General features: G+C 45.4%; 51 protein-coding genes and 1 riboswitch (1 of these 52 only partly in view). Of the genes, 25 read left to right on the top strand and 26 right to left on the bottom strand.

Annotated features, from left to right (window positions below):
- Positions 1-15: 15 nt before the first annotated feature.
- From sbnB to BBA02S_RS06990, 9 genes are all read left to right on the top strand, one after another.
- Positions 16-1,029: a 2,3-diaminopropionate biosynthesis protein SbnB gene (gene sbnB / locus BBA02S_RS07030; protein ID WP_041098713.1), complete on the top strand. Its 1,014-nt coding sequence runs from the start codon at positions 16-18 to the stop codon at positions 1,027-1,029.
- A gap of 20 nt (positions 1,030-1,049) precedes the next feature.
- Positions 1,050-2,912, top strand: coding sequence for an IucA/IucC family protein (locus BBA02S_RS07025; RefSeq protein WP_052477353.1), 1,863 nt, complete (start codon positions 1,050-1,052; stop codon positions 2,910-2,912).
- Complete coding sequence (locus BBA02S_RS07020; RefSeq protein ID WP_041114107.1) at positions 2,900-4,705, top strand: IucA/IucC family protein; 1,806 nt, start codon at positions 2,900-2,902, stop codon at positions 4,703-4,705. Before BBA02S_RS07025 ends, BBA02S_RS07020 begins: the two co-directional genes overlap by 13 nt.
- 19 nt (positions 4,706-4,724) lie before the next feature.
- The gene (locus BBA02S_RS07015; RefSeq protein WP_052475198.1) at positions 4,725-5,966 is read left to right on the top strand and encodes a type III PLP-dependent enzyme; all 1,242 of its coding nucleotides are present in this window, start codon (positions 4,725-4,727) and stop codon (positions 5,964-5,966) included.
- Complete coding sequence (locus BBA02S_RS07010) at positions 5,959-7,884, top strand: IucA/IucC family protein (RefSeq protein WP_052477354.1); 1,926 nt, start codon at positions 5,959-5,961, stop codon at positions 7,882-7,884. Before BBA02S_RS07015 ends, BBA02S_RS07010 begins: the two co-directional genes overlap by 8 nt.
- Positions 7,881-8,648 (top strand): ParB N-terminal domain-containing protein, encoded by a 768-nt coding sequence (locus BBA02S_RS07005; RefSeq protein ID WP_041098717.1) that lies wholly within the window; start codon positions 7,881-7,883, stop codon positions 8,646-8,648. Before BBA02S_RS07010 ends, BBA02S_RS07005 begins: the two co-directional genes overlap by 4 nt.
- A 345-nt stretch (positions 8,649-8,993) precedes the next feature.
- Positions 8,994-9,311 (top strand): PadR family transcriptional regulator, encoded by a 318-nt coding sequence (locus BBA02S_RS07000; protein WP_014663320.1) that lies wholly within the window; start codon positions 8,994-8,996, stop codon positions 9,309-9,311.
- Positions 9,298-9,864 (top strand): DUF2812 domain-containing protein, encoded by a 567-nt coding sequence (locus BBA02S_RS06995; RefSeq protein WP_041098720.1) that lies wholly within the window; start codon positions 9,298-9,300, stop codon positions 9,862-9,864. The genes BBA02S_RS07000 and BBA02S_RS06995 overlap by 14 nt, the downstream gene beginning before the upstream one ends.
- Positions 9,865-9,985: 121 nt before the next feature.
- Positions 9,986-10,852: a hypothetical protein gene (locus BBA02S_RS06990; RefSeq protein ID WP_041114108.1), complete on the top strand. Its 867-nt coding sequence runs from the start codon at positions 9,986-9,988 to the stop codon at positions 10,850-10,852.
- A gap of 165 nt (positions 10,853-11,017) precedes the next feature.
- On the opposite strand, the gene BBA02S_RS06985 is transcribed toward BBA02S_RS06990, so the two are convergent.
- Both BBA02S_RS06985 and BBA02S_RS06980 read right to left on the bottom strand, forming a co-directional pair.
- Positions 11,018-12,055, bottom strand: a complete 1,038-nt coding sequence (locus BBA02S_RS06985; RefSeq protein ID WP_041114109.1) for a FecCD family ABC transporter permease — start codon at positions 12,053-12,055, stop codon at positions 11,018-11,020.
- A 2-nt stretch (positions 12,056-12,057) separates the two neighbouring features.
- On the bottom strand, positions 12,058-13,047 hold the full coding sequence (locus BBA02S_RS06980) for a FecCD family ABC transporter permease (protein WP_223664081.1): 990 nt from the start codon (positions 13,045-13,047) through the stop codon (positions 12,058-12,060).
- A gap of 139 nt (positions 13,048-13,186) precedes the next feature.
- Between BBA02S_RS06980 and BBA02S_RS06975 the strand changes: the two genes are divergently transcribed.
- The 8 genes from BBA02S_RS06975 (at position 13,187) to BBA02S_RS06940 (ending at position 22,216) form a co-directional block, all read left to right on the top strand.
- Entirely contained in the window at positions 13,187-14,143 is a 957-nt protein-coding gene (locus BBA02S_RS06975) for an ABC transporter substrate-binding protein (protein ID WP_052477355.1), read from the top strand.
- 210 nt (positions 14,144-14,353) lie between these two features.
- A complete protein-coding gene (locus tag BBA02S_RS06970) occupies positions 14,354-14,851 on the top strand; it encodes a GNAT family N-acetyltransferase (protein WP_052477356.1) in 498 nt (165 codons plus the stop codon).
- 118 nt (positions 14,852-14,969) lie between these two features.
- Positions 14,970-15,902 (top strand): LysR family transcriptional regulator, encoded by a 933-nt coding sequence (locus tag BBA02S_RS06965; protein WP_223664079.1) that lies wholly within the window; start codon positions 14,970-14,972, stop codon positions 15,900-15,902.
- Between the two features lie 263 nt (positions 15,903-16,165).
- A complete protein-coding gene (locus BBA02S_RS06960) occupies positions 16,166-17,581 on the top strand; it encodes a YfcC family protein (protein WP_041114110.1) in 1,416 nt (471 codons plus the stop codon).
- A gap of 34 nt (positions 17,582-17,615) precedes the next feature.
- Positions 17,616-18,749, top strand: a complete 1,134-nt coding sequence (locus BBA02S_RS06955; protein WP_041114172.1) for a M20 metallopeptidase family protein — start codon at positions 17,616-17,618, stop codon at positions 18,747-18,749.
- Positions 18,750-18,799: 50 nt separating this feature from the next.
- Entirely contained in the window at positions 18,800-19,906 is a 1,107-nt protein-coding gene (locus BBA02S_RS06950) for a mandelate racemase/muconate lactonizing enzyme family protein (protein ID WP_041114111.1), read from the top strand.
- 285 nt (positions 19,907-20,191) lie between these two features.
- Positions 20,192-20,276, top strand: a riboswitch (cyclic di-GMP riboswitch).
- Positions 20,277-20,301: 25 nt separating this feature from the next.
- The gene (locus BBA02S_RS06945; RefSeq protein ID WP_125474396.1) at positions 20,302-20,865 is read left to right on the top strand and encodes a hypothetical protein; all 564 of its coding nucleotides are present in this window, start codon (positions 20,302-20,304) and stop codon (positions 20,863-20,865) included.
- A 247-nt stretch (positions 20,866-21,112) separates the two neighbouring features.
- On the top strand, positions 21,113-22,216 hold the full coding sequence (locus BBA02S_RS06940) for a glycerol dehydrogenase (protein ID WP_041098737.1): 1,104 nt from the start codon (positions 21,113-21,115) through the stop codon (positions 22,214-22,216).
- 136 nt (positions 22,217-22,352) lie between these two features.
- Here the strand turns inward: BBA02S_RS06940 and xerS are convergent, their stop codons facing one another.
- From xerS to BBA02S_RS06855, 17 genes are all read right to left on the bottom strand, one after another.
- Positions 22,353-23,474 carry a tyrosine recombinase XerS gene (gene xerS / locus BBA02S_RS06935; protein ID WP_041098738.1) on the bottom strand — a complete coding sequence of 374 codons (1,122 nt, stop codon included), beginning with the start codon at positions 23,472-23,474 and terminating at the stop codon, positions 22,353-22,355.
- A 62-nt stretch (positions 23,475-23,536) separates the two neighbouring features.
- Positions 23,537-23,947: a type VII toxin-antitoxin system HepT family RNase toxin gene (hepT, locus tag BBA02S_RS06930; protein WP_041098740.1), complete on the bottom strand. Its 411-nt coding sequence runs from the start codon at positions 23,945-23,947 to the stop codon at positions 23,537-23,539.
- Entirely contained in the window at positions 23,937-24,344 is a 408-nt protein-coding gene (gene mntA, locus BBA02S_RS06925) for a type VII toxin-antitoxin system MntA family adenylyltransferase antitoxin (protein ID WP_041098742.1), read from the bottom strand. Before mntA ends, hepT begins: the two co-directional genes overlap by 11 nt.
- A gap of 179 nt (positions 24,345-24,523) precedes the next feature.
- Entirely contained in the window at positions 24,524-24,919 is a 396-nt protein-coding gene (locus BBA02S_RS06920; RefSeq protein ID WP_052475203.1) for a sporulation protein, read from the bottom strand.
- 439 nt (positions 24,920-25,358) lie between these two features.
- Positions 25,359-27,026 (bottom strand): peptide ABC transporter substrate-binding protein, encoded by a 1,668-nt coding sequence (locus BBA02S_RS06915; RefSeq protein ID WP_041114113.1) that lies wholly within the window; start codon positions 27,024-27,026, stop codon positions 25,359-25,361.
- A 90-nt stretch (positions 27,027-27,116) separates the two neighbouring features.
- Positions 27,117-28,184, bottom strand: coding sequence for a M24 family metallopeptidase (locus BBA02S_RS06910; protein ID WP_041114114.1), 1,068 nt, complete (start codon positions 28,182-28,184; stop codon positions 27,117-27,119).
- A 78-nt stretch (positions 28,185-28,262) separates the two neighbouring features.
- Positions 28,263-28,610, bottom strand: a complete 348-nt coding sequence (locus tag BBA02S_RS06905; protein WP_158286037.1) for a DUF3899 domain-containing protein — start codon at positions 28,608-28,610, stop codon at positions 28,263-28,265.
- Between the two features lie 49 nt (positions 28,611-28,659).
- Positions 28,660-30,666, bottom strand: a complete 2,007-nt coding sequence (locus BBA02S_RS21440) for an ABC transporter ATP-binding protein (RefSeq protein WP_063386158.1) — start codon at positions 30,664-30,666, stop codon at positions 28,660-28,662.
- A 12-nt stretch (positions 30,667-30,678) separates the two neighbouring features.
- Entirely contained in the window at positions 30,679-31,692 is a 1,014-nt protein-coding gene (opp3C, locus tag BBA02S_RS06895) for an oligopeptide ABC transporter permease (protein WP_041114116.1), read from the bottom strand.
- Positions 31,689-32,618: an oligopeptide ABC transporter permease gene (gene opp3b / locus BBA02S_RS06890; protein ID WP_041114117.1), complete on the bottom strand. Its 930-nt coding sequence runs from the start codon at positions 32,616-32,618 to the stop codon at positions 31,689-31,691. Before opp3b ends, opp3C begins: the two co-directional genes overlap by 4 nt.
- Positions 32,619-33,199: 581 nt before the next feature.
- Positions 33,200-34,321, bottom strand: a complete 1,122-nt coding sequence (locus tag BBA02S_RS06885; RefSeq protein WP_041114118.1) for a M24 family metallopeptidase — start codon at positions 34,319-34,321, stop codon at positions 33,200-33,202.
- Positions 34,322-34,481: 160 nt separating this feature from the next.
- Positions 34,482-35,966, bottom strand: a complete 1,485-nt coding sequence (locus tag BBA02S_RS06880; protein ID WP_041114119.1) for an aldehyde dehydrogenase family protein — start codon at positions 35,964-35,966, stop codon at positions 34,482-34,484.
- A 58-nt stretch (positions 35,967-36,024) separates the two neighbouring features.
- The gene (dapA, locus tag BBA02S_RS06875; RefSeq protein ID WP_041114120.1) at positions 36,025-36,915 is read right to left on the bottom strand and encodes a 4-hydroxy-tetrahydrodipicolinate synthase; all 891 of its coding nucleotides are present in this window, start codon (positions 36,913-36,915) and stop codon (positions 36,025-36,027) included.
- A 25-nt stretch (positions 36,916-36,940) separates the two neighbouring features.
- Entirely contained in the window at positions 36,941-38,380 is a 1,440-nt protein-coding gene (gene nhaC / locus BBA02S_RS06870) for a Na+/H+ antiporter NhaC (protein ID WP_041114121.1), read from the bottom strand.
- A gap of 50 nt (positions 38,381-38,430) precedes the next feature.
- Positions 38,431-39,369, bottom strand: a complete 939-nt coding sequence (locus BBA02S_RS06865) for a proline racemase family protein (protein WP_041114122.1) — start codon at positions 39,367-39,369, stop codon at positions 38,431-38,433.
- Positions 39,366-40,406: a proline racemase family protein gene (locus BBA02S_RS06860; RefSeq protein WP_041114123.1), complete on the bottom strand. Its 1,041-nt coding sequence runs from the start codon at positions 40,404-40,406 to the stop codon at positions 39,366-39,368. Before BBA02S_RS06860 ends, BBA02S_RS06865 begins: the two co-directional genes overlap by 4 nt.
- Positions 40,403-41,578, bottom strand: coding sequence for an NAD(P)/FAD-dependent oxidoreductase (locus BBA02S_RS06855; protein WP_041114124.1), 1,176 nt, complete (start codon positions 41,576-41,578; stop codon positions 40,403-40,405). The genes BBA02S_RS06860 and BBA02S_RS06855 overlap by 4 nt, the downstream gene beginning before the upstream one ends.
- Positions 41,579-41,741: 163 nt before the next feature.
- Between BBA02S_RS06855 and BBA02S_RS06850 the strand changes: the two genes are divergently transcribed.
- From BBA02S_RS06850 to BBA02S_RS06835, 4 genes are all read left to right on the top strand, one after another.
- Positions 41,742-43,397 (top strand): sigma-54 interaction domain-containing protein, encoded by a 1,656-nt coding sequence (locus BBA02S_RS06850; protein WP_041114125.1) that lies wholly within the window; start codon positions 41,742-41,744, stop codon positions 43,395-43,397.
- A gap of 69 nt (positions 43,398-43,466) precedes the next feature.
- Entirely contained in the window at positions 43,467-43,742 is a 276-nt protein-coding gene (locus BBA02S_RS06845; RefSeq protein ID WP_041114126.1) for a (2Fe-2S)-binding protein, read from the top strand.
- A complete protein-coding gene (locus BBA02S_RS06840; RefSeq protein ID WP_041114127.1) occupies positions 43,735-44,067 on the top strand; it encodes a (2Fe-2S)-binding protein in 333 nt (110 codons plus the stop codon). The genes BBA02S_RS06845 and BBA02S_RS06840 overlap by 8 nt, the downstream gene beginning before the upstream one ends.
- Positions 44,064-45,302, top strand: a complete 1,239-nt coding sequence (locus BBA02S_RS06835) for an NAD(P)/FAD-dependent oxidoreductase (protein ID WP_041114128.1) — start codon at positions 44,064-44,066, stop codon at positions 45,300-45,302. Before BBA02S_RS06840 ends, BBA02S_RS06835 begins: the two co-directional genes overlap by 4 nt.
- A gap of 125 nt (positions 45,303-45,427) precedes the next feature.
- On the opposite strand, the gene BBA02S_RS06830 is transcribed toward BBA02S_RS06835, so the two are convergent.
- The 4 genes from BBA02S_RS06830 to BBA02S_RS06815 all read right to left on the bottom strand — a co-directional run bounded on the left by BBA02S_RS06830 (position 45,428) and on the right by BBA02S_RS06815 (position 50,206).
- Positions 45,428-46,405 (bottom strand): ornithine cyclodeaminase family protein, encoded by a 978-nt coding sequence (locus tag BBA02S_RS06830; RefSeq protein ID WP_041114129.1) that lies wholly within the window; start codon positions 46,403-46,405, stop codon positions 45,428-45,430.
- A 65-nt stretch (positions 46,406-46,470) separates the two neighbouring features.
- Positions 46,471-47,472, bottom strand: a complete 1,002-nt coding sequence (locus BBA02S_RS06825) for a proline racemase family protein (RefSeq protein WP_041114130.1) — start codon at positions 47,470-47,472, stop codon at positions 46,471-46,473.
- Positions 47,473-48,077: 605 nt separating this feature from the next.
- Positions 48,078-49,046 (bottom strand): S-layer homology domain-containing protein, encoded by a 969-nt coding sequence (locus tag BBA02S_RS06820; RefSeq protein WP_052477357.1) that lies wholly within the window; start codon positions 49,044-49,046, stop codon positions 48,078-48,080.
- A gap of 287 nt (positions 49,047-49,333) precedes the next feature.
- Entirely contained in the window at positions 49,334-50,206 is an 873-nt protein-coding gene (locus BBA02S_RS06815; protein ID WP_041114131.1) for a LysR family transcriptional regulator, read from the bottom strand.
- 109 nt (positions 50,207-50,315) lie between these two features.
- Here BBA02S_RS06815 and BBA02S_RS06810 point away from each other — a divergent pair, with 109 nt between their 5' ends.
- Positions 50,316-51,203, top strand: coding sequence for a DMT family transporter (locus BBA02S_RS06810; RefSeq protein WP_041114132.1), 888 nt, complete (start codon positions 50,316-50,318; stop codon positions 51,201-51,203).
- 133 nt (positions 51,204-51,336) lie between these two features.
- Here BBA02S_RS06810 and BBA02S_RS06805 read toward each other — a convergent pair whose 3' ends face one another.
- The gene (locus BBA02S_RS06805; RefSeq protein WP_041098791.1) at positions 51,337-51,735 is read right to left on the bottom strand and encodes a GyrI-like domain-containing protein; all 399 of its coding nucleotides are present in this window, start codon (positions 51,733-51,735) and stop codon (positions 51,337-51,339) included.
- Positions 51,736-52,050: 315 nt separating this feature from the next.
- On the opposite strand from BBA02S_RS06805, the gene BBA02S_RS06800 reads away from it, so the two are divergent.
- Complete coding sequence (locus BBA02S_RS06800; RefSeq protein ID WP_052475210.1) at positions 52,051-52,857, top strand: MerR family transcriptional regulator; 807 nt, start codon at positions 52,051-52,053, stop codon at positions 52,855-52,857.
- 969 nt (positions 52,858-53,826) lie between these two features.
- Here BBA02S_RS06800 and BBA02S_RS06790 read toward each other — a convergent pair.
- Complete coding sequence (locus BBA02S_RS06790; RefSeq protein WP_041114133.1) at positions 53,827-54,135, bottom strand: antibiotic biosynthesis monooxygenase family protein; 309 nt, start codon at positions 54,133-54,135, stop codon at positions 53,827-53,829.
- A gap of 287 nt (positions 54,136-54,422) precedes the next feature.
- Positions 54,423-56,297, bottom strand: coding sequence for a sigma-54 interaction domain-containing protein (locus tag BBA02S_RS06785; RefSeq protein WP_231557208.1), 1,875 nt, complete (start codon positions 56,295-56,297; stop codon positions 54,423-54,425).
- A 182-nt stretch (positions 56,298-56,479) separates the two neighbouring features.
- On the opposite strand from BBA02S_RS06785, the gene BBA02S_RS06780 reads away from it, so the two are divergent.
- A complete protein-coding gene (locus tag BBA02S_RS06780) occupies positions 56,480-56,680 on the top strand; it encodes a hypothetical protein (protein WP_041098796.1) in 201 nt (66 codons plus the stop codon).
- A gap of 67 nt (positions 56,681-56,747) precedes the next feature.
- On the top strand, positions 56,748-57,671 hold the 5' portion of the coding sequence (locus tag BBA02S_RS06775; protein ID WP_041098798.1) for a purine-cytosine permease family protein. Its footprint extends 501 nt past the window's final position; only the first 924 of its 1,425 coding nucleotides appear in the window; the start codon lies at positions 56,748-56,750; its stop codon lies beyond the right edge, outside the window.

Genomic DNA, 57,671 nt, shown 5'->3' with positions numbered 1-57,671 from the left:
AGAGGAGAAAAAGAAATGAATCAGCCATCTATTTGTTATTTAAGCAAAAGTGATATTCAACAAGCAGGAGGGGGATCTTCTGACCTTTATGTTACGGCTCTTGAGCGGGCTCTTCGGCTTCATGCCAAAGGCGAGTTTGTTCAGCCCTTAAAGCCGTACTTGAGAGCTAATGGAAAAGAGGGACATATCGCAGACCGCATTATTGCCATGCCGGCGCATCTTAGCGGCGAATCGCCTGTATCTGGAATTAAATGGATTGGCAGCAAGCATGACAACCCGGTTAAGAGAAACCTGGAACGCGCCAGCGGCCTGCTTATTTTAAATGACCCGCAAACGAATTATCCAATAGCCGTTATGGAAGCCAGTTTAATCAGTGCCATGCGTACGGCAGCCGTTACGGTAATAGGAGCCAACTATCTTGCCAAAAAAAACTTTCAGCAAATCTCCTGTTTAGGCTGCGGCATCATTGCCAAAATGCAAGTCACTTCCATGCTTGAACAATTTGAGCAAATTCGCAAGGTCCATCTCTTTGACTTGAACGAAGCATCTGCCCGAAAAATGGCCCAACATATTCAATCGCAGTTTGAACAAGTCGAGGTATGTGTGGCAGACAGTGCAGAGAAGGCCGTCCGCCAAGGAGAAGTCGTCATTACAGCAACCGTCACGGATCAGCCTTACATTCCATTTGAATGGCTGCAGAAAGGGGCATTTATAAGCAACATTTCCATTATGGATGTCCACAAAGAGGTATTCCTTCAAGCGGATAAAGTCATTGTCGACGATTGGGAGCAGGCGAATAGAGAAAAGAAAGTCATTCATCAGCTTGTTGTAGAAGGCAAGTTTTCCCGCGAGCAACTTCATGCTGAATTAGGAGAAATTTTGATTGGCAAAAAGGCCGGGCGGGAGTCAGAGGAGGAAATCATTCTTCTGAACCCAATGGGAATGGCGATTGAAGACATTTCAAGTGCCTATGAGGTTTACCGGAGGGCGATTGCTAACAATATTGGAACAGCTTTGAGCCTGTATTAAAGGCAAGGGAGGAAAACAACATGCACTCTATGCAGATCAACAGCAAGACGTCTGTTCACACCATTCGGAATGCCGCTCAGCGTTCAGCTATTGAGCGTCTGTTAAACACCTACTTGCGTGAAACCGGAATGACAGACCCAAGAATCCATTCTTTAGATAGCCTGCCGCAGTTTTCCGCTGTCTTTAAAGACAGCCACTCTGATGAAGAACCTATGCGTATAGTGCTTCCAAGAGCCAAAGCTGCAATCGCGGGAACAGTCCTTTATCTTTCACCTTTTGGCCATCATCGCTACGGAGAGTCTTTTTGGCTTGAAGAAATGGATAAATCAAGCATTCGAAAGATTGAACGGCTTCATGATCTGGCTGAAATTGTATTACTGGAACTTTCTCACGACCTGCCTGATGAACTGGATAGACAAAATAGAGTGAGCGAGATACTTGCCCATATCGAGAATTCTTTGCAGAAAACAGAAGTCTATATGCGGCATCAGCTGAACAGTCTCCCATTTTGGAAGGCAGAAGGGGAAAAGAAATTTGCCGCGGCGGAACAAGCTTTACTGTCCGGCCATCCGTTTCATCCTGCTCCTAAAAGTTCACAAGGATTTTCTGCTGATGACCTGGCCCGCTACGCACCGGAGATGTCCGCTTCTTTCGCCTTGCATTATTTTGCTGCAGAGCCGGGCTTAGTGGAGGAAGAAGCAGATGAAACAGAGGAGATGCTGCTGCCGGAACAAGTACTGAAAGAAGCCCGGCAGAAACTGGGCGAAACACAGCAGCATTATCGGTTATTGCCATGTCATCCCTGGCAAGCTCAGTACGTAAAAGGCTGGACCGAGGTTCAGGAATTAGTAAAGGCCGGAAAGTTAGTAGATTTAGGCCCGCTGGCAAATCCGGTTTACCCTACTTCCTCTGTACGGACCGTATGGGACCCAGCACACGGTTATTTTTTTAAGCTCCCGCTGAATGTCCGTATTACAAATTTCGTCAGAGTGAATCCGCCGGAACAGTTAAAACGCACGGTAGATGCCAGTCGGTTGTTGAAGAAAGTATCAGAGCAGCTTCCTTATGATCATTTTACAGTCCTTGCTGAAGAAGGCTATAGAACCTTAAATATCCCGGCAGTGAATGAGCCGGATCAGCTGAAGATCGCTGAAAGCTTCGCCGTGATCTTCCGGCAAAATCCTGCAGTTCAGCCTTTTGCGGAAAGTACGCCGTTCGTTGTCGCCGGCCTATTGGAAAAGCCAATGAATGAGCCGGAGCCCCCATTAATGCAAGCTATACGATCCGCTGTAAACGATGGGGAAAAAGCCCTTTCCTCTGATTTACTAACAACATGGCTTGAACGTTACTTGGAGATAGCGCTGCGGCCATTAATGTACTTGTTTGCAGAATACGGAATCAGCCTAGAAGCCCATGTCCAAAATTCCATGGTGACATTACAGGATGGCTGGCCTGTTCACTTTTATGTAAGAGATCTTGAGGGAGTCAGCATCAGCCAGGAGCGGGCGGCAGAGCTGGGCTATTTTGATGGAATAATCGATCCGCATAGCGCTGCTTTATATCCGGATGCCGAAGCCTGGCACCGATTGAAGTATTACGTGCTCGTCAATCATTTCGGTCATCTGCTTCATACACTCGCCTTTTATGGAGGGGCGGATGAACGAAAGCTCTGGAAAATAGTCGGCGAATTCCTTCAGTCTTCGGGCTTATTCGATCAAGACAGAGGCCTGCCTTACTTACGAAGTCTTCTTGAGGAGGAGCATTTGCCGGCCAAGGCCAATTTAATCAGTTATTTTCAAAAAAGAGGGGAAAAGCCTCTCTATGTTCCAGTCCCGAACCTTTTAAGGAAACGAGAGGAGGACATTTTACCATGGAAGATCTGACTGTAACATTGGCGGAGGCCATTCAATCTGATCAATATATCCAAGTTCGAAGAAGAATATTTAGGCAATTGATCGAATCATTGATATATGAAGGAGTCATCTTTCCTGACATAGAGACCGATCAAGACGGACAAGTCTTCCTTATCAATGGAAAAGATCAAAAGGGCCGACCGGTTCAATACAGATGCCGCGGTGTTCAACGATTTACATTCGGGCGAATCCGGCTAAGTGATACACCTGTGGAAAGACGATCAGACAGACAACGAACCGAAGCGCAGTCATTGTCCCAATTTCTTTTGGATATTCAATACAGCCTCCAAGCGGATGAAGATAAGATCGCCGCTTTTGCAAATGAATTAGAAAGAACCCTGTTTCATGATACGCATGCCCAATATACACGGCAGCACAGGAACATCCATGTACGGAATGCTGAATACGACGAGTGGGAAAGCGAGGTGATGGACGGGCATACCTACCACCCAAGCTACAAATCGAGGATCGGATTTAGCTTTGAGGACAACTGGCGCTATGGACCCGAATTTAAGCAGGCCATTCAGCCTTTATGGGTTGCTGCTCATAAAAGTGAAATCAAGCAATCTATTTCAGCACGTCAATCTTACCGGGATTTTTTGCTAGAAGAGCTGGGTGCTGGCCGGCTTTCTGCCTTTGAAGCAAGACTCCGGGAGATGGGGGTGTCTGCTGAGGAGTATGTTTTTTTGCCTGTCCATCCTTGGCAGTGGAACAACATCATCACCACTTCCTTTTTGAAAGACCTGCGGGAAAAACGCGTTATTTTTCTCGGTACATCGGGTGATTATTATCGATCACAACAGTCTATTCGCACATTAGCCAATATGACTTCACCTGCAAAGTGTTATTTAAAACTGGCCATGAGCTTAGTGAATACATCTACAGGCCGGATACTGGCTCCCCACACCGTACAAAATGCAGCTGTCATTTCAGATTGGCTCAAAGAAATGGTGGAAGAGGATGAATTCTTACTAAAAGAGGCGCGTGTTGCATTGCTTGGCGAGACAATAGGGATATGCTATGATCCGCCTTCCTTGTCAGCATCCGCCCGTTCATCGACATACGGGGTATTAAGCTGTATTTGGCGGGAGAGTGTCCATTCACTTTTGGAGCCGGGGGAAGAAGCCGTGCCATTCAGCGCGCTATCAGCATTGGATGCGGATGGCAGGCCGTTCATTCAAGAGTGGGTGACTGAATATGGAGCGGAAAGCTGGCTGCGCCGCTTATTCGAAGCAAGTATTCTGCCGGTTGTTCATTTTCTGTATGCCCATGGGGTCGCCCTTGAAACTCATGCTCAAAATATGATTTTGATCCATGAGAAGGGGATGCCTAGGCGTGTAGCTTTAAAGGATTTTCATGACGGCATCCGCTTTTCCAAAAAGCATCTGATGCATCCCCAAAAAGCTCCCTGCCTGCAGCAGACACCGGATTACCATGCGCGGGTCAACCGAAATTCCTTTCTCGAAACAGATGATATAGCAGCTGTGCGGGATTTTATGCATGATGCTCTTTTCTTCATCAACATAGGGGAATTAGCGATTTTTATGGCTGATCATTTTGGATACGACGAGCGCAAATTTTGGGCTCTTGTACGAACAGTATTGGAAACGCATCAACAGCGATTCCCTCAACTGGCTGAGAGATATCAGTTGTTTAATTTATTTGCACCAACTGTACAGGTAGAACAATTAACGAAGCGGCGGCTGTATCCTGATACCGAAATCCGGGTTCATCAGGTAAGCAATCCGTTAGGTACTAGTTAATATAAAAGGGGGGTTCTTCATGACATCCATTCATGAGTACATTCAACAAGCCAAACTAGATGATGACAAAGCTTTTTGCGCTTTTTTATATGATATGCGTGCTTTAACACGCCACGTTCAGCATCGGGTGAGCTCTCTTCCCGAAAAGTGCCGGATGTTCTACGCTATCAAGGCTAACTCGGACACACCTATTCTCCAAGCCCTTTCATCGATTGTTCATGGATTTGAAGTAGCATCCATTGGTGAGATACGTAAAGTCCGCGCTATTTCAGCAGATATTCCCATTCTGTTTGGAGGCCCAGGCAAAACAGATGAAGAAATTCACGAAGCGATCGAGCAAAAAATCAGCCTGCTGCATGTGGAGAGTCTGCATGAGCTGCGGCGGGCTAGTTATATTGCCAAACAAAAGGGAGCCATCCTTCCGATTCTTCTGCGCGTGAATTTACACTCTCCGCTTCCTGAAGCGACTTTAGCGATGGGGGGAAGGCCCACTCAGTTTGGCATTGATGAACGCAATATCGGCGAAGCGATCAAGCTGGCAGTCGCTTTAGAGGGTGTACGTTTAGAAGGGTTTCACTTACACTCATTATCTAATAATCTGGATGCCTTCCAGCATGCCCAGCTTGTGAAGAACTATTGTCAGAAAGTCAAAGAATGGGTCGAGGAATTTAACCTGACTATTTCTTATCTCAATGCCGGCGGAGGCATCGGGGTCAATTATCAGCAGCTCGACCAGCAGTTTAATTGGGAATTATTTATTGATCAATTGAAGCCGGTCCTTGCTTCTCATCAACTGGGGGATATAGACATTATTTTTGAATGTGGCCGTTACTTAACAGCCGGATGCGGTTATTATGCAGCAGAGGTGCTGGATATAAAACAAAATCACGGAAAAAACTATGTCATTATCAAAGGCGGGACGCACCACTTCCGTCTGCCTGTTTCTTGGCAGCATAGCCATCCTTTTGAAATTATACATATGGACCAGTGGAATAATCCGTTTGCCCGCATAGAGCTGACAGATAGCGAAATCACCATAGCTGGACAATTATGCACCCCAAAAGATGTACTGGCAAAGGACTGCCGGGTTGCTCGCGTCCGCATCGGGGACATTGTTCTCTTTCGCTACACGGGAGCCTATGGGTGGGCTATCTCGCATCATGATTTTCTCAGCCATCCGCACCCCGACCACTTCTATATCGGAACTTTAGACGAAACGGCTGCCGGATTGAAAAAGGAGCTGATCGCATTCAATGAATAAAGCAGCTGTAATGAATAAACGACAAGAACGAGGTGTTTTTATGAACGGTAATGAGATCCAGCACGGACAGCCTTTTCCGGAGTATGATGGTGTACTGCAATCCGAATCATTCAGCCAAGTCCGAAGACGGATTTTCCGCCAATTGATTGAATCACTCCTTTTTGAGGGAATTATGGAGCCAGAAGTAACGATCACGAGTGAAAATGAGCGCACCTATGTGCTGCAAGGAATGGATGAAGCAGGAAACGCTGTCTATTATCAATGCCAAGGAAAACATCCAGGCAGTTTTGGACGTATCCGGCTAACTAGCGAGCCGGTGAAACGGATCGCACAAAATAAAGAGGAGGAGGCTCATTCATTAACCGCATTCTTACTGGAGACCTCCCGTTTGATGAATAACGACAGCCCGATGTTGTCGTTATTTATAGAAGAAATCAATCAAACCCTTCTAAAAGATGCGTTTGCCCAGTTCTGCCGCGGGCAGCAGCCGGCACTACAAAAACCGGACTACGATGAACTAGAGGGGGACATCATGGATGGACACCCTTATCATCCATGCTACAAGTCGCGAATCGGCTTTGACCTTGCTGACAATTGCACGTACGGTCCAGAATTTAAGCCAGTCATTCAGCCTGTTTGGGTCGCTGTGAAAAAGGAAGAAGCAAAGATTTCTGCTGCAAAACAGCTGGATCATGCTGCGTTTTTGCAGGAGGAGCTCGGTGAAAAAACCTTCAAGCGTTTTGTCTCTCTTTTAACTCAAAAAGGGCGGAGCACAGAAGAGTATACTTTCATTCCTATTCATCCTTGGCAATGGCGGGAGCAAGTTTCAACAGGGTTTATTGAGCCGTTTAGCGATGGGCGGCTGATTTATTTAGGCGAGGGAGAAGACCTTTACCGGCCGCAGCAATCTATCCGCACCTTGGCCAATTATTCTTTTCCAAAGAAGGCTTATATCAAGCTGCCGCTCAGCATCACAAATACTTCAACAGGAAGAATCTTGGCCCAGCATACGATTCTAAATGCCGCCAGATTATCTGATTGGCTCGGAGAGATTTTGGAAAGTGATTCTTATTTAAAAGAGACATGCCGCCTCATCCTTCTCAAGGAGATTCTTGGCGTCACATATGATCACCAAAGCCTGCCCGATCCAATAGAGACCCAAGTGTACGGAACCTTGGGGGCTATCTGGCGAGAAAGCTTGCATTCGTACCTTGAACCTGGTGAAGAGGCGCTGCCGTTTAATGCACTGGCCACTGTTGACATCAACGGAAAGCCTTTCATTGATCCGTGGGTCCGTGAGCTTGGCATCAGCTGCTGGTTAAAAGATCTGCTCCAAGTATCAATTGTGCCCTTGATCCACCTTCTATATAAACATGGTGTTGCCATGGAGTCACACGCACAGAACATGATACTGATTCAGCAAGAAGGAAGGCCCTCCCGGATTGCTTTAAAGGATTTCCATGATGGCCTCCGGTTTTCAAGAGACTATTTGCGCGATCCTGATCGCTGTCCGAATATCGTGCTGCCTCCTGGAAATCACCCCCGCCTAAACAGGAATTCTTTTATCGAGCTAAGGGATCCAACGGCCGTTAAAGACTTTTTCCAGGACGCCTTCTTCTTTATTAATCTGGGTGAACTGGCCTTCTTTTTAGAGAAACATTACAGCTGGCCAGAAGAGGACTTTTGGGCGTTGATAGCGGAGATTATTTCTGACTATCAATCCCAATTTCCCGGCTTGGAGGAACGTTTTGCTGTCTTTAATTTATTTTCAGAAACAATGGAGGTGGAGCAATTAACTAAAAGAAGATTATTTGCCGAGGAGGGGACCAGATCGCAGCCAGTTCAAAATCCTTTATATGCTTTTCGGCAAAAGGCGGCCCAAAATCAATCAAAGGAAGCAGGGATCGATCAACCATGAACATTTTATCTTCTTTACAAATAATCAACATAGATGCCATTTGCCTGCATGAAGACCACGAACCGCAGCGCCTGGACAAAACATGCAAGGCGATTCAGCAGTCAGGAGAACTTTGTCACCCGCCCATTGCCATGCAGATGCGCGACGGGCGTTACCTAATCTTAGACGGCGCACACCGGACAGGGGCTCTACAGCGAATGGGGTGCAAAAGGATTCCCGTTCAGTTGGCCAGAGCGGAGGATATTATGCTTGAGGCTTGGGATCATATTGTCTCTGCCGGTCCATGGCTTTCGGCTTTAAAGCAACAAGGTCATGTATATGAGGACGTCCGTTCTCATGATCAGCCGGCTATCGTTACAATCACAGCAGATGATGGGAGCACGTATTGCTTAGCTCCTCGAAACGATAAGGCCCATTGGTGGCAACGGCTGGAAATTTGGCATCAAATTGTGGATTCCTATAGTCGGCATGGGGCAGTTACACGGGTAGCGCAGAACAGCAGTGCCGCTTTAGAAAAAGGGCAGGTGCGCGTCACTTCTCCTGTCTATACCATGGCGGAGCTTGAAGAAGTGGTATTAGCAGGGAAAACAATGCCCGCCGGAGTCACCCGTTTTAAGATCAACGGCCGTCTGTTGAATTTAAAAATTCCTCTTCATTGGCTGGCCGATCCTATGTTTGATTCCGAAGAGTGGGAGTCTTATCTTTCCCGGCGGGCAAGCTCTATCCGGCTATATTCCGAAAGCATTTATCTTTGTGAAGCCTGAATCCTGGCTAAAAAAACGGAAACCAGTAAAGGGTTTCCTCTCAGATCGCGGATGCGACCTGCTGATTTCCATTCCAGGCGGCTGTACAGAGATAGTGAAGTTGTTAAAACATGAAATTCGTTTTATTCCGCAATCGGGCCCTTTAATTTAATAGAATCAGTCTGCACAAAAGTCGCTTTCCTTATATAAGGAAAGCGACTTTTCAAATTGATTTTCCCTTGTTCTCAAGCTTTTCACTTTAAGTTCCTTTGACTAATTTTGAACATGCTGTTGACTATTCAGTTGAACTGCATTATGTTATTATTAAGTTGAACTATATAGTCGAACTGAATAGAGGGGAAGGAAATGAAGCATAAATTACTGCCATTGTCTGAAACCATGCATTATATTTTATTAGCTCTGCGTGAGCCACTTCATGGCTATGCCGTCATGCAGAAAATAGAAAAGATAAGTAATGGTACTGTTATTTTAGCAGCGGGTACATTATACGGCGCGATTGAAAACTTGAATAAGCACGGTTGGATTGAACCTGTTGGAGAGTCAGGCCGGAGAAAAGTTTATATGATAACTGAAGAAGGAAGCGCCATTTTGAAAATGGAACAAAACAGGTTGTTGCATATTTTATCCTTATACGAAGGAAGTGAATCGAATGAAGAAATTTAAGATGTTTTTTGATATTGAAAAAGAAGAGCAATGGCTGAACGAGCAATTACAAAAAGGCTATCGTTGTACAAATATTAGTGGATTAGGAACATACACTTTCGAAAAAACTGACAAGAGATATGTGATGCGACTGGATTATCAAGATTATTTACCTAGGAAAAAGTTAGCTGAATACAAAGGAATATATGAGGATTTCAGTTGGAGCTATATAAAGGGACCCTGGCTTAGTGGAATACGGTATTGGCAAAAAGAAGGAGATGATCAAAATGAAATCTTCTCGGATCGCCAATCAAGGGGGAATTATTATAAAAGATTAATGGGGTATCCATTTTGGCTGGGTATGCTGTTCGCAGCTTATTCTTACATGCTTTACAAGGATTCGGAATTATACCATGAAGGTCTTTGGAGCATGAATGGGTCATTGTTTTGGAAGGCATTTTTATTTGAAACTCCATTTGTCCTTTTGAAGTTGTCTCCCATGCTTCTGGTTGTTTTATTTGGCAGCAGTTTCTATAAAGCTTATCGAAAGTATTCAATGTTAAAAGAAAAATAATATGCTAGGGAGTTAAGTGTAAACTTTTTTTCATCCCAAAAAGTAAGCTTATCGACTGGAAGCACAAGATGCAGCGTTTTCCTGCCAAGGGTCCTGTTTGTGAATCATAGGGGGGAGCAAAGTGAATACATTCAAATATTTAGGCTTAGCCGTGCTAGTCGGCGGGCTGCTGATTAGTGCTTTACTATGGTGGCCGAGCTTACATCCAAAGGGGCCTCTCAACACTCCTTATGCATTTGTATATAAGGGGGGAAATGGCGATTTTTATTGGTTTGATCTAACAAACTCCAGCAGGAAGGTAAAGGGAACACTTCACCAACTGGATGTCGTCGAAGAAGACTCTTCTATTCAGGAAACCAAGTATCCCCTGACCGGAAAAAAAACTGAGGAAGGCTATGAATTCAAGTTAGACTTTAAAGGGAAAACAGAGAAGGTCGATGTTGAGTTTTCTGGAGAAAATCTTTTGATTAAGGAAAAGCAGGGAAAGTATGAAAGATTGTACAGAGCGGTTGACCGCAGAGAATTTGATCAAGAGATAAAGGATTTTCAAGACGAGGCAAAGGAGGCTGACTATAACGAAGAACAGTATTTCAATCAACATGCAGATTCCTTTTTTTCCGAACTAGATCGTACTTTCGGTTACCTTTACTCTGAGAAGGAAGAACCGTTTCAGTTGCTTCTCACAATAGACGAGTGGACACGTGAAGGAGATGTGTCAGGTTCACTTCTTATGAGGACCCGTAAAAGTGATCACAATAAACCTTACACAGAAACTAGATATGAGGCGGTTGGAATAACGGACGGGAGCATGCTGCAGCTCTACACGACGGTTGATGGAAAGAAAACTAAACTAACAGGGCATTTTCACGGGGATGCCTCCCAATTTGAACTGTCATTTTGGGAGACAGACCGCCCTTTAATCTTTCATGCTGTAACAGAGGAAGAATTTAAGACAAAGGAAAAAGCATTTAAAAACAGCTCAGAATAATAGATTTATGGGTGGAAGAGTCCCGGGAGTTTTCGACGCTCCCGGGACACCGCGATCCCGTCTTTAACGAAGAGGAATCATCCTTAAATTTTGAAACGATGTTATTACTATATTTTTACCCCATCCTAAATCGAGGACGGGGTTATGCTCACTTAGCTTTTTAAATTACTTATTGTCTCCTTTATAGAGAAGATAAATTAAATACGGAGCCCCTACAACCGCTGTAATGATCCCGCAAGGAACTTCAATAGGCGCGAGAATGACCCTCCCTACTAAATCAGCACTCATAACAAGCAAACCGCCAATCAAGGCAGATAGGGGCACTAAAGAGGCATGAGACGCTCCTGCCAGCCGGCGGGCCATATGAGGTGCCATTAACCCCACAAAATTAATGGTACCGGCCGCAGCCACGCAGACTCCGGCAAGCGCGACACTTGTCAGCAATAGGATGCCGCGCTGCCATTCTACCTTCACGCCGGCTCCTTTAGCTATGTCCTCTCCCAGCTGAAAAATATTTAAGTGCCGTGCTTGCAGCCATGTGAACGGAATAAGCAGGCCAATCCAGAGAAATAGCGGCCAAAAATGCTCCCATCCTCTTCCATACACACTGCCAGTCATCCAAATGGCTGCTTGTCCGACTAATTGAATACGCCCAAATGTCATAACAATGGTCACTAGCGCTTGGGCAATAGAAGAGATGCCGATTCCAACCAGGATGAGGCGCACGGGCGAGCTTCCTTGCTTCCATGCTAGAAAGTAAGCAAAAGAACCAGCCAGAAAAGCCCCTGAAAAGGCAGCGAAAGGCAGCCAAAAAAGAGAAACAGCGGGAAGAAGCACAATGACAGTGACAGCGGCCAAGCTCGCACCCGCATTCAGTCCAAGCACACTAGGAGATGCCAAGGAATTTCTCGTCAAGCCTTGAAGAATCAAACCCGATACGGCCAATCCCGCTCCAGCAAGGAAGGCAACGAGCGTGCGCGGAAGACGCAGTGTATTCACAATAAAATCGTATTCGGCGCTGCCTGTCCCTGCTATTGTTTGAACCACTTCCACGAGAGGAATCGGATATTCCCCGACACTGACACTGACGATCAGCACCGCCCCATTAAGAGCCGTCAAAAAGAAAAGAAGGAATAAAGTTTTTTTAGACAAAGACAAAGAAAACTTTTTTCTTTTGATAGGTATTGTATTAGCGGAATCCATATTCAGTGAACACTCCTTCTAGCCAGAAAGATGAAAAAAGGGGCGCCTATTAACGCGGTCATGACGCCAATAGGGACTTCATAAAAAAAGCGGGCGCCTATATCAGCAGCCAGTAAGGTGATCGCTCCTAAAACGGCAGAATAAGGAAAAACCCAGCGGTAATCACTCCCGATGAGCGAACGGACGATGTGGGGAACAGCTAGCCCGATAAACCCAATAGGGCCCGCGACAGAAACCGCGCTTCCCGTTAATAAAACAACAGCCGCAAGGGATAAAAGCTTTACTGTTACAATTTTTTGGCCAAGTCCATACGCCACATCATCTCCTAAACTAAGCAGGTTAATTTGCTTGCTTAGAAGAATGGCTAATAGGATGCCAATCACCATAAACGGCACAGCCTGGAGAAAAAGCTGGATATCCCGCCCTGCCACTGATCCGGCCAGCCAGAAACGCATTTCATCTAAAGAGCGTTCATGCAGGATGAGAATTCCTTGCGTAATAGAAGAAAGCAGCAAAGCCACCGTAGCTCCGGCCAGCGTCAACTTTAAGGGGGTCAATCCCCTGTGGCCAATGGAACTAAGCCCATAAACAAGGACAGCAGCGAGGGCTGCTCCTATCATCGCAAACCAAGTTCTGGACATCAGGGAGCCATCGTCCATAAAAAAAATCGACAGAACCATCAACAGGGCCGCCCCTTGATTTACCCCCAGGATATCAGGGGAAGCAAGAGGATTTCTTGTCAATGCCTGCATAATAGCCCCTGCTGCCCCTAAACAAGCTCCTACTACTAAAGCGATAAGAGCCCGCGGAAGACGAACGGTTCGAATAATGACATGCTCTTTTGAACCGTTAAAGTCAGTCAATGCAGACCAGACAGTATGTATCGAAATTTCAGATATTCCATAAGCAATGCTTGCCGCAAAACAGCTAAGCATGGCCACAAAGGCCAGAATCAGCCACACACCAGGCCTCTTAGATACCAACGTGTACACTTCATTCACCACCCGAAAAGATTCTAAAATTAACCAAAAATGTTATTGACAATATTTGATCCACCCTCTATATTTGATAATGATAATTATTATCAATTATTACATAGTAAGATTTTACATTTGAAGGAGGAAATAGTCAATGCCAAACAAACACCAACGCATTGTTATGCTCATTTGCTCGATTTTCTTGGCACTCGCCCTTGCAGCATGCAGCAGCGATCAACAGGCTGAGGATAAATCATCAGGCAAACAAGCAGCGAAGGAGCGGGTAGTGAAACATGCAATGGGCGAAACGAAGGTTACTGATCAGCCGGATAAGGTGATAGTGCTCGATAATGGAACTCTTGATAACGTACTGGCTTTAGATGTAAAGCCGGTCGGAGCCGCTACAGTTTTTATTGATGAGCCGTTTCCGTCTTATCTTAAAGACCAGGCAGCGGGAATCAAAAATATCGGTACGGTTGACCAGCCTAATTTAGAAGCGATTGCGTCGCTGAAGCCCGACTTAATTCTAGGAAGCAAGGACACTCATGAAGCGATTTATGACAAGCTTTCGAAAATTGCCCCAACAGTTTTTGTTGAGGAGCTAGGCGTCACATGGAAAGAAAATTTAAAACTGCAAGCAGAGGCACTTGGAAAAACAGAAGAAGGCGAAAAAATATTAGGCGATTACCAACAGCGCCTGGATGATTTTAAACAGAAAATGGGCGAAAACGCTGCTCATTCAAAAATCTCTATTTTGCGGGCACGGACCGATCATGTAGCCGCCTATTTAAAAGATTCTTTTAGCGGGGCAGTCATTCAGGATGCCGGCTTGCCGCGGCCGCCGGCACAGAATAAGAATGAGTTTTCCGTCCAATTAACAGAGGAACAGATTGATGACATGGAAGGCGACGTCATTTTCTGGTTCACACGCGATAAAGAAAACCTGTTAAACACAAAGGTTATGAAGAATCCTGCGTGGAATGAGCTAACAGCTGTAAAGGAAAAGAAAGTATATCAAGTCAATGACGAAACCTGGCTAAGCGGCCTGGGAGTTCAAGCGGCCAACCATATCATGGATGACCTCTCTAACTACCTATTGAAAAATCAGTAATACAAGCAGCAACCGTCAAAGAGTAAAAGGTTTCTAACAAACAAAGAAGAAAAGAAGATTGGTTTTAATAAATAAATAAAGATTCTTTTATAGTTAATAACCGCCTTCAAACGAAAAATGAGTGCGGCCTACTGAAATGAGCAAGGAAAAAACATCCTCTGTATCGTATTAATGATAGAAACTACTATGAATACAAGAGGGTGTTTTTTTATGTTCCGTTGCTTGAAAGCCTCATTTGAGCAAATAGATGCGATCATAGACCTGCGGCTGGCTTTGTTAAAAGAAGTGGGCGAATTACATTCCTCGGAGGAAGAACAGCTTTTGGCCGCTTCGACCAGAGAGTATTTGCAACATGCTCTTTCAAATCGTGAATTTATTTCCTATATAGCTGAAATAGATGAAAAACCGGCCAGTATAAGCGGAATGGCATTGTTTAAAAGACCTCCTTATCCGGAAAATCCTCAAGGACTGGAAGCCTATATTCTGAATATGTATACTCTTCCTGAATATCGCGGAAAGGGCTTGGCGGGCAAACTGCTTGAATGCTGTATAGAGGAAAGCAAGCAAAGGGGCGTCAAACGAATATGGCTGCACGCAACCGAAGCCGGCGAACCGCTTTATGCGAAAATGGGTTTTATAAAAAAGAACAATGAAATGGAGAAATTTCTGCAGGAAGGTAGCAAAGAAAGCACACCTTCTATACAATGACTATATACCCAGACAAAAGACTTCATTTTTCAATGAAGTCTTTTTATTGAGCGCAATCCCTCCAAGGGCAGACTAAGGAAAATAACTCCATCTGACGCAGCGGGGCTTTTTCGGTATAATGGTATTCCAATTAACAGAAAAGACGCACGATAATAGACAGCTGCTCGATTCTGAGAAAGGGTGTGGATCGATGGATTTGCGCAATTTAAAAACATTTCATGTAGTTTCTACTTATTTGAACTTCACCAAAGCCGCTCAAATTCTGAATTATAGCCAGCCGACAATTAGTCAGCAGATTAAAGCGCTGGAGGAAGAGTTAGGGCACACCTTATTCAACAGAGTGGGGAAGAAGATATTTCTTTCTCAGATCGGGAAACTGCTGAAAGAACATACGGATACGCTTTTCCAGGTGATAGACGAAATGGAGCTTGATTTAAAAAAGTTCGAAAGGCCGTTTGGGCACTTAACGATTGCCGCCCCCGAATTTTACTGCGGATATTATTTGTCTCATATTTTAGGACCTTTCATTAAGCTTTACCCTCAAGTAAACATTAAGCTTCTCTGCTTTAACAGCAAAGAAACGATGAATCTGGTCAGCTCCAACAAGGCTGATGTCGGCTTTGTGGCAGGAAAGCAAAGCCGGCCGGGCATTGAGGAGGTTTTGATTGATGAAGAGGATTTAGTTCTCGTGGGCAGCCCGCTCATTGTCGATCACCGGCCGATTCAGGAAATATTTGATGACTATCCGTTTATTACCTATGGGATGGACAGCATTATTCAAGGCTGTCTGCGCGAAATTCGGTGTGCACCCAAAACCATTGTTGAGTTTGGCAGCGAGGAGGCCATCAAACGGGCTGTTCTGGGAGAAGTCGGCATTGCTTTATTAAGCGACCGCATCATCCAAAAGGAAGTGAGCGAGGGCAGCCTGCATGTGCTTTACCGCTTCCCCAAAAGATTGCCTACATACGTAGTTTATCCTGAAAACCTGAAAGGCTTTAGCAATGTAAATACGTTCATTGATTTGGTCACAGATATGTGGAGCACCATTTAAATAGGCTTGGCTTCTCTGCTTTTTCTGAAGGCGACGTTGCCTAATAGGCAACAGTCGCCTTTTTATATGCAAATTTACTAATAGTAACTATTTGAAATCGCAATTTTTTATTTGATTTTCGATCCATTACAATGTGAATAAGACGGAACTTTCAAAAAAAAACGGGAGGAAGCAAAAGGAGGGAAAAGAAACATCGATTGAACAGAATGTTGAAACAGAAGAAAAGTTCATAATGCTAGGCCTTTATTAAAGGGGGATGAAAGATGAGTAAATTAGAGACTAAAGTCGATATGAGAAGTACGAAAGAGCCAAAAGGAATCAATGTATATGTCTTAATATTTTGCCTGATTGTGTTATCATCCGTTTTAACTTATATCATTCCTGCAGGCGAATTTCAAAGAGAGGAAGTCAATGGACGCAGTGTTATTCAACCTGGCACCTTCCAATACGCAGATGAACATCCTATCGGGTTTTTAGATATCTTTAGCAGTGTCCACTCTGGCATGATGCAAGGATCGAGTATTATTTTCTTCGTACTCATTGTTGGCGGCACCTTCGGCATTCTATCAGCCACTGGTGCATTAGATTCTTTTATATCTATGCTTTCGGTGAAAATGGTCAATAGGGAAAAATTAATCATCCCTGTATTAATGCTCTTCTTTGCCTGTGCCGGTTCCTTAATGGGAATGTCTGATGAAACGATTGTATATGTTGGAATATTGGTGCCGCTTGCCGTCGCTTTAGGTTTTGATGCGATGACGGGATTTGCCATCGTTATTCTTGGTGCCTCTGTCGGTTTCTCTTCTGCTGTAATGAATCCGTTTACAGTAGGGATTGCCCAAGAAATCGCTGAGCTGCCAATGTTTTCAGGAATTATCTTTCGCGTTGTCATCTTTGTCGTCTTATACTTGGCAGCCGTCCTGTATGTGTATCGCTATGCAAGCAAAGTGAAGGATAACCCGTCTCTTGGCTTCTACGGCAACTTTCAGCCGGGAAACAAGGAGGCGCTCGCCGGTGCCAATATAAAAATGAGCATGAGACATAAGCTTGTAATGGTAACCTTCCTCCTTAACTTCATCGTGCTCATGTACGGGGTGATGAAATTAGGATGGTATATCACTGAAATCGCCGGTCTGTTCTTGTTATTTGGAATTATTATGGGTCTTGTCGGAAAGCTGGCTCCGTCTCACATTGCCAATTCGTTTATTCGGGGAGCGGGGGATTTGATTGGCGGCGCCTTAATTATCGGGCTGGCCCAATCCATTCTGGTCATTTTTAATGATGCCGGCCTGATTGATACCATCTTGTACCATACAGCTCGATTACTGGATGTCATTCCTCCTGCATTGAATGCTGTCGGAATGTTTATCTTTCAATTGTTTTTAAACTTTTTAGTCCCGTCTGGAAGTGGCCAAGCCGCCTTAACGATGCCTATTATGGCTCCGCTATCTGACATGATTGGTGTCACACGGCAAACCGCTGTTCTTGCCTATCAGTTTGGGGATGGCATGTCGAATATCATTTTCCCAACCGTAGGATTTCTGATGGCCGGTCTCTCCATTGCAGGCATTCCATGGGGCAAGTGGATAAAGTGGATTTTTCCATTTATGCTCATTCAAGTAACCGTTGCGGTGGTTGCTCTTGTGATTGCTCAGTTGATTCAATACGGACCATTTTAAAAAAGGGGAGTTACTCGTGGAAACAAAAGAGATCATGGATTTAACGAAACAAGCGATTGAAGACCGGCGCTATCTTCATCAATATCCCGAGCTTTCTGGAGAAGAGCATGAAACGAGCCGGTTTATCCGCACCAGATTAGAAGAATTAAATATTGAACTATTGGATTATGAGCCTCCCAGTATAGTAGCCTTTATTAAAGGAACAGAAGGAGCGAAGACGATTGCCTTGCGGGCAGACATCGATGCTCTTCCGATTATGGAAGAAGGCGACAAGCCTTATATCTCCAAAAAACCAGGGGTCGCTCACGTATGCGGCCATGATGGCCATACCGCGATCCTATTAGCCGTTGCTGAATGGCTATCCAGAAAAAGTAATCAAATCAAGCCAAACGTTATGCTGATTTTCCAGTCATCCGAAGAAATGACCCCCAGCGGAGCCGATCGCCTGATTCAACAAGGCGTTTTAGAGAGAGTAGATGCCATCTTCGGCATTCATTTATGGCAAGGGCTTGAAAAAGGAAAAATCGGCTTAACAAACGGTCCGATGATGGCTTCTATTGACGATTTTGAGATAACCATTCAAGGCTCCGGCGGCCACGGATCGATGCCACACGAAACGATTGATCCTATTTATATTGCTACCCATGTAATTCAATCCTTTCAAAGCATCATTAGCCGGCGCTTAAATCCGATTGATGCAGGAGTAATTACCGTGGGGCAAATTCAAGCAGGAACGAATTATAACATTATCCCGGACACTGCCAAATTAATCGGGACAATCCGGGCGCTGACACCCGAGGCGATCCATACGATTCAAACAAATATGGTGAACTTAACAGAGGGAATTTGCCAGGCGTTTGGCGCCAAAGGAACAGTGGAATTTATTCTTGGCACACCGCCTGTCATCAATGATCCGGGGCAAGCCCGATTTGTCGAGTCCATCATCGCCGAACAATTCGGCAGGGAAACATTCGAGGCAATCGACCCTGTCATGGGCGGCGAAGATTTTTCTTTTTATTTACAAGAAAGACCGGGTGCCTTTATCTTCGTAGGCATCGGCGGCGAAAAAAGCCGCTACCCGCATCACCATCCAAGATTCGACCTTGATGAAGAGGTATTTCCTGATGCCATTCAATTATTTATTGAAATTATTAAGCATTACCAGTGATCAACAACTCCTCTTGATGAGGAGCTGTAAGCGGAAGGACGGAAAAGCTCATGAAGATTAAAAAAGTGGAAGTGTTTGCGGCACGCTTGCTGCTGAAGGAACCTTTTATTATTTCATATGTTCAACTAGATGATATGCCGACCATTATTACCAAACTCGAAACAGACGAGGGAGTAATCGGCTGGGGAGAAGCAGTGCCTGACCAAAATGTGACAGGGGAAACATGGGAAAGCACCTATCAGGTTATCCAGCACGAACTGGCTCCGCTGCTTATTAATGAAAGCCCCTTTGCCATTGACCGCATTCACAAAAAGTTTAACGGCAAAATCGACGGTGTTCCTTCAGCCAAAGCAGCGCTGGACATCGCCTTGTACGATTTAATGGGAAAAATCACCGGGCAGCCGGTTTATCAGTTAATTGGCGGAAAAGCGCACGAAGAATTGCAAGTTCCTCAAGTCATTAGCATTAAAGAACCCGAGGAAATGGCAGCGGACGCCCAACGTTATGTGGAAGCAGGGTTCCGAAACATTAAGATTAAAGTAGGCACAAATGCGACGATGGATATTCAGCGGATTCAAGCTGTAAGACAAGCCATTGGCGAGGTGACTCAGCTTCGCGTGGACGCCAACCAAGGATGGAACAGAATTGATACACTAAAAGTGATTCGTGAAACAGCTGACTGCAATGTGGATTGGTACGAGCAGCCGGTAAAGGCCCATGATTTAAGATCTCTTAAAGAAATTCGGGCGGTTTCCCCGCAGAAAGTGATGGTGGACGAAGGGGTTCATAATATTCAAGACTTAGTGAATGTCATCGGCATGCGGGCGGCGGATATGCTGAACATCAAATTGATGAAATCGGGCGGAATCTATCCGGCTCTAGCCTTAGCCAATTTAGCTGAAGCGGCAGAAATGCCTTGCCAAGTCGGGTCCATGGTGGAATCAGCCATCGGCACCATGGCTGGTGCGCACCTGGCTATGAGCAGATCCATCATTGAAACCAATGAAATGGTGGGACCGCTCATGTTTTCACGGGACGTTGCCGCTGTAACTTACGACGGGGACGTGATTCAACTTAGCGATGCGCCAGGCCTGGGCTTGGAAGTAGACGAGGAATATCTCAAAAGTATTACACGTTTTTCTTGTTATATTCAATAATTTCTTACAAACAGAGACATATTTTATCTATAGAAATAAAAAGCCGGCAGCCAGTGAACCGATTAAACGTATACTGGCTGCCGGCTTTTTTGTTGGAATTTTCTAAAGATAAGCAGAAAGAGATCTTTCCCAAGGATAAATACTCCTTTTATTACCGTAAAATCTCTATAGCGGAATATCTTAGAAAAAGGGCAATCATCCCTTAAATATTACGCAAATTATACATATGTTAAAACTTCAAAATTTGATAAAAACTGCTTTTTCCGCTAAAAATTTTGTTGTATGATGAAGCCGTGGTACAGTCAGGGAAACCTGATGTCACAAAGCTATAGGGGCTACAGATCGCGATCCAGGCTAGCCAGCTACCGTTACCCAATTGAGGAGGAAGTATGGGAATGAAAAAGAATTGGTATTCAAAAGCAGCAGCAAGTTTATTGGCGTTTACGCTAGTTACATCATCGGTTTCTTTAGTAAGTGCTCAGGAGCCAGAGAAGGCAAAAACACAAGCAGTGAAGAAAAAAGAGCAAAAGAAAAAAGCGGTAATTAAATCACAGCAAGGAAAAGCCATTGAAAAGCGCTTAAACGCTTCTGAAGCAGCAATTAACAAAATCACAAAAGCGATAAATGCTGACTTTGGCGTGAACCAAGAAGGACAAGCTGAGGCTGCATTAACAAAAGCAATTGCAAATAAAAAGTACAACAGCTATGCTGGAAAACTAAAAGCTGAAATCAATAAATTACGCGCGATCGACAAACAAATCGCTGCATCTAAGAAAAAAGATAAAAAGAATAAGGCTGATTATGAAGCGTTAACAGCGAAATCTCAAGAGCTGCAAAAATTGGCTAACGACGAGATCAAACGCTTAAAATCACTTGTCGAGCAAGCAACAGCACTAAAAACAGAAACTCCTAAAGAAGAAGATAAAACTCCTGCACCAGAAGAAACAAAGGTTTCATAATATCGATGTATAACAAAAAAGAGGCTGCCCCGTGCAGCCTCTTTTTTGTTTATTAGTGCGGAAAGAGCAAAAATATATGATTTTTCATTAAAGCGAAATGAAAAACAGGTATATATACCCAAAACATAGACCTTCATCGTGACATTTGACAGGCAATTTAGAAGCAAATCGGCGCTAAATTAGCTATAATTAAATTGTTTACAGCAAATAATAAGCTGAAAAATCCAACTAAAGGAGATTGTTTTAAATGTCAAAATCAGTAAAGTCTATTACATCCCCCAAGAAATTTATCGTAGGGCAGCACCTGTTGAAGGAATTATGTACATATACAAAAACATACGGGGACCACGCTTATGTCATTTGTGATGAATTCATTCTTGAGCGCGCCAGTCAAGAAGCCAGCCAATCCTTTGAAGAGGCAGGGCATAAGAGTGAATTTGCTAAGTTTAATTTAGAAATTACCCAGGAAGAAATTGACCGGCACCGGGAAGCAGTGAGAAGCTCTGGCGCAAATGTAATCGTCGGCATCGGCGGCGGAAAAACATTAGATACGGCGAAAGCAGCTGCCTACTACGAGCATTTGCCCGTAGTCATTTTCCCGACAATCGCTTCAACAGACGCACCGTGTACAGCCCTTTCTGTTATTTACAATACAGATGGTTCATTTGACCGCTACTTATTTTTACCGTCCAATCCGGACGTTGTATTAGCGGATACCGCCATTTTAGCAGCGGCGCCGACCCGTTTCTTCGTAGCTGGCATCGGTGATGCGCTTGCTACTTATTTCGAAGCACGGGCATGTTACCGCAAAAACGGGGACAACCTGGTTAATTTGAAACCGTCTCTTTCTGGATTAGGCTTAGCAAAAATGTGCTATGACACGATACTGGAGTACGGCCTTCAAGCTAAAATTGCCGTTGATAACGGAGTATCTACGCCCGCTGTTGAAAATACAATTGAAGCCACTATTTACTTAAGCGGTGTTGGCGCTGAAGCTGGCGGCTTAGCTGCTGCACACGCTATTCATAATGGAATGACTGCAGTTCCATCGCTCCACCATGCACAACACGGTGAAAAAGTGGTGTTTGGTTTATTAACGCAGCTTGTTTTAGAAGATGCACCAAAAGAAGAAATAGAAACAGTCATCCACTTTATTAAAGAAGTTGGGCTGCCTTTAACATTAAAAGACCTGGGTCTGGATGAATTCAGAGAAGAAGAATGGCGCAAAGTAGCAGAACTTGCATGTGCTGAAGGAGACACGATGGGGAATATGCCGCACCCAGTCACGCCTGCGGATGTCTATCAAGCCATCGTCGCTGCAAACGCATTAGCAGAATATTATCAGGATTAACCTATTATAAATATTGAATGGGGCGCTTTCCTTTAGATAAGGAAAGCGCCCTTTTTAAAGTTTTAACGGTTGTCATCCTAACCGGTCGCTTGCTATTTCAATGAACGCTTTCATCAGGGGGAGAACAGCTTTTTTCTCAATCTGTGTTCTTGCTTCGCCTGTTATCAAGCAGGCGGGCGGCCTGTTTGGCTTTTTCCTGCTCCGGGTTAGAATAAAGGGCGGCTGTCGTAGTAGATGTGTGCCCAAGCTGCCTCATTAACAAATGAATATCATTTGTCTCTTCCATTAACTTTGTCGCATACGTGTGGCGGAGCTTATGAGGAGCCAGCGATTTGTTTTTTGTAAAAGCTTTCGTATACTTCTTGACCAGGAGCTGAACAGCCCGGACAGAAAGAGGCTCTCCTTTGCCTTGGCGTTTGGCTAAGAAAACAAAGCCGTTATCGTCATCATCTGCATGATAGCGCTCGTTTCGGATACGCATATAGCCCTTCAAATCCTCCATTGCCCCGGGAACTACAGCTACCGTATCTTTCTTTCCTCCTTTTCTGACGACATGGATCAGGTTCTCGCGAAAGTCTAAATCCTTGATTCGAAGGTTTACCAGCTCATTTACTCGGATTCCTGAACCGAGAAAAAGCGAAAGAATGCTTACATCTCTTTCCTGATCGCGAAGAAAATAAGTGCGCTGGCGGGAATTTTCGGGCATTTCATGAATGTATTGCTGCTTGATATACTCAACCAGCAGCAAGTCATCATCGTCATGGAGGATTTTGGCCGAGATTTTGTTGGCCCTGGCTCCCAGCGTTTCCTTCACCTTATGAATTTCAACCTTTTGCATGACATTCCGGTAGAAATAAGGCTCGCCGTCTTCGTTTTCCGTCTGGGCTGTCAAATAATGAAAGAGGGAGCGGAGGGCAGATATTTTCCTGTTAATAGAGACTTTTTCAGGCTTTTTCGTTTCTGTCTTGCCCACGGGTATTTCCCGCCGTTGAATGTATTTGAAAAAACTTTGGGCTGACTCCAGCCTTAGCGTCTCTAATGCGGAAAGAGGAATATCCTTGATTTCCCGGCAATCAACAATTCCTTCCGCAATCAGCCATTCAAAGAACAGCTTATAGTCGTGCAAGTAATTGAGCAGAGTAGAAGGAGAGCGATGATCAAGCTTATCATCAATAAACTCTTCCACGTAGAAGGGCATGGTTTTCACCATTTTATGAAGCCGTTGCTCATGAATTTGATGCTGTCTGGATGTAGCCATGAGAAATCTCCTTTACGTTTTCAATTATGCGTAAAATACAATTTTTACGAAATAATTGAAAGTTATCCTTGAAAGGCAAGAATTTGTTTAGTGAAATCCTTATAATCCTGTAAATGCTTTTCAATAATGGCCTTGACAATATCCAGATTAATGTCTTGATAGTCATGAACAGCAATATTCCGAAAACCGACCATCGCTTTCATCTTAAATGAAAGGTCCTCGGTAATTACCTTGTTCTTAGCCAATAATTCGAAGGCATCACGGCTTGTCTGCGGAATCCCCAGCTTCTTTTCAGCTACTGCATGCATAGCAATGTCTATGCTGGCTTCACAAGCCCTCTGGATATTCAAAACGATTGAATCCTGCTTCGTGTAATTTTCCAGATTGTCCGGATGATTAGCATATTCTTCGTTTATTCTCTTGACACAGCGTTCAATGGTGCCGATTTTATTTAAAATGACGTCACTCTTCATAGATTTGACCTCTTTCTGAAATATTTTCCAATATAACGCGTCTTTCCTCATTCAGAATGGCATAATTTTTCAGCGCCCGCATTTCAAACAGGGCTTTGTCTGTTGAATGATCTCCATATAGGACCTTTCCTGTTTCTATGATCTCTGTTTGGAAAACTGTTGAGGCTTGTTTTAAATCAACAAGATCTACGTCCCTGTTTAAGATGGCTGCCAATTCCTGTGCCAGCATGAACCGCTCATAGTTGCTGAGGTGCTTGTCGCTTAAATAAGCGATATCATAGTCACTGTTGCTACGTGCCCGACCAGCTACTCGAGAACCAAATAAATAAATGACAGATGGAGCTACACGATCAACAAGAAAGTCTGTTATCAATTTTTCAGCATCTTCAATGGTCACATTCTTCACTCCAATCAGTAGAATCGTTAGGTTGTTTCACTTATATAGTATCATAACATAAAAAAGAATGATAATTCGTAAAACAAGCATTTTACGCATAGTTGAAGATATAGTTTTAGAGGGCCCTACAATGCTCATACGATTGTTGTCCCTCTCATTTATCAGTTAGACTGATCGTTTTAAATATTTTGGGCAGCGACATGAATAATATCTTGATCTTTATTCGCTACTCCCGCGTCAAAATGAAGCTTCGTTTTAAACTGGTAGGAACGCGCCGATGAGGACATTTCTAGATTCTCAGGAAGCCGAAACTTAAAATCAATTTTTTCTACTTCTTTAGGACGGATAGATCTTGAACTTAAAATGGTCAGCGAGTCCAGAATAGACTCCGAACCGTTTTTTTTGTCTAATACCATTAAGTGGCAATCAATCCTTTTCACATCCTGCTCGATGATCCCGCCGATTAATAAGAAATGACCCGTCACCTTTTCGCCAGGCGAATACTCTTGTTTTTCTAAAATTAAGTCTACTTTTGCTGACCCTATTCCTAAGCGAGACAACAATCTTTTACTCACCAGTGAAGCTCCTCTCCATTTTCATTCCCTTATTGGTTTGACGCTCCCTTGTCTATACGGGAGTTGAATAATAAACCGCCTGTCTTTCTTTTTGTTAACAATATTATAATCGCTCCCGCCCTAAACGCAAAGCGGTAACCTATAGCTTCAATAAATCTTTACAATTCCTTCACAATATTCGCTTATTTCTCTGAAAAAGCCCCCCCTTCCTTCCTCTTTCATATCCAAATCGCAGGACAGTTTAGATGCAGGCATCATTAAAAAGCGGTTGAAATGGTTGTCCATGCAGTACTTGATGGATGTTGTTTTAAAATTTGAATTTGAATTCTGCACAATGTTCGTTTAAATCACAAAAAGGCTTGTTTTAAAGAGATGCGCCCAACTGAAACGCTTAAGAGCCGCCTTGAAGGCGGCTCTTAAGCGTTTCCGATGCTCTAAACTAGTTTTTCCCCTTTATTTCTACCCATTTATATGAAGCGCCTACACCAAATGGATGAGCAATATACCCCTTCACATACTGTTTTCTCAGCTGGGCGCTGCCTGATTGGTACATTGGAGAAATAGCTGCCTCTTCTTCAATCAGGATTTTCTCCGCTTCCTGAAGGTTTCTCCACCTTTCTTTTAAATCGCTTGGATCGGCTTTCGCTTTCATAACAAGCTGATCAAATTTTTTGTTGGAAAAATTGGACCAGTTGTACGGACCGTCTGACACATAAAGGTCGATAAAAGTAATCGGATCTTGAAAATCCGGTGTCCATCCCGAATAACTTAAATCGTATTGGAGGCTCGATTCCAAAGCGAGCTTTTGTTTATTTGGCTGCTGGTTGATGTTAACGGTAAGGCCTGGCAAATTCTTTTCTAATTGATTTTTTACATATTCACTGATCTTTTTTCTGTCTTCGCTATCATAGCTCAATAGTTCAAGCTTGAGGTTTTTAACTCCCAGCTCCTTGAGCCCCTTTTGCCAATGCTCTTGGGCCTTCTCCACACCTTCTGTATTAAACCCTTCATACTTTGCCCGGAAATCCTTTTTCCCTTCATCAAACGTGAAATCCTTCGGCACAAGATAGTGAGCAGGAATCGAGCCGTTATTTAATAGCTTTTCTGCCGCTCCTTTTTTATCCCAGCCCATATCAATGGCTTTTCGGATATTTACATTCGACAAATTTTTATTTTTCTGGTTCATGCGAATAAAGAATACTTCCGGCTTCAATAATGTGCTGTACTCGGGACTGTCTTTATACTGGTCGACAAATTCGGAAGTAAGGTCTGTCGAATCAATTTGCCCTGTGTTATATAAGTTTACTCTTGTAGCGACATCCTTGACGACTTTCACATTAATTTTTTCCAGCTTGACGGCATCAGCATCCCAGTAATCAGGGTTTTTCTCATATATCCAGCCAGCTTCATGTTCCCATGATTTCAGGACAAATGGGCCGTTATAGAGTAAGTTCTCTGCCTCAAGTGCATACTTCTCGCCTTGTTTTTCAGTAAACTCTTTATTTTGCGGATAAAAGACTGGATAAGTCACGAGGCTGAGAAAATACGGCACGGGATTTTCCAGCTCCACTTGCAAGGTATGTTCGTCAACTGCTTGGATGCCCAATTCATCCACCTTTCCGTACAGCTCACTTTTGCTATCCTGTATGGCGGCTGCATTCTTCATATCGTTAAATAAATAGGCGTACATGGAAAGAGTATCGGGATGAATCGCTTTTTTCCAAGCATATTCAAAATCTTGGGCCGTTACGGCCGTCCCATTGCTCCATTTCGCATCGGAACGGAGGTGAAAAGTATACGTCTTTCCATCTTTGCTCACCTCATGTTTTTCAGCCACCCCTGCGACCGGCTCATGAGACTTATCTAGCCGGTAAAGTCCTTCAAAAATATTGTTCATTGTTTTACTGGAAAGAGTATCAAACAGCCCTAAAGTGTTCAGCGTAGGCAAATCCCCTCCTTCCGCTAAGTTCAATACCTGCTGGCTGTTCTTCTCATTGGCTGTTCCGGTGCCCTCTGCTTCATCCACGCCTTTGCTTTCTCCCCCATAGCAGCCGGACAAAACAGAGCCTATGAGCAGCATGCCGGTTATCATTATGGATCTCTTCATTTTCCTATCCCCCGTTCATGGTCTTTATATTTTCAAACAGTCGCCGGTTTTGACGGAATATTCAGTCAAAAAAGCGGTATCTGCACGCCTCTATAAGATGATCAGCTCTCTCGGTGAAGCAGTGAGCACTTCATTCCCGTGATCCGTTATTAGAATATCATCTTCTATGCGCACGCCGCCGAGTCCCGGCACATAGATACCTGGTTCTACCGTTAACACCATCCCGGGCTGAATGATGTGTTCACACCTTGGAGACATAAAAGGTTCTTCATGAATATCCAGCCCCACTCCATGGCCGGAGCCATGCCCGTACTCCTTGCCATACCCTTGCTGCTCAATATACTGACGGCTGAATGCGTCCGCCTGACGGCCAGTAATCCCCGGTCTAATGGAGTGCAGGCTCCTCATCAAAGCTTCCAGCACGACCGCATAAATATCTTTTAATCGGGCGTCAGGTTCCCCTGCGGCCACAGTTCTTGTCATATCCGAACGATATCCTTCATAATAAGCGCCGTAATCCAGAATTAACATATCCCCATGCCGGATCACCTGTTTGCTCGCTAAGCCATGCGGCAGTGCCGAACGTTCCCCTGAAGCAATAATCATATCGAAGGATGACGATGCCGCTCCCTGCTTTCTCATGAATGCTTCTAATTCATTCGCTACATCCACTTCTGCTACTCCCGGTTGAACGAAGCTTAGGATATGTGTAAAGGCTGCATCTGAGATTTCCGCCGCTGTTTTCAGTCTGCTGATTTCTTCCTTGCTTTTGACCATTCTTAATTTCTCTATCTCTCCCGATAGAGGAACCATTTCCGCCGTTGCCGCCTCCTGATATTTTGTATACAGGCGATAAGACATATGGTCCTGTTCGAATCCAATGGCAGAAACCTTTAATTCTTCTAATACCTTTACCGTTTCTTCAAAAATAGACGGCTTGTTTTTCACGGAATGAATCGAATACTGAGCAGCCTGCTTGTGCGCCTGCTCAACATAGCGAAAGTCAACCACTAACACAGCGGCCGTTTTTGTAATGATCACAACGCCGGCGCTTCCTGTAAAATCCGTCAAATATCTTCTGTTTGTGTCATTCGTAATCAATAAAGCGTCTATATGCTGCTCCTCAAGTATTTGTCTGGCCTTTATTAACTTTTCCACTGTGTTTTCCCCCTAATGAATCATTCTTGGCTGCCTGAAAGTTCAGCCGCAACCCGGCTAAAAACAGCTCGTTTATCTTTATTGAGCGAGTGAAGCGGCAACAGTAAAGAGGAATAATGCACCTCCTGAGAATAGGAACGGATAAGTGAGTGAAAACTTATGGCGTCCTGTACGGGAAGGCCGCCATTCCTTCGTTTGCCGGGAAATATACGCCTCCTTCTTGGATGTATGCTTCTTGAAATGCCGAAAGCTGTACATCATCCCATCAAACATACCGCCTTCTAAGACGAGCAGTGCTCCGCCTATCATTAACAGCCAGATAGCTATAAAGAATAAATAAGTAGTGAAGACCGTCCATAAGGTGCCTTGTGAAAACAATGAACCTATATAAGCAGCAGCTACCGATAAACACAATAGCTTGTTCACTTTCCTGAGAATAGGCGTTCTCTCCTTTGCTTCCGGTTTTGGCCTTGGTTCATACTGCTCCTGATAGTTTGCTTTGATATTCTCTAAATTCCCGTTCTGTGCATTCCACCCAATGTCCATCCTTCACCTCGCGCAGCCGCACCTCTTCCTGTTTTCTTTCAGACAACAGCTTTTGCTCATCAAACTTCATGCGCTGGTGGCTTTGCTCCAATCGGGGATCAGGCATCGGAATGGCAGACAACAGGGATTGGGTGTACGGATGCAGAGGGCGGCAATAAAGCTCGTTGCTTTCTGCTAACTCAACAATCTTTCCTTTATACATAACCCCTATCCGGTCACTAATATACTTGACCATGGCCAGGTCATGGGCGATAAAAAGGTAGGTCAGCCCTTTTTCCCGCTGCAGCTTTTTCAATAAATTAATCACTTGTGCCTGAATAGATACATCTAAAGCAGAAATCGGCTCATCGGCAATAATAAATTCCGGATCTACAGCGAGGGCTCGGGCAATTCCGATGCGCTGGCGCTGCCCCCCGCTGAATTCATGAGGATAACGATTCGCATGGTCTCTATGCAATCCTACCGTTTCCAGCAGCTCGTAAACCCGGTTCATCCGCTGCTGCCGGCTACCGGCTAACCCGTGGATATCCATCCCTTCCGCAATAATATCCGCAACTGTCAATCTCGGATTCAGGGAAGAGTATGGATCTTGGAAAATCATTTGGATGCTTCTGTTCAATTGCTGTGTTTCTGCACCAGACTTCTTTTTAAAAACGCTCTCATTTTTATACAGCACCTCCCCGGCAGTGCCCTCATACAGGCCGATCAATGTCCTCCCGGTTGTTGACTTGCCGCAGCCTGATTCTCCCACCAATCCAAAGGTTTCCCCTTTATAAATATCAAAGCTTAATCCATCGATCGCTTTAATCACATGATGCTTATCGCTTTTAAAGTATTGTTTTAACCCTTTTACTTCTAACAGCTTTTGGCCCTTTCCGCTCTTTTTTATGACGGTTTCATTTTCTTTCGCTTTGCGTGAATTGGCAGCCGTTTGCTTACGCTGCTGTGCCCCCCGCATTTTTCGGGCTTTTTCATGCAAAAGCCAGGTAGCCGCATAATGAGTGTCGGATACTTTAAACATCGGAGGCTCTAACAGGAAGTCAATTTCCATTGCGTTTGGGTTCCGTGCAGCAAAGGCATCCCCTGCCGGAGGGGCAGCTAAATGAGGCGGCGCCCCCGGAATAGTGACGAGCTCCTCCTCTTGGCGATGAATATCCGGCATCGCTCCCAAAAGCCCCCATGTGTATGGATGCTGAGGCTCATAGAACACTTCATGGGCCTTGCCGACTTCAATGATCTTCCCGGCGTACATCACAGCCACACGATCAGCTATGTTGGCTACTACTCCTAGATCATGGGTAATAAAAATAATCGCCATTCCCAGCTGCTTCTGCAGGGACTTCAACAGTTCAAGAATCTGGGCTTGTATCGTTACATCAAGGGCGGTTGTCGGCTCATCGGCGATCAGCACTTTCGGATTGCAGGAAATGGCCATGGCGATCACGACCCGCTGCCTCATTCCTCCGGAAAATTGATGGGGGTACTGATCAAACCTTTTCTCCGGATGATGAATGCCGACTAACTCCAGCAGCTCAAGCGTTCTTTCCTTCGCTTCCTGCTTCGTTCCTTTTTGATGCTTGATGACACTCTCCATGATTTGTTTGCCTATTGTCATCGTTGGATTAAGGGAGGTCATTGGATCTTGGAAAATCATCGAAATATCAGCTCCGCGGATGCTTTGCATTTGTTTCTCCGATAAAGCCGCCAAGTCCTTTCCTTCAAACAGGATTTCCCCTTTTGTTATTTTCCCGGGCGGATGAGGAATCAGCCTTAACAGACTTTTAGAAGTAACGGACTTCCCTGATCCTGACTCTCCGACAATGGCCAGCGTTTCTCCTTTATTCAAATGAAAGGAAACACCGCGGACCGCTTTCACCTCCCCGGCATAGGTGTTAAATGAGACATGCAAATCCTTTACTTCCAGTACTCTTTCCACTGGCTCCCCTCCTTATTTGCGCATTTTAGGATCAAGCGCATCCTGCAGGCCATCTCCCAACAAGTTAAAGCTGATCATGATCACACTAATAACGATAGACGAAAAAGCAAGCATATGCGGATAAATGCCTAATAGCTTATAGCCTTCATTAATCAATGTGCCTAAAGAAGATACCGGCGGCTGCAGCCCAAGACCGATAAAGCTCAAAAAAGCCTCTGTAAAAATGGCGGTAGGTATCGTGAACATCGTCGTAATAATAATGGGCCCTAATGCATTAGGAATTAAATGCTTCCAGATCATCCTTTTGTCCTTCGCCCCTAACGTTTTAGAAGCCAAAATAAATTCCTGTTCCTTCAGCTTTAATATTTGGCCCCGGACGATGCGCGCCATTCCCACCCATCCTGTAATGACCATGGCCAGCGTGATGGACATGATGCCAGGCTTCAGCACTAAAATTAAAAGAATCACTACAATGAGATTGGGGATGCCCACCAGAATTTCGATCAATCGCTGCATGACATTATCAACCCGGCCTCCGTAATAAGCAGAAATGCCTCCATACGCGACCCCGATAAGCAGGTCAATCGCTGCCGCCAGAAAAGCAATGTAGAGCGAAATACGGGTTCCATGCCACACTCTTGTCCATAGATCCCTTCCTAAGTTATCCGTGCCAAACCAATAATAATCAGTCACTCCGCTTGCTTCGTAACGGTCAATCCCTCTGTTATCTACTCCATCAAATCCAAGCCAGCCCACCTGCTCTAAGATAGGAACCTTCGGCGGCAAGTTAGCCCGCGCCAAATTTTGCTCATCGTACCCATGGTTATTTGCATAAGGGCCAAAGACAGCTAATAAGATGATGAGGGCAATTAACATTAAACCGGCAAATGCTGCTTTATTTTTCAGAAAGCGCTTCCAAGCATCCTGCCAGTAAGTCATTGCAGGACGGGAAATGCTCTTTGCACTTTGCTGTTCTTGCGCGGGCTCAAACAGTTCATCCGCAAGCTCCCTGTTCTCTACGGTCATGATCTATTCCCCCCAGCCACTCGTATCCGCGGATCAACAATTCCGTACATAATATCGATCAACAGGACCACACCAATAAATAGAATACTGTAGAATAAAGTAACCCCCATGATCATTGGAAAGTCATTGGTGATAATAGACTTTACAAACTGTTCTCCCAATCCGGGAATACTGAAGATTTTTTCAATCACCAGCGTGCCGGTCAGAAGCGACACGGTCATCGGGCCCAAAATCGTCATAATCGGGATCGCCGCATTCCGGATGCTATGCTTGAAAATGACGTTGAAATTCGTTAACCCTTTAGCTTTAGCGGTGACGATATAATCCTGGCCGAGTACATCAAGCATTTCACTGCGCATAAACCGGGCCAAAGTAGCGACAACAAATACGGATAATGAAATAGTAGGAAGAATGGAAAATTCAAACCCTTCCCAAAAAGCTACCGGCAGCCACTGCAGACGCACGCCAATCCAATACTGCAATAACCCCGCAAACACAAAGCTCGGTACAGATAGCCCAATAACAGAGAGAATCATCGCCCCGTAATCAATCGGTGTATTATGTTTATAAGCTGCAATAATTCCTAAGAGAATACCAACAATGCTTCCTACAACGAGCGACTGCAATCCGAGCACGACAGATGCCCCGATCCGCTCGCCAATAATATCTACCACCGCCCGGCCATCGTATTGAAAAGATACGCCGAAATCTCCTTTGAAAATATTGCCTATATATGTCACATACTGGAGAGGCACAGGCTTATCTAACCCGTACCGCTCCATCATTCTTTCCTTCTGTACATCTGATAATCTCTCATCATTGAATGGAGAACCTGGCAGGGTTTGCATCAGGAAAAAAGTAAATGTGGCAATAACAAAAAATGTTACTAGTGTATATCCTAATCTGCTTAAAATATATTGTTTCACTCATCCCACCTCCAGCTGCCTATGCTTAAAATGATTTGCTTGCTCACAAGCAGGTAATCCTCTATCTTTCTGTCACTTTATGCCTCTATCCCTCCTCCTTTCTTCACCCTTTATTTCATAATGCAATCCATATGCCAATGGAAGAGAGCCGTTTGAAGCAATAGTTAACAGAATATTTTAAAAAATTAAACACCGTGTGTATAATTTTTTATAACGTGTCTAAAAATTTTGAATGAACAGCCAAAAAATTGTCGTTTCTTGAATAACTCAGACAGTCTGCTAAACCTCCAAGGAGTCTTCGCGCCTTCTGCTCTAATCAACACAGTTGGCAAAGTGAGGGCAGCCATGCCATACGGCCTGTTTTAACATCAATGCAGGTGGCGCTTGCTTTCGCTGCGGTGCCCCCTAAGAAACTGGCCTGACTAATCGACGCAGCGAAGTTTCTCCTTCTCCCGGATAGCTTAAACATCATCTAAAAAAACAGAAAAGGTTCGGAATGAAATCATTCCGAACCTTTTTTGTCAATAAGCGGGGAGCGGTTCAACAGCTCAGCTTATTCTTTTCACTGCTTGCTCTATCTGTCAAGAATAACTATTGACTGCTACGCTCATTAACTCGGTTGGAAATGTGGTTAATACGTTCGCCTGTCCATCTTCTCCGATGTAAACATCCTCCTCAATTCTTACCCCTCCCCAATTAGGGACGTAGATCCCCGGCTCAACTGTAAAGAGAAAGCCGCTTTCGATCATTAATTCGCTGTTTTCATGAATAGAAGGTTCTTCATGCACCTCTATGCCCAGCCCATGTCCTACCCGGTTATTAAAATAACGCCCGTATCCATTTTGTTTAATAACCTCCCGGGCCGCTCTGTCTACCTCTTTTGCCGCGACCCCAGCCTTGGCGGCGCGAACCCCTGCTTCTGTCGCTTGGCGCACAATGCCATGCAGCTTCTCTTGCTCAGCTGACGCCTCTCCAATAACAAATGTTCTTGAAATATCTGAGCAATAGCCATCGGCCATCACTCCCATATCAATCAGTAAAAACTCTCCCCACTGGAGTTTTTTTTCATCCGAATGTCCGTGTGGAAGCGACGATTTCACCCCCGATAAAACAGTTGTCGAGAAAGAAGGGCCGGCCGCGCCAAATCTTCTCATCAATAACTCCATTTCTGCGGCCAGCTCTAATTCAGTCATCCCTACCGCAACTTTTTTCATCCCTTCCGCTAACACCTTCTCAACGATCTGGACGGCCCGTTCTACCCGGAGGCATTCTTCCGGGGTCTTTCTCATTCTTTGGGAGGCAACGAAATCCCCTATGTCTAAATAACCGGAAATCGAGAGGTGATTATTTAGTTGTGTTTGCTGATGCAGAGTCACTCTTTTGGTCTCTACGCCCAGACTTTTGATCTCCTCGCCAATATGATCTTTCACGACCTGATAAGGGTTTTGTTCATCAAAAATAGGAATAAGCTGTTCAACAAACGAATGCTGCTTGGCGGCTTCATAATCTAAAGCGGGGATAAATAAGCTTAGCTGATCCGTGCGGCCATCGAGCAGCAAGGCCATAAAGCGCTCATAAGGCTCTGAGTGAAAGCCTGTATAATAGTAGATATTTTTTGGTGAAGTGACCAGTCCCACTTCTATTTGCCGCTCTTTCATCTGTTCTTTTAAAGCGGTGATCCGTTGTTGATAAATCGCTGTCATCCTCCGTCCTCCCTTTGCGCTGCTAGTCTTCCTGCCGGCAAAACTCTTCAGGCATGGATATACCGCTGTCCTCTAAAAAATGCGTATCTTTAACAAGCTCTGTTTAATTAAACTGCAGAGCCTAACAAAAAATACGCATGTTGAGGCCCTCATCCGCTGTTTATTTTAAGTTCACCCAAATGCTTTTTACTTCCGTATAGTTATCAAGGGCGTAGGAGCCCATTTCACGCCCAATGCCTGATTGTTTATAGCCGCCAAACGGCGAAGCTGCATTTTCGAGATTATAATCATTGATCCAGACAGTACCAGCTTTTAACTGATTGGCGACTTGATGAGCGGTCTTTACATTTTCCGTCCAGACGCCTGCCGCGAGGCCAAATGGCGTATGATTCGCCCGTTCAATGACTTCTTCTGTGCTATCGAATGGAAGAACGACAACAACCGGACCAAAAATCTCTTCCTTCGCGATCGTCATCTCATCCGTTACATCGGCGAAAACCGTCGGCCGGACAAAATAGCCTTTCTCCAATGCTTTGTCTCCTCCGGCAACGATTCTGGCCCCTTCGTCTTTCCCTTTTTGGATATATCCAAGGACACGCTCCTGCTGCTTTTTCGTTACAAGCGGCCCCATGTCGGTTTCCGGGTCCATGCCGGAGCCAAGCTTTACATTGTCAGCCATCTTTGCCAGCTCATCCACTACCTTGTCATAATGCTTTCTGTGGACAAATACCCGTGAACCCGCGCTGCAGTTTTGCCCATGATTGTACATAATGCCATTAAACGCACCGGGGATGGCTTCTGATAAATCTGCATCCTCTAAGATGATATTAGGCGACTTTCCGCCAAGCTCCAGCGTTACATGCTTAATCGTGTCAGCCGCCTGGCGCATAATGGACTTTCCTGTAGCCGTTGATCCGGTAAACGCCACTTTTTCAATATCAGGATGACGAATAACGGCTGCCCCCGCCGTCGGGCCAAACCCGGGAACAAAGTTGACTACACCTGGCGGGAAACCCGCTTCATGAAACAATTGGGCTGTATATAAAAGAGACAGCGGCGTTTGTTCGGCTGGTTTCAAAACGATGGTGCACCCGGTTGCCAAAGCGGCACCCATTTTCCAGGCAGCCATAACAAGCGGATAGTTCCACGGAATCACCTGGCCGACGACCCCAATAGGTTCATGACGCGTATAATTCAAATAATCGCTTGAGATTGGAATAGTCTGGCCAAGCACTTTTGTTGCCCAGCCGGCATAATAGCGAAAGTGCTCGACAGTGGCGGGAATATCGTCTTCAAGCGCCACCTTGTAAGGTTTCCCGTTATCCAGTGCTTCCAGCTGCGCCAACTCTTCTTTATTTTCATCAATTAAATCAGCCAGTTTATATATGAGGTGGGCGCGCTCAGCTGTGCTTAGTGCCGGCCACGCCCCAGACTCAAAGGCCCGGCGCGCCGCTTGCACCGCTGCATCTACATCTTCCTCGCGCGCTTCACTAACAACAGCCAGCACGTCCTCTGTGGCTGGGTTGATCGTTTCAAATGTCTGACCGCCGGCAGCCGGTACATACTTTCCGTCAATAAACAAGTGGACCGGCCTTTCTAAAAAGTCCTTCACCTTCGCCTTTAATTGAATTCCTGCAGTTAACATCTATTGGTTCCCCCTTTAATACGTTTTCATAGGATCATTCTTGCAGTCCGGCAATCTATTAAACTTGCGGCACCGTATTTAAATGGGACAGAATATCTTTTAGCCTTTGTTCTTCTGCCGCTGTCAAGCCAAGGCGAGGGTAGCGGGACGGACCGCCAGCCTGGCCGTTTAACTCCATGGCCCGCTTAACAATCTGGACGTATTTTCCCGATCCTTCAAGGAACTCACAAAGCGGCAGAATCCGGTCGTTGATGGCCCACGCCTGCTCAATCTCTCCTTGCTGCATATGGTCAAACATCTCCGTCACAAGCTTCGGCACAATATTTCCGGCTACAGAAATCCATCCGGTTGCCCCAACTAAGTAAGATTCCATAACGAGCTCCTCTGCCCCGCAAAACACCTCCGCTTCTCCTTGTCTCGCCAAGTCCCGCACTTTCCGAATGTCGCCGCTGGACTCCTTAATATGCGTCACCCGCTCACACTCTTTCCCAATGCGGAGCATCAGCTCGGTGCTCATATCGACTCCTGATGTAAAAGGGTTGTTGTACAACATAATCGGCAAGTTGACCGCATCCGATATCTCTTTAAAATGGAAGAAAATCTCTTCTTCCTTCGGCTTGCAGTAATAGGAATTGATAATTAAAGCAGCCGCGGCACCATGAGCTTCCGCCTGCTTTGTATATTCAATCGTTTCTCTCGTCGTTTCTGCCGCTGTTCCGACGATCACCGGAATGCGCCCATCCACTTCCTTCAGTACCATTTCGACCATTTGGAACTTTTCTTCCTTGGTCAGACTGACAAATTCCCCGGTGCTGCCATTGATGACAAGGCCGGCAACTCCCTGATCAATAAAGTACTGAACATTGCTTTTTACCCCTTCCCAATCAATCTCCTGTGCTTCCGTCATCGGGGTAATTAATACTGGATATGCGCCTCTAATAGCTGTCATAATTGTGTCCTCCTTTAAATGTTGGTTAAGATGTTTTTTCATTGGTCAGCTTTGCTTTCGCTGCCGGCCGGTTAGCTGCTCCTTCAGCATTGGTATACCAAATAAATTTGTTCGTAAATCCATACAGAAGCGTGATGCCTACGGCCAGAAAGTTAAACCATAAAAACGGCAGATAAGACAGCGTCGAAACGCCAAGTACGGTCGCCATGTACACACCTCCGTCACTCCATGGCACCATCGGAGTCGTGACCGTTCCGCCGCCTTCTGTATTCCTTGACAGCACTCTGCGGTCAATGCCGAGCCGGTCATAGTTTTTCTCGGTAATTTTGCTGGCCGTAATGATGGATACGTAAGCGGCCCCTCCAAAAAAGTTGCCGAAAAATCCTGCGAGAACAGTGGAAAGCGTCACTTTCCCCGCATTATCCGCCCAGGCAAGCATTTTGTTGCAAATAACTTGTAAAATGCCAATCTGCTCCATTAAGCCGCCGACTCCAAGAGCAAAAATAATCAAAACGATGACTTCCAGCATGGAAACAATGCCGCCCCGGTTCAATAAGTTATCGATAAATTCGACGCCCGACTCGATAGAAAACCCGCTATAGGAGCTTCGAACCGCTTCAAGCAGCGGCATTCCCTGGAACAAATAAGCCCAGACCGAGCCGAGCAATGCTCCAAAAGCGATCGTGGGGATAGATGGCTTTTTTAAAGCAAGCAGCAAAATAACAAGGGCTGCAGGAACGAGCATATACCACGAAATGCGGAAGTGATCTTGCAGGGCGGCCATGGTTGCCTCTGCCCGGCTCAGGTCCCCATTGCCATTCACATAAAAGAAGCCTGTCAGTAAAAATAAGATCCCGGTAATGATCCAAGCCGGCGTACTGACATACAGCATCGATTTAATATGATCAATTAAATTTACCTTCGACAAGGAAGCGGTCATTACCGTCGTATCCGATAACGGAGATAGTTTATCGCCCACATAAGCGCCCGATATGACAGCTCCGGCTACGAGGGCCATGGGAATGCCGAAGCTGTGGCCAATCCCCATCATGGCAATGCCGGCCGTGCCTGCTGTTCCAAAGGATGTGCCGGTCGCAAGGGAGGTCACGGTACAAATCGCAAAAGCGGCAAACAAAAAGATCGTGGGATTGATGATCGTAAGGCCGTAATAAATGATGCTCGGCACTACCCCTCCGGCGATCCATGTGCCAATTAATGCCCCTACTGTAACGAGTACTAACACGGCTTCTAGTCCGTTGTTAATCCCTTTCAATATTCCTTGCTGCATATCGAAATAGCTGTAACCAATTTTTAAGCCGACCAGCATAATGACAAACCAGGAAACAAAGAGCGCCAATTGAATAGGCAGGCCGATTTGCGCGACAAATACGTACATAATAACGATGAAGCTGGTTAAAACAAAAGTAACCTCCAGTAAATTGGGCAATCTTTTTTGATGAGCCATGGGACCCCTCCTATGTTTTAAGGTAAGCGGTTACAGCCGGCCGCTCGCACCTACTTCAATAAAAAGCCGGACGGCAAAGGGTCAGTTGGATCTAGGATAGCGGTATGTGTGCCCGTAATGAAGCCGCGGCTTGAAAGCTTGCATCGGTGCCCTTCTTCTGTTTCCTCTCCCGGCCATGCTTCGATCAAGCTGCCGAATATGCTTTCATTCACTAGCGTCTGGCTGGAAGACATTTTGTTTTCAGCGAGCAAAAAGGCGCAGCAGGCAGCTGTCGCATCAAATCCTGGCGACCGAACAATCATTCCATCTTTGCGAAAAGTAATGCTTTTTATTTTCCCGTTGGACGCCTCCGATTCATCAAGCACAATGACGCCATCCACTTCCCATTGGCCGGATATCATTTGAAGAGTTTTCTGTCCCCACTTCTTCCATTCCGTTAGTTCGGCCAGGTCCATTTCAACGGCTGCCTCTTCTTTTGAAAGGAGAGCATAGACTCCTTCCGATTCGATGAGAGAAAAGGCTGGCGCGCAGCCGGAAACCTTCTCTATGATCCGGCAGGGTCCGCTCTCCAGCTGAACAGACACTACTTCTCCTTCTTTCATTGCAGCAGAAAGACCAATGAGGCCCGAAACAGTTTCTAATTGATACTGGCTGGACACTCGAGGAGAGAGAAAACCGCCTTCTAGCAGCGCGGTGATTACCGCTGCTGCCCCTCCATAGTGAACGGGCTGACTCTCTGTATGGGTAAAGAACAGCACAGACGCGTCTGCCCGGGGATCGATGGGCGGCAGAACGAGACAGCCCGTCAGCCCGGCAAATCCGCGCGGTTCATTTAACAGCAATTCCCGCTCCTTCTTGAAGGTGTCAGGAAGTCTCTCGTACAACTCCTTCAAGCTTTGATACCTTACGAGCGGCGGTACTTGAATGATACGAAATGCTTCTCCTGCTACATGGACATCGACCGTCGAATACAATGATTGAACCTTCATACCATCTCCTCCGTCTCATGTTCACTCATTGGCGGAATCAGCAAGAACCCTTCTCTTAACGGATCTTGTTCATTATAGAAAAACCGGTTCATTCCCATCAGCCAGGCAGAGCCGGAAATTCTTGTCTCCACTGTTTCTACTTGTCCTGCGTCTGCTGTTTGTACAATCACGCCGCGGAACAAGGAGCCGACGATGCTTTCATGAACAAAAGGCTCATTGATTCCGATTTCTTTTTTCTTATACATCACAGCAAGCTTTGCTGACGTGCCGGTGCCGCATGGGGAACGGTCAATTCCTCCGGGAGGCACAACGACTGTATTTTTGACGTCCGCCCGGTCATGAGTCGGTTCACCGTAAAACTCCACATGCGTTAGTCCCCGAATAAAAGGATGATGGGGATGGACAATCTCTGTTTGCTGATTAATCTCATTGCGAATGCTGATTGCTCTTTCAATAATCAGGGAAGCCTGATCGGGAACGAGCTCCAAGCCGACTGATGCCGCTTCGATAATAGCGTAAAAGTTGCCTCCATATGCGATATCTGCCTGCACTTGCCCGATGCCTGCCACGTCAACAGATACACTCTTTAACCAAAAAGCAGGCACATTGCAAAAGGAAACCTCCTTCGCTTTGCCGTTTTCCACAGTGATTTCAGCCTCTACAAGCCCGGCTGGTGTATCAAGCTTCAAGGAGGTAACAGGCTCTTTCACTGGAATAAGCCCCGCTTCTACTAACGCTGTGCAGACGCCGATCGTATCATGCCCGCACATAGGCAAATATCCGCCGGTTTCAATATAGATCACCCCAATATCCGCATCCGGATGACACGGCTCTGTAATTAACGCCCCTGACATCACATCATGCCCCCGGGGTTCGTTCATCAGCAGCTTGCGAATCCAGTCATGCTCCTTTTTCATATAAAGCATTTTTTCAGACATCGTTGCCCCTTCCAGCTTAGGCAAGCCGCTAATGACGGTTCTCGTCGGATTGCCGCCGGTATGCGTATCGATAGTGGTAAAAACTTTTTGTGCTTTCATCTGCTTAACACCCTTTCTGCAAAACGGTCATAACGCAAAGGATCTACCGGAATCGAGGGCTCTTTTTCATTAATCAGCTCTTCAATGATTTTCCCTGTTACCGCTGCCAGGCTGATCCCATCGCCCTCATGCCCTGCTGCAATGTAAAAATTCGGCAGTTCATCGACCCGGGACACGATCGGCAAATGATCTTCTGTCCACGGACGCAGACCCGCATAAGAGCGGATGACCATCATATCTGCCATCTTCGGATAAAACCGAATCGCCCGGTTGGCAATACACCGGATCACTTCGTCGCTCACTTTCGTATGGAATCCGACAAACTCGCGGCTGCTGCCTATCAGGAAGTTTTGGCTTTCTGTTGGTTCAAATACGAGAGCCACCCCGTATTTTTCAGTGAGAGGGTCGACGTGGCGCACACCGCCAAACTTAGAAATTAAATAGCCAAATTCCATTACCTTGCGGCCGCCGACCGGCTGTTGTCTTGAAGCAACAATAATATGCCCTTTTCTCGGAGCAATTGGAATGGATAAATCGAGCATCGAGCCGATAAAAGGAGCCCATACGCCAGCCGCATTCACCACATGATTAGCCGTAAATGCCCCCTTTGTTGTTTCAATGCGGAAGGTGCCGTTCTGCTCCCTGTTCATGCTTTTTACCTCTGTATGCTTGTATGCCTTCGCTCCGTATTTCCTGGCCGCTTCCAAAAGACCAAATGCCAGCAAGTAAGGATTGACGGTTGAATCCGTAGCGCATTCCAGCCCTCCCAGCAAGTCATCAGCAAAATAGGGAGACTCCTCCCGGATATCCTGCCTATCCAGCATGCGAAACGGCAAACCTGCTGCTTTTTGGCGATCGACCCATTGCTGTGCCGCCTCCATCTCCTCTTCTGTTTCGCAAACAAGAATGCTGCCCGGTGCCCTGTATTCAAAAGGCTCCTCTAATTCCCTGCTGAGCTCATCGACCAAGTGCTGGCTGAATAAAGACATCTGGCTGTCAAAGCCTGGATCTTTGTCAATGGCAAGAATGTTGCCGTCACAGCGTGAAGAAGTACCGCTGACAAATTCTCCTTTCTCGATGACTGTGACATCTCTGCCGTACTTTGAAGCGTAATAAGCGATGGAGCAGCCAATAATGCCGCCGCCGATAACTGCTATGTCACAATGCTTCATCCCACTGCCCCCTTTTCCAGTCCTCCTCTTCCTTCATGCAACGAACGTGCCAATGAAGATAGTTCATCCCGCGGCCTCCAAAAAAGAATATTTAGAATATTTAAACATTTATTGTATAATATTTTTTACAGTGTCCAAAAAATTAGACAAGGAGAAGAAGGCGATGCTCTTTTCTATTCAATCCATTAAAGAACTGATCGAAAGCGAACCGGCGAAAAGCACAGTGGCTAAAAACAAAATATATAAACAGCGCGGAACATTTTACTTGGATCACGGCCAAACGCCGATACTATGTGAAACGGTGGATGCCGATGCTTCGGTAGAACAGGTCCTTTCCGCTTTTCAGAAAGCGCCGGCCGTGGCTGTCCTGGAAAAAAACGGGGTTGTCAGCGGCTCCATTACTGCTCCCCAATTGATGGAATGCCTTTATGCGGCCTATCAGCACCTTCAAGCGTTTTACCAAACAGTGATCCAAACCACCGATGCCTCCGTTACCGTCATTGACCGCGAGAAACGGGTACGCACGTGGACAAAGGGAGCGGAGCGAATTTTCTCCTTAACGGAAGCGGAGGTTCTTGGACAGCCGATTACTCAGTTTTTTGAGCCGAATAAGTTGGAAATCCTGCATACGTTATATGAAGGAAAAAGAATCAACAGCCATTTTCACCAGCCGCGCGCTGACTTATTTGTTTTAATCAATTCCAACCCCGTTCTCTACAATAACCGCATCATTGGCGCCGTTGTATCTGAAACAGATGTGACCAATCAAGTCATGCTCAACGACAAATTGTTCACGATGTCTACTGAAGTGCACAGGCTTGAACAAGAAGTGGCTAAATACAAGCATTCAACCGATCCATTTCAGGCGATTAAAGGCAACAGCGCCTCCCTCCAGCAAACCGTTCAGCTGGCTAAAAAGGTGTGCAGCGTGAAATCCACTGTGCTGATCTTGGGAGAGAGCGGTGTAGGGAAAGAGGTATTTGCCAAGGCCATTCACGAAGCGAGCGAATCTCCGGATGCTCCCTTTATCTCTATCAACTGCGGCGCTATTCCTGCTTCGCTGTTCGAAAGTGAACTGTTTGGCTATGAACGCGGCGCTTTCTCGGGAGCCGACCACAAAGGAAAAAAAGGAAAGATTGAACTCGCCAAAGGAGGGACGTTGTTTTTAGATGAGGCAGGAGAAATGCCGCTCGATATGCAAGTAAAGCTTTTGCGTGTATTGCAGGAACGGACGTATTACCGGGTGGGCGGCGAGAAAGAATGCAAGGCTGATTTTCGCCTGCTTGCCGCTACGAATCAGGATTTGCCTGCACTTATTAAGAAGGGAGAGTTTCGCGAAGACCTTTATTACCGCCTAAATGTAGTCAGCCTGCACATCCCGCCTTTGCGGGAGCGCAAAGAAGACATCGTTGAATTGATGCACCATTTCCTGAATGAATTTTCTGTCCGTTATCAGCGGCCGATTCAGCAGCTGTCTCCTGAAGTGATGCAGGCGCTTTTCCAGCATGATTGGCCCGGAAACATCCGCGAGCTGCGCAATGTTATGGAGCGGCTTGTTGTATTTGCGACAGATGGAGTGATCAAAAAAGAGTATTTGCCTTTTTATGAAAGCACCCATCTTCAGGAGCAGGCAGCGGACAGGACGGAAGAGATCGATGAGACGATCCTTCCGCTCCAATATGAAATGGAGCGGCACGAGAAAAAAGTGCTTGAGCGGGCGCTGCGCCTTTCAAATGGCAATAAATTAGAGTGCGCCGAAAAACTTGGGATCACAAGGGCGACATTGTATAATCGCCTGAAACGCCTTGGCATGAATTAATCACTTTCCTCCCCAGTTGGTATGATTGTTGCATATTTTTTTGTATCAGCATCTGGAGGAGGAGAAACCATGATAGAAAACAAACAGCTTATTATTTGCCGCTGTGAAGAAGTCACTTACGAACAGCTGCAATCGACCGCCCGGCAGCATACATGCTCAGCTCGGGAATTAAAGCTTCGGACACGAGCAGGCATGGGGTTTTGCGGCGGCCGCACCTGCCGGATCGCCCTTGATGCCATTATGGACTCGTTCATTCCGGACGAAAACAAGGCGGTCATTCCATTGAAATATCAGCCTCCGATCCGACCGGTATCTTTCGGAACAGTAGGTGGGCGTCATGACTAGAATTATCGATCACGCGATTTTAGGAAAGCTGGACAGCCTGAAAAAAGTGTCCTTTCAGTTTAACGGGAAAAGCTATGAGGCTTATGAGCACGAAACAGTTGCCGCAGCTTTGCTGGCTAACGGCATCCGGCAGCTGCGTGTTCATGAGGAAAGCGGCACTCCCCGAGGCATTTATTGCAACATCGGGCACTGCATGGAATGCCGGGTAACAGTCAATCATCAGCCTAACGTACGGGCCTGCTTAACAAAGGTGGAAGAAGGCATGACGATCGAAAGCGGGCGCCGGCACCCGACGCCGCTGAAGAAAACGGAGGGATTGCAATGACAGACTTGATTGTTATCGGCAGCGGACCGGCTGGACTAGCTGGGGCCATTGCCGCGGCCGGCACGGGCTTGAGGGTGACGGTTGTCGATGAATTTATCCGCCCTGGCGGCAGGCTCCTGGGACAGCTGCACCAGGAGCCGTCAGGTGAATGGTGGAACGGGATCAAAGAAGCCGAGAAGCTCCAGCACGAAGCGCATGCTTTAGGAATCAATATCCGCTGCGGTGTCTCTGTCTATAATATAGAAACAGCTGAAGCCGGATGGAAAGTCTATACAAACGAAGGCGTGCTGGAAGCCCCTTTTGTGTTAATAGCCACCGGGGCGGCCGAATACCCGATCCCGGTGCCGGGCTGGACCTTGCCGGGTGTTATGTCCATCGGGGCCGCTCAAGTCATGACAAATGTCCATCGGGTTCAAGCGGGAAGAAAAGGCATCATTATCGGCGCAAATATTTTAGCTTTTGCCATTTTGAACGAGCTGCAGCTGGCAGGAATAAAAGTGGACCGGGTGGTACTGCCTGAGAAAAACGCCGTCAGCCGGCAGGCAGGGGAGCCGGAAGCAGTCATCCGCTCACTTTTGAACGCCGCACACCTGGCCCCATCCGCTCTCCTGCGCTTCGGCAGCCGGTTGATGAAAAATGAAACCATCCGAAACATAGGTACACGTTTCTACCCTAAGAACGGCTTGAAAATTAACGGAACGCCGCTGCAGCTTCGAAAAGCGGCAGTAGAAATCATCGGCACAGAACAAGTGGAAGGGGTGCGGACCGTTGATATTGATGCATACGGACACGTCATTCCAGGCACAGATCGCCTGTATGAAGCCGATTTTGTCTGCATCGCAGGCGGTTTGTATCCGCTGGCAGAACTCGCCGCCGTGGCTGGATGTCCCTTTGAATATATCCCTGAACTTGGCGGTCATGTCCCCCGCCATTCCGAAACGATGGCCACCCCGCTTCCTGGGCTGTTTGTTGCCGGGAATATTACCGGCATTGAAAGCGGCAAGGTGGCAATGGCCCAAGGCACTGCAGCCGGTCTTTCTATCGCTAAACAGGCTGGAAAACAGGCCGCTGCAAGTGGCCGCCAGCTTGAGCAAGCCATCGAACATGTCCGGACGATCCGCCAGCAAGTGGCTATCCAGTTTCATCCTGACATTGAGCTGGGCCGAAGCCAGATGAATGAACAGTGGAAAGCCCATGAAGGAACTTCTGTTCAGCCCGGGGAAAAGATCGGCTAAAACAAGCGCTCACCTCCATTGGCCACCGGGGGTGAGCACCTGGATAGCAGATGATAAAAATAGGATCACTCCGTCATGGTAGCGAAGTGATCCACTGCTTTTAGCCTTTCAGCAGCTATTTTCCTTTACAGGTCTATAAGCGTTCCGACCTTTTTTTGCAGCGCTTTTTCATAGATATACTTAGCTACTATGATATCTGCTACCGCTAGACCGACAGATTCAAAGACGGTGATCTCTTCCTCCGTTTCCCTTCCCTTCAGTTCTCCACCGATGATTTCTCCCAGTTCTCCGTAAATATCACCCGCCTTAAATATTCCTTCTTGTATCGGGATTTGCAAGTCCCCTGTTTCTTCTAACGCCGCTTCTCTTGATTCCACCACGACCTTATGGGCAGAAGAAATCGCATGAGACGGCAGCTCCTGCATCGTTGGCCGAAAGGAACCGACAGCATTCACATGAACACCTGGCTGTAAACGTTCGGAAAAAACGGGTGTTGAAGAATTTGTCGCTGTCACGATAATATCTGCATTCTTTACTGCTTCATCAGCCTTTGTGTAAACGTGAACATGTTTATGAAATGAGTGTCTAATATATTCAGCTAGCTCATGCGCCTTTTGCTCTGAGCGGTTGTAAAGGGACACTTCTTCAATGTCACGGACAGCGATCATCGCTTCAACAAGCCCTTTTGCCTGTCCTCCTGTGCCAATAATGGAAAGTTTGTTTGAATCGGGGCGGGATAAGTACTTTGTTGCCACCCCGGACAAAGCGCCGGTTCTGCACATCGTTAAGTAAGAACCCTCCAAGAGGGCAACCGGTTCTCCCGTCCTAAAATCCAACAGGATCACCGTGCCTGTTATCGTCTGTTTTCCCAGCTTTTTATTATTCGGGGCTACCGTTACTACTTTTACTCCCATACTGCCCGCCGCATCCGCTGCGGACGGCATGACCAATGCTGTATTTTGACCATCGTTGAAAGGAAGAGCGGCACGGATAGGCGTGACGGTCCTTCCGGATGAAAATTCCTTTAACGCCATCGCTGCGTGTTCAATCAATTCCTTCATATCTATTAAAGTTTTTTGCTCGTGTGCACGTATGATTAACATGGTTGATTCTCCTTTTTATTTCAATGTTGTACTGGGGCTCTTGGTTTATCTTGCTGAAGAAGCAGTTAAGCTAATAAAAAGCCGTTATTGAGCCGGTCACGGGGATCAATAACGAATTGATGAAACCCTGTAATGAACGCTTCCCCTGCAATCTTTGGAATGACCGCTTGATACTCGCCAATCTTCGTTACTGAGCATACTTCTCCGACGAATTGCCCGTCCGTGATGCTTTCATGAACAAACCTTTCCCCGGCCGCCAGTGCGCCCCGTTCATAAAGAGCGGCTATCCTCGCCGCAGTTCCTGAACCGCACGGTGAACGGTCCACCTGCTGATCGGCAAAAATAGTTACATTGCGCAGATCAGCCGTTTCACTTTTCGGTTCATCAGAAAAAATAACGCCGTACATTCCATGAATTTCTTCATATGGGTGCTTCACGTCTATTTGACTTTCGATGTAACGCTTAATTTTGTCTCCCCATATTTTTAAAGCTCCTAAATCGGCAGAGGATACCCTCAAATCGACCTCTTTGCTATCGACCACGGCATAAAAGGCACCTCCGTAAGAAAGGTCCGCTGTAAACTCATAGCCATCGATTTGAATCGGCACCTCTTTTCTGTAAACAAAAGAAGGCACGTTTTCGAACGCTACTGATTTGACCGCGGTGCCCTCACATTCAGCATACGCAGTGACAGGACCACATGGGCAGTCAATGGTAAACTTTCGGCTGCCGCCTTCTGCCTGATATATTCCCGTCTCAATGGCCATTGTCACCGCCGCAATGACACCGTGGCCGCACATCGTACTCCAGCCTTCATTGTGCATAAACAACACACCGAAATCAGAACCGGGATTAGCCGGAGGGGTCATGATGCACCCATACATATCGTAATGGCCGCGCGGCTCATGCATTAATATTTTCCGAATATGGTCTAAGTGCTCCATGCAATATGCTCGCCTCTCCAGCTGAGTTTTCCCTTGGATCTCCGGCAATCCCCCGGTAATGATGCGCAGCGGTTCTCCTGCCACATGAACATCAATCGTTGTAAACAGATGGTTGAAATGCATCCTATCTCCCCCTAAGTAAATAATAACATGCTTAATGACTACGGCTTCTAAGGGTCAGTCATTGAACGGCTTGCATACTGCCGCCTTCCCTTCCTTCTGCATCATGCAGGACTCGTGCCAACCTCAAAGCATTCATTCATAATTTTCAACAAATGTTTATAGACACAAATGTATATCTGAGATTTCTGGGCGCCTGCAGACTAAGCTAATGAGACAACCTCAATGACGGTGAAAAAAAGCAAACGGAAGAAACACTCTCTGCTTAGAAGAAGGGGTAATGAGGGCTTATTATGGAGAAATTTGGCTTTCATCTGAAACAAACGGCTGGGAACTGACCCGGCTGCCGCAGAACAACGTTAAAAGTAAAGCGACATTCCTTACTTTTCATCAATCAAGAAAACAGCTTTTTGGGAAACACGTTCTGCCTGTCAAATGATCAGACAGGTAGATTAATGTGAAAACCCCAAATACAAATAACCTCGCCTTAATTTTTCAGCGAGGTTAAAATAAAAATTGTTTGATTTTTGATCAAAATCTTTTCGCCAAACTAAAAAACAACTATAAAGCCATTTAAAAATTTAAGCTGTCTTTCATACCGATATCGATTAATTTTTCGGTTTAAAACTGTAGATAGCATTTGTTAATCTATACTGGATACGCTCAAATGTTTTTGCCTCACGCGATCCAAGTTGATTATATTCATAGTATGGGTGTTCGCCAACGCTTTGATAACAGTAATAGTAGTTATTATACTTTTTGATTAAATCATAGGGTGCCGATTGATAAAAATCCCATTTTGATGCCGGGATGATGTGAATAGAGGCAAGGTAAGGCTCAAAGCCAAGATGTGTAGTGTTGTTATAATAAAAGTGCGTCGACAGGACTCCATCTTTCTTTTTCTCCTCCTCAACGGTCACTTTAGTCTTTATGTAATTAGGCAATTCAAGTTGATAATTAAAACTAGTGCTGTAAAGGGTAAAAGTTTTGAAGTCATCACTCAATGCTTTTGCCAGAAAGACAGAAAACTGAGCCCGGGTAAGCGTTGCATCTGGCTTAAATGTCCCATCTGGATAGCCTACAGTAATATTGTGCTCTGCTAAGGCAGAAATGTACGGGCGGGCCCAATGGCTTGATGGTACATCTTTAAAGCTCATATTCTTGGAAGCTTTCAGTTTAAAAGCCGAAGCGATCATCCTTGCCATTAATTGGCGTGTCATAGGCTCATTAGGTTTCAAATAAGTGCTTTTTGGAAAAAGTCCTTCGTCCATAATAGCCGCAGTATGTTTATAGCCGCTACTCATCGCGGATAAATCTTTGAACCCAGGATCCGGGCGGTTTGATAGGTCTAATTTTAATGCATTGGCCAGTAAAATCATTGCTTGTATGCGCGTTACAGGTGCCTGCGGGCGAAAGGAAGCATCGTAAAACCCATTAATAACTTTCTTGCCCGTTAAGTATGTAATTTCATCTTTTGCCCAATAGGTATTGCCCACATCTTTAAATGCAGCTGAAGCAGCTATAGAACTAGTGAAAAATAAACAACAAGCTATGAGCATACTAAAAACTTTTTTCAAAAGTACCCCTCCATCCTTATCAGTTAGACTACTTACAAACTCTTTTTAAGTTACCATATCACCAGCAAAAAGGATATATCATTATGAATAATATTACATACTATCAATAAACTGGTATTTATTTTAAAAACGGAGCGGCGAGTTCTGCCCGCGCTTGACTAGAGCCGGCGTCACCCCACAAAGCGAAGCGCTGGTTAGAGTCTGTTCAAAGTATTGTTAACAGTTTTCTCATTTAGGTTCTACTTAGAATGATGCCACTGCAGGGATTATAAAAATAAGAAAATACCCTATCCATCTTTAAGAAAGTCCTGCACATACATTAGAAACTTCTTAGTAGCCGGGGAAATATTTTTCATAGAGCTCACCGCAATTCCGAGGGAGCGGAAAATAGGCTCGTCTATCTCTTTCAGATGAATGTTGCGTTGTTGTCCCCGGAGGACGAGTTCGGGAAGGATGCTGATGCCCAGCCCCATTTCGACCATTGCCATAATGGCGTAGTCATCGCCTGCCGTAAATTTAATGTCCGGCTTGATGGCAGCTTTTGTGAGAACGCGATTGATATCATCGTCGGAGCCTTTGCGCGGCATGATAAACGGCTCATCTTTGATCTCCGACAGATCGATCACGGGGCAGGTGCTTAACGGGTGCTCAGGAGGAAGCAAAATGAGCATTTGATCCTGCTGCAGCGGGATGGCTTCAATTTTGCTGCAGGTTGGAAGGGACACAAATCCGCAATCAACCTCGCCGCTCATAATCCACTCCTCCATTTGGCGATAATCTCCTTCGGCCAAATGGATCGTGATCCTTGGAAAGTCCTGCTGAAAGCGCTTAATAATGGCCGGCAGCCAATGTACGGAAACACTTGTGAAGGTGCCGACATAAACCGTTCCGGCTTCCATTCCATGAATGGCCGCGATCTCCTGTTCCAAATGCTCATTCCATTTCAATATTTCTCTTATCGTTCTTACCACTTGTTCACCGTTTCTAGTCAATTTAATTCCGGAACGGCCGCGCCGGATAAGCAGGAACCCAAACTCCTCTTCCAGGCTGTTGATGATATGGCTAACCCCTGATTGTGTATAACCCATCACTTCCGCAGCTTTTGTCAGACTCCCATAGTGAATCACTTTCATCAATACCTTATATTTGCTGATGCTCATAAATGCCCCCTCTTTATATTAGTTTTTCTCATGTTTCTCATAAGAAACATTCGTTTTACTTGTATATCTAAGCTTAGTATACTGAATTTACTGAAAGGAGGGGAGTGGAATGAATGCATTTAAGGCAGATTTATTAATGCTATTTGTTACGCTTTGCTGGGGATCATCCTATCTTTTTATGAAGATGGGGTTAGCTTCCCTTTCCGAATTCAATGTCATCGCCCTGCGGTTTGGCTTGGCTTTTCTGCTGTCAGCCGCTTTCTTTCACCGGCGCTTGCGCTTGATGGATCGGGAAGCGTTAAAGTTTGGCCTGCTTTTGGGGAGCGTCTTGTTTCTTGTCTTTACGATGCTTACTTACGGTTTAAGAACAACATCTGCTTCTAATGCAGGCTTTTTAGTCAGCTTAACGGTCATCTTCGTTCCGCTTCTTCATTCCTTTATGCTCAAAAACAAGCTGGACGCCAAGCTGATGGCTAGTACATTGCTGGCCTTAACAGGCATTGGCCTGCTTACGATTCAACCGCCCTTCCGTATTTTGACCGGAGATCTATTATGTGCAGCGGCGGCGTTTTTCTATGCTTTACATATTATTCTGGTTGAACAAGCGGCCCAAAAGGCGGATCCCTTAAATGTAGGGATCATCCAGTTAGGAGTGGCGGGTTTACTCGGCTTTGTATTTTCGCTGATGCTTGAAACGCCCTCCTTGCCCGCTTCTGCGGAAGGCTGGATCGCCATCTTAATGCTAAGCATTGTATGCAGTGCCTTCGGCTTCATTATTCAAACGGTTGCCCAAAAATACACTTCTTCGACGAAAACGGGGCTGATCTTTTCCATGGAGCCTGTCTTTGCCGCTTTATTCGGCTTTTTATTTATGAAAGAAGTGATGAATGAAACAGAAATTCTTGGCGCTTCCCTTGTCTTGTTCAGCATTGTTGCCACCAGCCTGAAGCGAGGCAAGGCATCACTTGCCGCTGAGCGCGGAAAAGCAGGAGCCTAGACAAAAAAGGTACTTCTGACACCTTATTTACGGTCTTGCACCAGTTTGCGAAGGCACTTCACCAAGTGCCTTCGTTTTTTCAACAGCTGTTTGTCTTCTGCAGCCAAAAGTGTCTGAGCTTGAACATTTCTCCTTAGTGAATCGCGATGTAAATTTCAACTTCCCCGGCAGGATAATATTTTTCAAAGTCGCATGAATAAGTTCTTTTTAATAAACCGGCTTCTTCCTGATCCCATATCTTGCTCCACGCCTTCAGCAGCCCCTGTTCATCGGCGGTATCCACCTTAAACACTTCATATCTATCGTGATTCGGCAAATGAAACCGGGCTCCCCCGCGATCTTCTTCAATGGCGACGCTTAATGAATAGTCCCCCCTGTAATTACTCTGGTAGTCATAATAAAGTCCATATACATTTCCCCGATACTTTCCCAGTTGGCGAAAAGCCTCTTCCCACATCGTTTGAATCTTGCTCATCATTTGCTCATCCTCAAAGTTATTCGTTCGGATGCTATTTATTGCGTACAGGTTCATGCTTGAGCTCCTTTTTAATCAGTCAGATTTTATTTTTTACAAAAACAAACATTTGTTCCTGATTTTGATTATAGAACATATGTTTGTTTTTATCAACCTTAAAAATCTATCAACAAATGAAGAAAAAAAGAAAACAACGTTTAAAGAAAGAAATCTTGATTCTTTGTAGTAAACTTGATCGTTCACCCAAACCGGATTAAGTGACATCAAACAGCAAGTTGATGGCTCTTCTTGGCGTCTCTTCAAAATTTTCTCTTGCACCTCCAGCTACGTAAGGCTTTATAGTGAATATATACTTTTTAGGGAGGAATCGCGATGCAAGAACAAAACAAGTATTCCGTTGGAGAATTTTCGGAAAAAACGGGGATCTCTATTCGTACGTTGCATTATTATGATGAAATTGGCCTTCTGCAGCCAGAAAAACATCCATCGTCTGGACACCGCATTTACACCCATCAGGATATTCTCACCTTACAGAAAATTATCAGCTTAAAGTTCCTTGGATACAGTTTAAATGAGATTATTCATTTGATGCACGAACCGCGTTTTACCGTTGATCTCAACGAAACGTTAACCTTTCACTTCCAAGCGCTAGAAAAAGAAAAAGAGCGGATTGACCAATCAATGGCTGCCATTAAAAGAGTGATTAGACTGTTAGAAGAAGAAGGAGAAGTGGATAGCGCCATCTTATTCAGTCTCATTCATGGCATGCAAACAGAAAACATCCAAAAAGAATGGATGGAACAGCACCAGCTGTCGGATGTGATGGAGGGGCTGTCAAAGAAAACCGAAGAGGAAAAAATCACACTGGATCAGACCTTTATTCAATTGGCTAAGGAAGTAAAGCAGCTCTACGGCAAGCCTGCAGAGGACCCAGAAGTACAAGAAATGATTCAAACCTATCTTGAAGCCTCTCTTGAGTTTCTTGGCGAGGATTTAATTCAAACACTAGCCGATCTTAATGTAGCGGAATTAGAACCGGATATCGAGGAATTGGAGAATATATCACCATCTCCATTCACAGAAGCTGAACAATCATGGCTCAACGCGGCAATGGAATACTATATGAAACACCAAGACTTCAAGTGGAACTTCTGGGGGGATGAAAAACCAAGAAGCTAAGAGGCTAACAGCGGCAAAGATGATAGTGCCATAGGTAGCTTCAAAAGATATCACGCAAGACAAACGTGGTTCGGAATGAAAGCAGCCCGAACCGCTTTTCGTTTTTTAGATAACTTTCCAGTCATTCGCGAGAAAGACAGGCCTCTCCAAGTCGATGATTCAGGCCACTTTCGGGTTCTGCCAAGTCCAGTTGGCCATTTACTTGAGAATCATCGCAGCGAAAGAAAGCATCGACAACTTCTCCAAGCTCCCTATCGTCTGCTCCATTTGACGAACCAGATAATTCCCTGGCACAAGCTGATCTAGAGCAACCCTATCCATTTGGTCCCGTTGCATAGGATGGTGTTTGGGAAGCCTCTTCCTCACCTCAAGTTCTTTATACAACTGTCCTCTTTTTGTGCACTTGGTTGATTGGAATGGAAGGCGTGAAGACTCCGGCGGGACCTGCGGGACAGGTGAGACCCCGCAGGAGCCTTGGCGCCGAGGAGGCTCACCGCCCGCCCCGCGGAAAGCGAAACGCCTGGAGTGGAAAGCAACCGACCTATCCACATACAAAATAAAAAGCACAGATGATGTTTCATTCAGCCGCTTGATAACGGCAGGATGATTCCATTTTCAAACCGCTATAGCCATATGGCTGTCCTCTTTTTATACTTCGGTTGATTGGAATGGAAGGTGTGAAGACTCCAGCGGGACCTGCGGGACAGGTGAGACCCCGCAGGAGCCTTAGCGCCGAGGAGGCTCACCGCCCGCCCCGAGGAAAGCGAAGCGCCTGGAGTGGGAAGCAACCGACCTATCCATAAACAAAAGCTACATAATGGTTATTATGTAGCTTTTGACAATGAACTTTGTATGGGACCTCTAACAAGATATGGCTTGAAAGTACCTTCTTAGCCTCACCATACCATCGAACGTTTTCTGATCTGTCCCCGGTGCTCTTCCTCCCAACCTCCAAGCATGAAAATGAATTTATACCGATCTCTCCGCCAGATCGACATGTTCAAAATGCTCCACCACTGGAAATGGGTCATAAAAATGATGCAATAGCCGTTTCCACTCTTGATAATCCTGAGATTGCCTAAATCCCACGGTATGGTCTTCTAACGTTTCCCAATTGACTAAAAGCAGATACTTTCCCTGTGCTTCCATACATTTATGAAGAGTATGGTTCACATACCCCTTCATTGATGAAATAATGGCAGAAGCTTGCTTGAACGTTTTCTCAAATTCACTTTCTCTTCCTTGCTTTACCTGAAGCATGGCAGCTTCTAGTATCATGAATCATCATCCTTTTGATTTTTATATATCGTACATTACTATAAAGCCCTATACAGAAGACTCATCCACTCGTTATCTGCTCATCTGCAAACCTGCATCGTTATCAAAACAAAAACGTTAAGCAGAGAAACCCTTTAATGTTATATATTGTAAAATAGGCTATAAGGAGGGCACAAATGCCGCCCGATCCATCCATTCTTGTCCTTAACACCACACGGTTCATTGAGCGGTTCCTGTGCGCTATAAAAGGGAGTGGAGGTCCGCTCAACGAACCGATGGCTTTTTTATCAAATATTAATTTTCAGGACTCTTCCCATCTTGCCTAATTCAGAATCAATGTACTCTTTGCTGTAGTCATAGCCAATCAGCGCAATGACTTTGCCTGTAGCGTCTATCACTGGCGCGAGGCTTGTTTTCCATTCGCCATAGATATCTCTATATAGCTTGGTTACTCCGACCCGTCCCTTCACTGCATCGGCAGCTACTTTTGCAAATTCCGGCGTTCCTTCGTATAATTGCCCAGGCTGCATGGTAAAGTCTTTGTCCGCAGCCAGCGTCCTAAACATTTTATTGTCAACCATATCGAAAATGAAAGCCCATTTAATGCCCCCTGCCTGTTTTCTGATCATCGTCAGCTGGCTCTGCAGCTTTTGAAAGATCGGATTGGAGAAAGAAGGTTCCCTCTTTAATTCGCTAACTTCTTCCGGCTGTATGATGGCCGCTGTAGCTATGGCCACGGAGCGCAGCCGGGTATTCAGCTGATTTTCGAGGATATCTCTTTTTGCAGACGGGACTGCGGTCTGTTCCGACAGTTTCGCCAAAATCTTCTTATACTTTCTGCTCATTGTAGGCTGGCTGACATCGAGTACCTTGGCTGCCAATTTAATCGACTTGTATTTTTCCATAGCCATATTGATTAATTGTTCTTCCACGAGATCCATCGCTTCTTGAAGCGGCATCAGGTGATTAAATATGGGCGGCGATGCTTGCGCAGCCTCTTGCTCAAGCGGGAAAAATTCCTGAACCGCAGAAGCATCTACTATCGCCTCTTTGCTTGTCACAACCATTCTCTCAATCACATTTTCAAGCTGCCTGATGTTTCCCGGCCATTCATAGATCGACATCAAATCAATGGCATCTTGATTAATTTGAATAGCCCTGTCATACAGACCATTGTATTTATGCAAAAAGAAGCTAATTAAATAAGGGAGTTCTTCAATTCTTTCCCTCAATGCGGGAATCTTTATAGGAATCACATTGAGGCGATAGTAGAGATCTTCCCTGAATTTCCCTTTATTCACCAGGCTTTTAATATCCTTATTGGTAGCCGCAATAATTTGGATATCAAGTTTGACGGTATCCGAGCTTCCCAAACGGGTGACTTCCCTTTCCTGCAGAACCCTCAGCAATTTCACCTGGAGATTGATCGGCATCTCGCCGATTTCATCGAGAAAAAGAACTCCTTTATTCGCCAGTTCAAACTTGCCCAGCGCGCCGCTCTTCCTTGCACCGCTAAAGGCCCCTTCCTCATAGCCAAACAGTTCGCTTTCCAGCAGGTTTTCAGGAATGGCTCCGCAGTTCACGGCGATAAACGGCTTGCTTTTTCGAATGCCGAGATCGTGAATGGCCCGTGCTATGACTTCCTTGCCCACTCCGGATTCCCCCAGCAAAAGAACCGAGGACGAAACTTTTGCGGCCATTTCAACCGTGCTCAAAACATCCATCATTTTTTGGCTCTTCACAATAAACAGCCTGGAAATGTCTTTCGGGAGCGATTTAGAAAAATCAATTTTATCTTCCACAACGTTTTCCATTAAAATACTGTCGCTTCTCGAAAGAGCTTTAAGTCCCCATGTGCAATATTTTTTGCCGTCCAGTTCATGCGCCGGATAATAAGTGATCAGGATTCTTTGGTTATTCCAAGTCGTTTGGATAATCGACCTTTTCTCTTCATTCACCAGCTCGTCCAGGGATGTTTCATTATAAAAAGTTGTTTTCCCAATCTCGAATAAGTTCATGCCGGCCAAATCACATGTGTTTTCTTTAATTTTTAGAAATTTTCCGAAATTTTCAATTATAAATCCGTGCTCATCCGTGATTATCAATTCATCATATATCCTCAAAAGAGTTGACTGTAACACATCAGTAAGGACAGTATGCACGTAAATCAACACCTTCCCCCCATTTTATCCCCCAAGGGTATTTCAATTTTAAATGAAAATTTCATAAATGGAAATGCGTTTTTTGTAGAAAGCTGTTTTGTAAGGGTTTTCAGACGGCACGGAAGTTGCAATATTAAAATAAATCTCAATATTCTAATCATTGTAAAGAGGGGGAAGTTCTGTTGAAAAAAGAAAGCATGATTGAAAAAAATATGGCATCTGCAGATACATTTGTAAAGAGTTTGTATACCGACCTGCATGACCGGATTCAAAGCTACGAGCAAGAAGAAGCCAATGCTGACAAAATGAGAATCAGCCATACCATTCCCGAATTGGCGATAATCGGGGCAATTTCAGTATTCTTGCTGTTTGTTATTTTCTAAAGCCTTAATGCTCTATAGCCAGGTGAAATGCCCGTCACCTGCTAAATAAAAATACCCGGAGGTTAAAATGAGTAAAAACAATTCCGCTATTTCAAAAGATGTAGCCTTTGGCTTTCTGCCTGCACAAAAAAGTGACCGCGTGTTTGGCTTTTGGGATTTGGTTCTCATTCAAGTGGGAATCGGCATTTCTTGTATCTGCATACTTGTAGGCGGATATACGGGGATGATGCTCAGCGCGCAAGAAGCCATCGCGTCCATTTTGTTTGGAAATGCCTTGCCTTTCCTGTTAATTGCGCCGATCATTCTTCTTTTTTCCAGGTACGGCGTGGATACTTTCATCGGTTTCCGCAGTGCGCTGGGTTACTTAGGCTCAAATATCTTTTATTTTATCTTCATGTTCCTTACGATCGGCTACATGTCCATTGCCTTCTTTATGGCGGGACAAGCATTGGTCAAGATTGCTTCTGTGGCGGGCCTGCCGGAATTTTTCACAACTAGGACAACCGGAGCGCCTTTCTTTGCCATCATCATCTTTGCCATTGTCTTTTTGATCACTTTTCAAGGACCGCTAGTCATGCGCAAATTCAATTTAATAGGCGTTCCAGCGATTTTATTGATGACTTTAGGTCTCATCGCCCTTTTAATGCTCGGGCAAGGACTGGATAAAATATTCTCTTTATCGCCGCCTGAACCTTATGATGAGCATTCCCGCTCACTTATTACAGCGTTAGAAATCAATATCGGGCTTGGGTTCTCCTGGCTTCCTTATCTCGGCCAATACAGCAGGCTGGCCAAGAGTGAAAAGTCCGCGTTTAAAGCCGGATTCTTCAGCTACGGGATTATCGTGAATGTCGCTGTAATATTGGGAGCCCTGGCGGCACTAGTAGTGGCCTCCTTAGATCCAACTGATTGGATGTTCGCGATCGGCGGCACATGGATTGGCATTATCGGCCTTTTGCTGCTTACCCTTGGAAATATCACGGCAGGAACC

Origin of the sequence: Bacillus badius NBRC 15713, from assembly GCF_001591605.1 — a bacterium.
Classification (GTDB): Bacteria; Bacillota; Bacilli; order Bacillales; family Domibacillaceae; genus Pseudobacillus; species Pseudobacillus badius.
Note: the sequence above shows the minus strand (reverse complement) of the source record. Positions and strands in the feature narration are given on the sequence as shown.

Excerpts from the sequence above, each read along its gene's own strand:
- BBA02S_RS06970 (WP_052477356.1), top strand. The coding sequence starts at position 14,354 with ATGTTCCGTTGCTTGAAAGCCTCATTTGAGCAAATAGATGCGATCATA.
- BBA02S_RS06815 (WP_041114131.1), bottom strand. The coding sequence starts at position 50,206 with ATGAGCATCAGCAAATATAAGGTATTGATGAAAGTGATTCACTATGGG.
- BBA02S_RS07020 (WP_041114107.1), top strand. The coding sequence starts at position 2,900 with ATGGAAGATCTGACTGTAACATTGGCGGAGGCCATTCAATCTGATCAA.
- sbnB (WP_041098713.1), top strand. The coding sequence starts at position 16 with ATGAATCAGCCATCTATTTGTTATTTAAGCAAAAGTGATATTCAACAA.
- BBA02S_RS07025 (WP_052477353.1), top strand. The coding sequence starts at position 1,050 with ATGCACTCTATGCAGATCAACAGCAAGACGTCTGTTCACACCATTCGG.
- BBA02S_RS06950 (WP_041114111.1), top strand. The coding sequence starts at position 18,800 with ATGAAGATTAAAAAAGTGGAAGTGTTTGCGGCACGCTTGCTGCTGAAG.
- BBA02S_RS06945 (WP_125474396.1), top strand. The coding sequence starts at position 20,302 with ATGAAAAAGAATTGGTATTCAAAAGCAGCAGCAAGTTTATTGGCGTTT.
- BBA02S_RS06865 (WP_041114122.1), bottom strand. The coding sequence starts at position 39,369 with ATGAAGGTTCAATCATTGTATTCGACGGTCGATGTCCATGTAGCAGGA.
- BBA02S_RS07010 (WP_052477354.1), top strand. The coding sequence starts at position 5,959 with ATGAATAAAGCAGCTGTAATGAATAAACGACAAGAACGAGGTGTTTTT.
- BBA02S_RS06840 (WP_041114127.1), top strand. The coding sequence starts at position 43,735 with ATGACTAGAATTATCGATCACGCGATTTTAGGAAAGCTGGACAGCCTG.
- BBA02S_RS06880 (WP_041114119.1), bottom strand. The coding sequence starts at position 35,966 with ATGTTAACTGCAGGAATTCAATTAAAGGCGAAGGTGAAGGACTTTTTA.
- BBA02S_RS06810 (WP_041114132.1), top strand. The coding sequence starts at position 50,316 with ATGAATGCATTTAAGGCAGATTTATTAATGCTATTTGTTACGCTTTGC.
- BBA02S_RS07005 (WP_041098717.1), top strand. The coding sequence starts at position 7,881 with ATGAACATTTTATCTTCTTTACAAATAATCAACATAGATGCCATTTGC.
- BBA02S_RS06995 (WP_041098720.1), top strand. The coding sequence starts at position 9,298 with ATGAAGAAATTTAAGATGTTTTTTGATATTGAAAAAGAAGAGCAATGG.
- dapA (WP_041114120.1), bottom strand. The coding sequence starts at position 36,915 with ATGACAGCTATTAGAGGCGCATATCCAGTATTAATTACCCCGATGACG.
- BBA02S_RS07015 (WP_052475198.1), top strand. The coding sequence starts at position 4,725 with ATGACATCCATTCATGAGTACATTCAACAAGCCAAACTAGATGATGAC.
- BBA02S_RS06855 (WP_041114124.1), bottom strand. The coding sequence starts at position 41,578 with ATGAAGCATTGTGACATAGCAGTTATCGGCGGCGGCATTATTGGCTGC.
- BBA02S_RS06835 (WP_041114128.1), top strand. The coding sequence starts at position 44,064 with ATGACAGACTTGATTGTTATCGGCAGCGGACCGGCTGGACTAGCTGGG.
- hepT (WP_041098740.1), bottom strand. The coding sequence starts at position 23,947 with ATGAAGAGTGACGTCATTTTAAATAAAATCGGCACCATTGAACGCTGT.
- nhaC (WP_041114121.1), bottom strand. The coding sequence starts at position 38,380 with ATGGCTCATCAAAAAAGATTGCCCAATTTACTGGAGGTTACTTTTGTT.
- BBA02S_RS06845 (WP_041114126.1), top strand. The coding sequence starts at position 43,467 with ATGATAGAAAACAAACAGCTTATTATTTGCCGCTGTGAAGAAGTCACT.
- BBA02S_RS06955 (WP_041114172.1), top strand. The coding sequence starts at position 17,616 with ATGGATTTAACGAAACAAGCGATTGAAGACCGGCGCTATCTTCATCAA.
- BBA02S_RS06860 (WP_041114123.1), bottom strand. The coding sequence starts at position 40,406 with ATGAAAGCACAAAAAGTTTTTACCACTATCGATACGCATACCGGCGGC.
- BBA02S_RS07000 (WP_014663320.1), top strand. The coding sequence starts at position 8,994 with ATGAAGCATAAATTACTGCCATTGTCTGAAACCATGCATTATATTTTA.
- BBA02S_RS06805 (WP_041098791.1), bottom strand. The coding sequence starts at position 51,735 with ATGAACCTGTACGCAATAAATAGCATCCGAACGAATAACTTTGAGGAT.
- BBA02S_RS06800 (WP_052475210.1), top strand. The coding sequence starts at position 52,051 with ATGCAAGAACAAAACAAGTATTCCGTTGGAGAATTTTCGGAAAAAACG.
- BBA02S_RS06885 (WP_041114118.1), bottom strand. The coding sequence starts at position 34,321 with ATGACAGCGATTTATCAACAACGGATCACCGCTTTAAAAGAACAGATG.
- BBA02S_RS06975 (WP_052477355.1), top strand. The coding sequence starts at position 13,187 with ATGCCAAACAAACACCAACGCATTGTTATGCTCATTTGCTCGATTTTC.
- BBA02S_RS06850 (WP_041114125.1), top strand. The coding sequence starts at position 41,742 with ATGCTCTTTTCTATTCAATCCATTAAAGAACTGATCGAAAGCGAACCG.
- BBA02S_RS06790 (WP_041114133.1), bottom strand. The coding sequence starts at position 54,135 with ATGATACTAGAAGCTGCCATGCTTCAGGTAAAGCAAGGAAGAGAAAGT.
- xerS (WP_041098738.1), bottom strand. The coding sequence starts at position 23,474 with ATGGCTACATCCAGACAGCATCAAATTCATGAGCAACGGCTTCATAAA.
- BBA02S_RS06960 (WP_041114110.1), top strand. The coding sequence starts at position 16,166 with ATGAGTAAATTAGAGACTAAAGTCGATATGAGAAGTACGAAAGAGCCA.
- BBA02S_RS06985 (WP_041114109.1), bottom strand. The coding sequence starts at position 12,055 with ATGGATTCCGCTAATACAATACCTATCAAAAGAAAAAAGTTTTCTTTG.
- opp3C (WP_041114116.1), bottom strand. The coding sequence starts at position 31,692 with ATGACCGTAGAGAACAGGGAGCTTGCGGATGAACTGTTTGAGCCCGCG.
- BBA02S_RS06940 (WP_041098737.1), top strand. The coding sequence starts at position 21,113 with ATGTCAAAATCAGTAAAGTCTATTACATCCCCCAAGAAATTTATCGTA.
- BBA02S_RS06825 (WP_041114130.1), bottom strand. The coding sequence starts at position 47,472 with ATGCATTTCAACCATCTGTTTACAACGATTGATGTTCATGTGGCAGGA.
- BBA02S_RS06830 (WP_041114129.1), bottom strand. The coding sequence starts at position 46,405 with ATGTTAATCATACGTGCACACGAGCAAAAAACTTTAATAGATATGAAG.
- BBA02S_RS06965 (WP_223664079.1), top strand. The coding sequence starts at position 14,970 with ATGGTATTCCAATTAACAGAAAAGACGCACGATAATAGACAGCTGCTC.
- BBA02S_RS06915 (WP_041114113.1), bottom strand. The coding sequence starts at position 27,026 with ATGAAGAGATCCATAATGATAACCGGCATGCTGCTCATAGGCTCTGTT.